Here is a 57671-nt window from a genome sequence, read left to right as displayed (position 1 = left end):
TCGGAGAAACAGCCTCGGTGTTGTTTTCCTTCATGGCTTTCTCCAATGCGGCAAGCGACATGTGTTCTTCTGACAGCGGAATGTAGATTTCCGTACTTGCTGCCCACAGAACTGCCATACGTTCGCAGTTATTTGCGGCTTTGAAGTCGCGGATATCCTGGCGCAGTTGTTCTACCATTTCCCAACGGGTCGCCGCTTTTTTAATGTGCGTTCCGTTTAAGCGTTTTGCCCAATTGTGATCGAATGCAGCCGGCATCGGTTTGATAGCCTGCAATTCTTCTTTCACGTTGTTCAGGTCTTTTTCTTTCAATACTTCTGCATACATGGCAGCCTCGTATGCATTATCGGGGAATATATCCCAACCGCCGAATACAATATCGTTCAGATCAGCCAAAGGCACGATGTCTTTGATTGCTTTCTCTTCTCCGTTCTCCAAACGCATAGTCGCCATCTGCGCGATCGAGCCGATTGGTTTTGCTACTCCCTTACGAGCAGCCAGAGTACCTGTAATCATGGTGGTTGATACTGCTCCACCTACACCCACAACGAGAATGCCAAGTTTACCTTTAGCTTCTTTTACTTCGATTTTTTCCATGTCAATTTAAGTTCAAAAAATAATTGTGCAAATTTAGCCCTTCTTAATCGGATTAAAAAGGAAAAATATGCGATATAATTGGTCAAAAATACTATAATTTTCAATAACTCGCCAATGTTGAAGGCAAATGGTTACCGTTTTTGGTTCTAAAGGCTTGTTTTTTGAGCCTTCTGCACGATGAAAAAATATTTCCTCCCTTGGTTATTTGTTACAAAAATATAAAAAGAGATTCGATTGACAAATAATTTAGGTGAATATAGTTGGTTATCGAATAAAAATACTTTCCTTTGCGACGTGTAAACAACATAGTTTTCAGAAATAGTTCTTTTATCTCAGATGTAATATTCAACAATGAATTTATTTTGTAGTAATCGACCTTTCCAAGATTATTTGTTACAAGTTTTTTTTATTAATTATTTTATATTATTTTTTGTATGAATATTTACATTGGTAACCTGAACTATCGGGTTAGAGAATCTGACTTACAGCAGGTTTTGGAAGAGTATGGCGTTGTAGAATCAGTTAAGTTGATCATCGATCGCGACACAAACAGATCTAAAGGTTTTGCATTCGCTGAATTCACAAACGAAAATGAAGGCAGAAATGCAATCAACGAACTGAACGGCGCAGAATACGAAGGTCGTCAGATGGTTGTTAAAGAAGCTACTCCGAGACGTTGAGATAGTTTTGACAAATAGCATAGGAAGGGATATGGAAGTTAAACTCCATGTCCCTTTTTTTATTGACGATTATTTCTTACGTTTGCTGCAAATTTTAAAATAGATGAAAACTCTTCTTATGAAATCTGCCCGCCTTCTTTTATCAGGCGTATGTCTCTTGATTATAAATCTGTTTATCATATCTCCGGTCCGTGCACAGATACCCGACCGGGTCTTTAAGTCGGACCATCGTATCGATCCGGAAAAGAAAGGACAGTTGCTTGTCGAGGTGGACAATATTAGTTTTTTTAAAGATAATGAATATTCTGGTTCTATTATGAAGGGATATTCATTGCCGGGCTTCTGGTTACAGCCGAAAGCTGTCTTTTATCCTTTGAGTAATATTAAACTGGAGTTGGGCGTACATATGTTACGCTATTGGGGTGCCAAAAAATATCCGGCTTTGGCATATCAGGATATTGCCAGATGGAAAGGCGACCAGTTTCAGCATGGTTTTCATGTGCTTCCTTTTTTTCGTGCGCAGATAGCTTTGTCTGATCATGTGAATGTCGTTCTCGGAGATATTTATGGCGGGGCTAATCATAATTTGATCGAACCGCTGTATAATCCGGAGCTGAACCTGACGGCTGATCCGGAAGCTGGGTTGCAGTTATTATATGATTCACGCCGGTTCGATCTGGATGTGTGGGTGAATTGGGAGAGTTTTATTTTCCGTGACGATACGCATCAGGAGGCGTTTACCGTGGGGGTGTCGGGACGTTATAAGCTGAATGACCCGGATGCCCGCTTTCATTTTTATGCGCCAGTGCAAGGGTTGGCCCAGCATCGGGGAGGGGAGATCGATACGATTCTTACCAATTCGGTACAGACGCTGATGAATGGTTCGGTGGGTGTAGGGACAGTCTGGAATACGGGAAATCGGGTTTTCCGGAGCGTGAACCTGGAGTTTGACGTGACAGGCTATTATCAGCAGGCCGGAAAGTTATGGCCTTATGGTAGTGGTTCCGGTTTTTATGCCCGGGCTTCCGCGGATATTTCTGATTTTCGGGTGAAAGCATCTTACTGGAACAGTAATAAGTTCATTTCGATGTTCGGAAGTCCGTTTTACGGGGCGGTGTCGACTTCGAAAGAAGGGGTTTCTTTTGACGGACAGAATATGGTTTATTTAGGACTGGAATATTCCAGGAGTTTCGGAAAGGGATTTTCTTTGGGCGTAGATGTGGATGTGTATCAGCATTTGTCGGTGAATAAGTTCGGTCCGGCTGCCGGTGAGGTCGGGAAATCCGGTAGTGCGACTAGCTTCTCTGCCGGTGTTTACCTCCGGATCAATCCGTCGTTCCTCATTAAGCGTTTCTGATCGGAAACATAGAAAGTAAATAAAGGTCTAATTTAAATTAGACCTTTTTTCTTTCTGATAGGATTCAAGCAGGAAAATCGTTTTTGCTAATGATGGAAAAGTGGGTAGAACCACCGGACGTTCCGGGTTCCATTCCGGGTCTTCCGTGATCATTGTCGATAATGTTCCTGCATGCATAAGTACCGTTTGTACATCTGTGATAGCCGTTACGATATGACGTTTTTCTGCCGGTAACAGGACGAAATAACCTGCATTGACTTCTACTACCGGCGTTGCTATCGAACAAATAAGAAGTTTTCCTGCTGTGACAAAAAGTAATATGTTTCCCATTTGTTCTGTGTCATATACTACTTCACCGGCTTTTACTTCTTTACACTCAAATTGATTAATAAAATTCTTCATAAAAAATTGCTACTCGCTCAGTAGTGCTTCGATCTTCCTGTTCGGAAGAAATTGGAGCATACCGGTAGAGTATTCTATCTGATGTTTACCGTTTTCGTCGGTGTAGATAACATAGTATTCGATTCCTGGGATATTCTTTGCGGCTTCGCGGGCTTTTTCGAGGCCCATAGCCATGAATGCTGTGGCATAAGCGTCTGCGGTGATACAGTCGTCCGCAACAATCGTCGCACTTAATATGCTTTGTTCGGATGGATAGCCCGTACGCGGATCGATGGTATGGGCATATTTCTTACCGTCTTTGATATAATAGTTACGATAGTTGCCGGAGGTAGCTACGCCTCCTTTTTTGCATAATTCGACCACTTCGCCGACATCGTTCTTTATTCCTGTCGAATCGTCTTCAGGTTTGTTTATGCCTATACGCCAGCATTTTCCATTCTGGTTGACACCTTTCATCGTGACTTCGCCTCCGATTTCGACCATGTAATTTTCGACTCCTTCCCGTTCGAGCAGGCGTGCTATCACGTCGCTGGCATATCCCTTGGCAATGGCGGAGCAGTTCAGCAGGATACGGGGATCGTCTTTTATTACTTTCCGTCCGTCGAGCCTGACTTTCTGATAACCGACAAATTGTTTGATGCTGTCGATCATCTGAGGTGTTACGCTGTCCATTTTGCTGAAACCGAATCCCCACAGGTTGACGAGCGGGGCGCAGGTTATGTCGAAGACTCCTTCCGAATGATCCGATACTTCCTTGGCTTTGTTGAATACCTCGATGAACCAGTCGTCTGCTTCGACAGGTTCGTTCTGGTTCACTTTCGATATGATTGAGTTCGGATTGAACGGGTTCAGGGAAAGATTGAATTTCTGAAGTTCGGCATCGATCTTTTCAGTCAATAATTCAGAACCTTCATATTTGATATGATAGATTGTATGGAAAACGGAACCACTTTCTTCAAAATATTGTTTCTGTTTTGTACAGGCTGTGAAAATGAGTATCCATAAGCTGAGCACCAGGTAAATCTTCTTGTACATCTCTTTAAATTTTAGCGCTGCAAAGATACTAAAATTTATTGTAATTCAACCAAGGTCAATGGTTAAGCCTTTCTGTTTTCCATATAGGCCCCTTTCATGGGAGACGCACAATTGTGTGTGAAAATGTCCAGGATGCCGTTCGTATGGCGGGATGCAGGTTGTATCCATCGCTTCCGGCGTTCTGACAAGATGCGTTCTGTTTCTTCCGGGAGCAGTTGCTGTCCGTTTGTTCCGATGATGTCGAGCTTACGTGCCGGGATGTCGATACGGATCAGGTCGTTGTCTTCTACCAGGGCGATAGGACCACCCTCGTAGGCTTCCGGTGAGACGTGGCCGATGGCGGGGCCACGGGTAGCTCCGGAAAAACGTCCGTCGGTAATGAGGGCGATGCTTTCTGCGAGTTCAGGATCGGAGGCGATCGCTTCCGTTGTGTAGAACATTTCAGGCATACCGCTGCCTTTCGGACCCTCGTAGCGGATAAATACGGCATCTCCCGGGTGGATATCTTTTTGTAATACGGCTTGCAATGCTTCCTCTTCGCTGTTGAATACACGGGCTGTCAACGTTGCCTGCATCAGGTTGGGAGAGATGGCGGCGTGTTTGACAACGGCTCCTTCCGGCGCAAGATTGCCTTTTAATATGGCAATGGCTCCCTGTTTCCGGATCGGGGTTTCAAAAGATTTGATAATATCTCCGGATTTTATTCCAAGCGGGGATAAGTATTTGTTGCATCCTTCGTAGAAGCCGTTTCTTTGCAGGGTTTCGAGGTTTTCTCCCAGGCATTTGCCGGTGACTGTCCGGACATCCAGGTTTAGTACGCCTTTTAGTTGTTCCATAATGGCAGGAACGCCACCGGCATACCAGAAGTATTCGCCCGGCCAGAATCCGCTCGGACGGATATTCAGCAGGAATGGGATTTGCCGGTGTATTTCATCGAACAGTTCTGCCGGAAGTTCGATGCCTAGTTCGTGAGCGATGGCAGGCAGATGCAGCAGGCTGTTGCTGGAACCGGCTATGGCGGCATGTACCATGATCGCATTCCTGAAAGCATCGATCGTCAGGATGTCGGATGGCGCTAATTCTTCTTTAGCCAATTCGACGGAACGTTGACCGGCATAGCGGGATACCTCTTTTAAATAATGTATATGAGTCGGGATCAAAGCTGAACCGGGGAGCGCGATGCCTAGTGCTTCAGCCATGACCTGCATGGTGGAAGCCGTTCCCATGAACGAGCAGGCCCCGCAAGTAGGGCAAGCCTCTTTCTTGTAGGCGAAGAATTGTTCTTCGGTAATCTCTTTCCGTTCATATTGGGCACTGTACGTTCCGATCTGTTCCAATGTCAGCAGATTGGGACCGGCTTTCATAATGCCTCCCGGTATGAGAAGGGCCGGCATATTCAGGCGGGCGATTGCCATCAGGTGAGCCGGGACCGATTTATCGCAACTGGTGATGAAAACGCCTGCATCGAAAGGGGTTGCTTTGACGTGTATCTCCATCATGGCTGCCATCAGGTCGCGTGATACGAGTGAGTAGTTCATTCCGTCATGGCCTTGTGCTTCTCCGTCGCAAATGTCAGTAACATAGTAATTGGCTGCCCGTCCTCCGGCGTCGTTGATTCCTTTTCCGGCTTCTTCCACCAGTTTGTTCAGATGGGCGCTTCCGGGATGGCTGTGCCCGTAGCTGCTTTCAACGATGATCTGTGGTTTGCTCAGGTCTTCGATGCTCCAGCCGCTTCCGAGGCGAAGCGAGTCGAGTTCCGGTGCCAGCTTACGTAATTCCTGACTTTTCATATATTTCCTTTATTAGCTTAAGAACAGGTGTTCTATTAGTATTTTTGCTCCGATACCTATCAGGATCAGTCCGCCGAGCAGATCGAGTTTCAAATCTACTTTCCGTCCGAAGCGGCTTCCGAAATAAACGCCGAAGGCCGACATCAGGAAAGTGACGATACCGATCAGGGATGCCTGGATAACGATATCCGATTTCAGGATTGCCAACGAGATACCGATAGCCAGCGCATCGATACTGGTGGCTATGGATAATCCGAACAATGTTTTGTTGCAGAGCGGATTCGTTTTGCAATCCTCGTCTTCCTCCTGGGTGCTGTCGTAAATCATCTTGCCGCCCAGGTAAAGCAACAGGACAAATGCGATCCAGTGGTCGAAGGCTGTAATGTATTTCTGGAATCCGACGCCAGCCAAATAGCCTAAAACCGTCATTGTGGCTTGTGTGATACCCATAAAAGAGCCGATCTTAACCATATTACAAACGGTGCAGTTCCGGATGACGGCACCGCCGGTTACAGACACGGCTAAACTGTCCATCGATAATCCGATGGCTAGTAACACTATTTCTATAATTGACATAAATTAAAATGTTTCCCTTTTGCTAACCTCGTCCGTCGCTTTCCTTTTCTTCGGAGTCTTAGCGAACAGATCCGGGTTTTCGGGGTAACCTATCGCCAGGATTACCACCGGTTCTACCGTTTCCGGCAGATTGAAATGTTTCCGGCACAGGGCCGTATCGAAATTACAAACCCAGCAACTTCCCAAACCTTGTTCGGCAGCTGCCAGGCAGATATGTTCCGTAGCAATGGCTACGTCGATGTCCATGTGATCTTTACCGTCGGATTGCCGTTTCCACGACTGGCTGTGGTCTCCGCAAACCAGTATCAGCAACGGGGCCTGTTTGAACCATTCCCGCGGATAGCATTCCTGTAGTTTGCGGCGTCCCTCGTCTTCCTTTACCACCAGAAAATACCAGGGTTGGAAATTGACAGCCGAAGGGGCCAGGCGTGCTGCTTCCAGAAGGTAGTCTATTTTTTCCTCTTCCACCGCAGTGGGTGCATATTGGCGGATCGAACAGCGTTTCTGTATCAGCTCAAGTGTATTCATATTTCTGATTCTATCTTATAGTTGTTTCTGTTGGGCGAGTTCCTCGAGATCAGTTCACCGATAAATCCAGCCAGGAACATTTGTGTTCCGAGGATCATCGCGGTAAGCGAGATATAGAAATACGGGGAATTGGTCACCAAAGGACGCAGGTCGCCGGAGAACATAGAGATCAGCTTCATGGTTAACACGAAGACCAGGGCGATAAAGCCGATGAAGAACATCACGCTACCCCATAGTCCGAAGAAGTGCATCGGTTTCTTTCCGAATTTGGAAGTGAACCATAGTGTGATCAGGTCGAGATAGCCGTTCACGAAGCGGTTCAGCCCGAATTTGGTGGTCCCGTATTTGCGTGCCTGGTGTTGTACGACTTTTTCACCGATCTTGTGGAATCCGGCTATCTTAGCCAGATAGGGGATATAGCGGTGCATATCGTTATACACTTCGATATTTTTAATCACGACACTTTTGTAGGCTTTCAGTCCGCAGTTGAAGTCGTGCAGGTTGTCGATCCCGGAAAATTTGCGGGCCGTAGCATTGAACAGTTTGGTCGGGAGCGTCTTCGACAGCGGGTCATACCGTTTCTTTTTCCATCCGGAGACAAGATCGTATCCGTCTTCCTTAATCATACGGTACAGTTCAGGTATTTCATCCGGGCTGTCCTGCAGATCGGCATCCATTGTGATGACGACATCGCCTTTTGCCCGTTGGAAACCGCAATGCAATCCGGGGGATTTACCGTAATTCCGGCGGAACTTGATGGCTTTGATGCATGAGTTCTTTTGTTGTAACTCCTGGATCACTTCCCATGAATTGTCTGTGCTGCCGTCGTTTACAAATATTATTTCGTAAGTAAAGTTATGTTCTTTCATCACCCGCTCTATCCATGCTTCCAATTCGGGTAGAGACTCGGCTTCGTTGTACAACGGAATAACTACTGATATGTCCATTATTTGTATTGTTTCTCCTTATTGTTCTTGTCTGATTGCACCGGTTTCATTGTTCCTGCACAAGATGGCTGCTACCGGTATCGATAGTATGATTCCGTAGAATATATTATTGAAAATACCTTGAATAGCCATATGGATAGGAGTGAAATTGGTTTTTCCTATTGCTTCCATTACTTCGGTGCTTACCTGTGAATCTTTCAGGACATCTATCATCTGGTTGACCGAATTACTCAGGAAATCAGCCGGAGCGATGAACTGGAAGAATACGAAATGTTCCAAAGCGACGATCAGTGCGGCAAAAAAGTACAACATCGTACCGAAACGCCAGGCATGAAAGAAACTGATCTTGCCGCCGATATCCTGTTTGTAACGTTTTGTCAGGTAATAAGCGATGAACGGTACTGTCAGAGTGAGTACTATATATATAATGTTAAGCGCAGGAACCGTGTTGCTGAAAATAAAGAACAGATATTTTATCACCCAAAAGATTCCCATGGCTAATCCATAAGTCATCGCGCTTTTTAATAATAGACCTTTATTTTCTTCCATTATATTGCTGTTTTAAAGTTTCTATCAGCAAAATTAATCCTTTTGTTATAATATACAAGGTATATAATAATAAAAAAGAGGAAGCTTATTTAAATAAACTTCCTCATTTCTGAGCCTCTTGTCGGATTCGAACCAACGACCCCGAGATTACAAATCACGTGCTCTGGCCAACTGAGCTAAAGAGGCAGGTGGGTAAGCTTACTACATCGCGCCGCTACAACCAAGTACCCTTGCTGCGGTCAAGCCCTGGGGGATTCCGAGGGAGCATGCCGTGTAGGACTTACCCGGGTGCAAAAGTAGATATTATTTTTTACAATGCAAGTGTTTTTATGCTCCGGAGCATATTTTTATTTATAAATGGCTGTATTCCTTAATGTTTTACCATAGTTAAAAAATGTAATTAAATTAAAGGGTAGAAGGACGGGGTAGTAATAACCCTCTTTTTTCGATTGACAAAATGATATTTCTATAGCGGGAAAATGGGATTACTATACCGGATAAATAAAAATACCCCCGCGGGTAATATATTTTAACGTATCAAAAAGGACCGATTAGGAGAATTTCTGCGTCAAAATGAAAATGTGGTTAACATCTATGCGGAGAATATTATTTATAGGGTGGTTCTGATTGTATGCGATCTCTTTTAGTATATTCTAAATATTCTTGTAACTTTGTGCCCTAATTCAAAAATCAAAAACACTAAGGACAATGGGTGGTTTTTTCGGAACTATTTCTAATTCATCCTGTGCCACCGACTTATTTTACGGCACAGATTATAATTCCCATCTGGGAACCCGTCGAGGCGGTATGGCAACTCTTTACAATGGCGTCTTCAAACGCTCGATCCATAACCTCGAAAATTCTTATTTCCGTACTCGTTTTGAAAGTGAACTGGAGAAATTCCAGGGAAATTCCGGTATAGGTATCATTAGCGATACAGATCCTCAACCAATTTTCATTAATTCTCATTTAGGCAAATATGCAGTAGTAACGGTTGCCAAGGTGAATAACCTGGAGGAACTGCAGAATGAGTTGTTGGATAAAGGTTGTCACTTCTCGGAAATGAGTTCAGGACAGATCAATCAGACCGAATTGATCTCGTTGCTGATTTCCCAGGGTAAAACTTTTGTTGAAGGTATAGAAATTGTATTCGAAAAAATAAAGGGGTCTTGCTCGATGCTTGTCCTGACGGAGGAGGGTATTCTTGCCGCCCGTGATAAGTGGGGACGTACTCCGGTGTTGATCGGAAAGAAGGAGGGGGCCTATGCCGCTTCGAGCGAACCTTGTAGTTTCCCGAATCTGGGTTATGAGATTGAATATAATGTAGGGCCGGGCGAGATCGTTATGCTTACTGCAGACAAGATGACGCAGTTGCGTAAGCCGAATAAGAAAATGCAGGTTTGTTCATTCCTGTGGGTTTATTATGGTTATCCGGTGTCTGAATATGAAGGAGTGAATGTAGATGCTTCCCGTTATGCGAGCGGTATGGCGATGGCGAAGAAGGATGAGGTGGATGCTGATTTCGTTTCGGGTATTCCTGATTCCGGTATCGGTATGGCTCTGGGGTATGCCGAAGGAAAAGGTATTCCTTACCGTCGTGCTATCGTAAAGTATACACCGACATGGCCTCGTAGTTTTACTCCGGCCAACCAGGCCGTCCGTGATCTGGTAGCCAAGATGAAGTTGATCCCTAACCGGGAGCTGCTGAAAGGTAAACGGGTTATTTTCTGTGACGACTCTATTGTGCGCGGTACACAGCTTCGCGACAATGTCAATATATTGTACGGATATGGTGCGAAAGAAGTGCATATGAGAATCGGATGTCCTCCGATCCTGCATGCTTGTCCGTTTGTCGGTTTCTCCGCTTCTAAATCACATCTGGAATTGATTGCCCGCCGGATCGTTAAAGAGCTGGAAGGCGACGATGCAAAGGATCTGGATAAATATGCAACGACCGGAACCGAGCAGTATAATCAACTGGTGGAACGAATCCGTGAAAAACTGAATATTACTACATTGAAATTCAATACGGTTGAAGATTTGATCGCATCGATCGGCTTGCCGAAGGAATGTGTTTGTACGCATTGCTATAATGGTAATGGTTGTTTTTAACTACTTTCCCTGATGGAAAAGTAACCAAAAGTTCAAGGCTGCACTTATATATTATAACAGGTGCAGCCTTGATCTTTTGGTTACTTTTGGATCAAGCCAAAAGTAACGTTCAATTTATTTTGTTATTCGTTGCTCTTTATATACTTTTATGGTTTAAATATAAAAGTATAACTTATGACCGTATTAGATAGATTTCTGAAGTATGTCACGTTCGATACCCAGTCGAACGAAGAAACACGTACAACGCCGAGTACTCCGGGACAGCGAGTATTTGCAGAAGCATTGGTAAAAGAACTGGAAGAGTTAGGTCTGGATGATATTTCTTTGGATGACAACAGTTACCTGATGGCCACCCTTCCTGCCAATACAGATAAAAAAATACCGACTATCGGTTTTATTGCCCATTTGGATACCAGCCCTGATATGTCAGGTAAAGATGTGACTCCACGCATCGTAAATTATAAAGACGGCGATATCGTATTGTGCGCTGAAGAGAATGTGGTTCTTTCTCCGCTGATGTTCCCCGAACTGAACGATTATAAGGATCAGGATATTATCGTGACTAACGGTAAAACTTTGCTGGGCGCTGATGACAAAGGAGGCGTAGCAGCTATTATCGGAGCAATCCAATATCTGAAAGAGCATCCGGAAATCGAACATGGAAAGATTCGCATCGGCTTCACTCCCGACGAGGAGATAGGCGAGGGTGCCAATCATTTTGATGTAGAGAAGTTCGGTTGTGAATGGGCCTATACCATTGACGGCGGACAGATCGGCGAACTGGAATACGAAAACTTCAATGCCGCCGTTGCCAAAATAACATTCAAAGGACTGAATGTCCATCCGGGTTATGCGAAAAACAAGATGCTGAATGCTTCTTTGCTGGCTATCGAGTTCGCTTCCTGGTTGCCTGCTTCGCAACGTCCCGAACATACACAAGGATATGAAGGATTCTATCATCTGACCAATATGTCGGGTACGGTAGAGGAGGCTTCTTTATCTTATATCATTCGTGACCATGTACGCACTTTGTTTGAAGAAAAGAAGAAACAACTGGAAATGTGGGTGAAACGCATGAACGAAATTCATCCGGGCAGTACGACGTTGGAACTGCGTGACCAGTATTATAATATGCGTGAGGTGGTTGAACCGAAGAAACATATTGTAGACCTGGCATTCGAAGCGATGGAAGCAGCCGGTGTCAAACCGTTGGTTAAACCGATCCGTGGCGGTACGGACGGGGCACGTCTGTCGTTTATGGGATTGCCTTGTCCGAATATTTTTGCGGGCGGCCTGAACTTCCACGGACGTTATGAGTTCCTTCCGGTTAACTCGCTGGAAAAAAGTATGCAAACAATCATAAAAATAACCGAGCTGTTAGCTCAAAAATCTTAAACGAAATTAATAACATGAAAACGACTCCGTTTACCGATGTGCATATCGCATTGGGAGCAAAAATGCACGAATTTGCCGGTTATAACATGCCAATCGAGTATACCGGCATTATTGATGAACACATGACCGTTGTGAATGGCGTAGGTGTATTCGACGTATCTCACATGGGTGAATTTTGGGTGAAAGGTCCGAACGCACTGGCTTTTATCCAGAGTATTACTTCCAACGATGCATCTGTTCTGCCTTTAGGCAAAGCACAGTATACTTGCTTCCCGAACGATAAAGGTGGTATTGTGGACGACCTGTTGGTTTACCATTTCGAACCGGAAAAATATCTGTTGGTTGTCAATGCCGGTAATATCGCAAAAGACTGGGATTGGTGTGTAAGCCATAACACTGTCGGTGCAGAATTGGAAAATTCTTCCGACCGTACCGGTCAGTTGGCTGTACAGGGACCGAAAGCTGTGGAAGTGCTTCAGCGCCTGACTCCGGTCGATCTTTCTTCCATACCTTATTATTCATTTGTAACAGGCGAATTTGCCGGTTGCAAGAACGTGATCATTTCCAATACGGGTTATACCGGTGCCGGTGGTTTTGAATTGTATTTCTACCTGGATGATGCCATGACTATCTGGAATGCTATCTTCGAAGCCGGTAAGCCGGAAGGTATCAAGCCGATCGGTCTGGGAGCACGCGATACGCTTCGTCTGGAAATGGGATTCTGCCTGTATGGTAACGACCTGGATGATACGACATCTCCGATCGAAGCCGGATTGGGTTGGATCACTAAATTTGTAGACGGCAAGGATTTTACCAACCGTGCGGAACTGGAACGTCAGAAGAAAGAAGGTGTGACACGTAAATTGTGTGCATTCGAATTGGTAGATAAAGGTATTCCCCGTCACGGTTATGAGATCGTTGATGCGGAAGATAACGTGATCGGTGTGGTTACATCCGGAACTATGTCTCCTGTATTGAAGAAGGGTGTCGGTATGGGCTATGTGAAACCCGAATATGCGAAAGTCGGTTCTGAATTTTTTGTAAAGGTTCGTAACCGTAACCTGAAAGCACAGGTTGTGAAAGCTCCTTTCCGTAAATAAAATAATATCATAGATAAGAAGAAGTTAGCCGGATAGAACTATTCGGCTAATTTTTTGTAAAGCAAAGAACGTGCAGGGATGAAACTCACGGTCATGATCTGGTTGTCCTGACAACGAAAGGGAAAATAACCCAGGATGAATATATGCAATTTGCCAGGGATTTGAAAGGGATTGTGATGTGTTTTTAGTTTGCTCCGGAGAGCATTTGTCGGATTTCGGTGACATTATAGTCAGAAAGTAACAGATGTTTTGTAAGTTTGCAGCGGAATAAAATAGAATAGGTCTCATGTTGAAATTTCTGAAAAACTGGACATTGCCTATTGCAATGTTGGCCGGTGCGTTAGGTTATTTTGTATTTGCCAACTTCACATTTCTGGAGCCGACAAAACCGTTTGTCAATACTTTCGTTGCTTATATTACCCCTTTCCTGATCTTTGCACAGTTACTGTTAACCTTTTGTAAGGTAGACTGGCGGGAATTGATGCCTTCACCCTGGCATGGATGGTTGTTACTTTTTCAGATTGTTTCGGCTTCGGTTTTGGCTGCTTTATTGATATTTATCCCGATGGACGGTTCTTACCGGGAGGTGTTTGAGGCTGCTATGGTATGCCTTATCTGTCCGACGGCAACAGCTGCAGCGGTCATTACGGGGAAACTGGGCGGAAGTGCTTCCAGCCTGACTACGTATACATTATTATCTAATATATTGGCGGCAGTAGCTGTCCCTTTGATCTTTCCATTGGTAGAGCCGCATGCGGATATTACTTTTTTTACTGCATTCCTGAAGATATTGGGTAAAGTATTTCCTTTATTGCTGTTCCCGTTTTTCCTGGCTTTGTTCTTCCGATATGTCCTTCCGAAAGTTCATCATTTCCTGCTGGGCTTTCATGACCTGGCTTTTTATTTGTGGGGAGCAGCGTTGGCTATTGTAACAGGGCAGACGGTGAAGTCTTTGATGACCAGTGAGGTGCCGGGGAGCGTACAAATACTGATTGCTTTGGCCGGTTTTATCACTTGTGCCCTTCAATTCTACCTGGGTAAACGGATCGGTACGATCTATAAAGACCGTATCAGTGCCGGTCAGGCTTTAGGACAGAAAAATACTGTGTTGGCTATCTGGATGGCTTATACCTATCTGGACCCTGTTTCATCGGTGGGCCCGGGTTCTTACGTACTCTGGCAGAATATTTTTAATAGCTGGCAGTTGTGGAAGAAGCGGAAAAATGAGATTAAATCGGGTGAGTTTTAAGTTTGAATTAATTAAATAAAAGAGAGTATGAAAGTTAAACATTTATTCGGAATGCTATCGTTGTTCCTTTGTGTATTTAATTTGGTGAGTTGTGGTGATGATGAAATCAAAGATCCGGATGATGCCGTTACGCTGAATATGTTGAACGAGGAAGGGGATAAGACGATGTTAGGTAATTCTGATGTTTATATCAACAAATCCAACAACTTTAAAACTAATTATTGTTACATTGCCGATGCAGGAGAAACTTCCGGACTCGGGGTGGATGTCCAGTTGCAATTGAATAATCTTGCTCGGGAGGTAGCTGTTGTTCCGGGGCATTTATATCAGATATATGACCGGGATGTTTTGCGTGAATTTCCTTCGGGAAAGTGTGCCGTTTTGGTAGGATCAGGTTATTATAAGGCTTATGTGGTTTCTCCGATAGTTAATGAAAATGTGATGACAGGTGCTACTGTTAAATATGCATTGACCTATCCCGAAGCTCCGGAACTTCCTGAGTATGAAAAGCTCATCGGTTATATAGATTATGTGGGAGAAAGTCTTGAATATACGTTGCCTAAAGATGTAGAATGTGTATCCAATGCTTATTTAGACAGCGATAAGGATGCTTTCGATATACAGATTAATGATCGAAAATTAACTATTACATTATTGAAACCGGTTGATAAGAACTATGGTCCGTATGGAACCTATGGAATGTATCTTCGTTTAGGATCAGTATTTACGACTGTAGAATTTAATGTTGGCATGGGTCGGTAAAATAACGACTTTCAGTAAGTTTTTTACTGAAGGAGTTTTATAAACCAGTATCTTTGTCATCTAATACAAACAGGAAATAAAATAAATACATATGAAATTAAGCAATGAGTGGTTTACTGCGCTTTCGGAAGATGAGGCGGGGCATTTGGTTACGGTTAGCGGGCGTGATGAGTTGACGGAGTTTATCCAGTCGGGAAAATTCAAGGAACGTGCTGAGATCACCTGGAAGTATGAAGGAGATGATAAAGGTATGCCGGAGGATGAACTCGCAAAGAAAATGGAAACCGTTCAGGAAACTTTGCGGAAGGCGATGGAGAAAGATAAATTATCTATTCTGACAGGTGTTTATACCGGGGCAGGAGAGAAGGTGTGGGTTTATTATACCCGTACGGTCCGTGTCTTCGGCGAACGGTTGAATGAAGCGCTGGCACCGTTCGAATTGCTTCCGATATCTATTTATACAGAAGTCGATCCGGAATGGGAAGAGTATCTGGATATGTACGAGATGAAGCAGTGGGCGGTGGATTAATCTATGGTTAGTTCTTTTTTAACAAGCCAGCTGCCGATGCGGGATTCGGAGATTCCTTCTTTCAACTTGTAGCTACAGATGAAACGATCATCTTTTATTTCAGATTCCATATAGTTGAACTGACATGTCTTTTCATTATAAAAAGTCTCTGCAAGTTCTATGATATGAGTGGAAAGGAGGAATTTGCTCTTGGTATGTTTATTCAATAGGCCAAGTACTATTTCCGATGCTTCGTAGGCATCCCGGGCGTTTGTTCCCCGGAAAAGTTCGTCGAATACGATGAAGTATCCGTTTCCATCCCTTACCTTTTCCAATATACTCTTGATCCGCAGAACTTCCGCATAAAAATGACTTTCTCCCTTTTTTAAAGAGTCCGGTAAATTGATGGAAGTGAAAAGGCCATTATATACCGGGCAAAGCATTCGGCTTGCCGGTACCGGTACCCCCGCATGCGCTAGCCAGATGGCCGATGATAATGCTTTTAGTGTAGTCGATTTACCCGCCATATTGGACCCTGTGAAAATATTTATGTGTTTTTCTTCCAAATTCCAACTGTTAGGTACAGCCTTCGGCAATGCGGGGTGGAAGAAGTCGTGTATGACTAACCAGGAACTGTCGGAATACAATTCCGGATAACAGTAGCCTTTTTCGCAGGCTATTTTATGTGCTGATTGGAATGCATCCTGTTCATATACTATATCGAGTATTCCCTGAACTGCCACTTTACCTTTATTACGGAAAATATAATCGAGTTGGTCTGTTTCGTAGCAACTACATGCAGTCTCTTTGTCAGGAATGGAAGCGAATGTGCTACTTTCCATATAAGAACGGATCATTCGCATGGTTCGTCTGACTGCATTCGGTTGACCTGCTTCATATTCAGCAGATGATATTTTTCGCAATTCCCTGATCAGTTCGCATAAGTACAAACATCCCCGTTTTTTTATATAATTCCATGGATTATTCTGGAATTTGTTTTTTAGCCATTGATAGTAAGAGATAACTTCCAGTGTTGTTATAGGAGGCGGCTCGTCGTAATTCAAATAATATTCGATAAAATCCAAAGAATCACCATCTATTTTCAGATCTGCGATTCCTCCGACCCGGATGGATTCGATACGATTGTGAAGTACCCCCATGTCGCTGATGGGATAGGTTACCCAATTTTTTAGTAGCCTGTGTCCACCGATTGATTGGGTTTCATTATAGATGCTTGTCAACTCAAATTCTCCGTAAGGATTTTGTGTAACACATAGATCATTACGAGTTTGTATGTCTGTCTCTAATTTTTTTATTCCTATCTGTCCCATTTAACAAAGATAGGTTTGTTTGTGAGATATGAATACTCAGAAGTCTGAAAAATATAAAAAGGAGTTGTCAATAAAGACAGCTCCTTTTTTTTGTAAATATATAAACTCTAAAAAATAACTTGCTGACCGTTCGGTCGTTTATTGTAATCTGACCAATCTGTAAAGCAACTGCTGGATCGCTTCCTGATAGTCGTCGATAATGGATTGTGAGAATGCTTCAGGGAATAGATCTCTGTGTTTTTCTACGTAGTTGTAGAAATCTGATGCATGTTTTACAATATCCTTCGGCGTTTTTGTTTCAGGAATTGTTATTTGCAGGTCGCCCACCATTGCGTATGTTGTTTCCGTAATTCTGTCGATCACATCGAGTACTGAAGCAACGGCTTCATCCAATGCCATGTGTTTAGCATAACTACCTGCTCCGGTTACGCTCCAATGAAAAAGTTTAAGACTGCTGTTGAATGAGAAAAGTTCTCCGATAAATGCTGCTAGCTCTTTGTTTGATGTATGGGCTGCTTTTTCTTTTTGTTCCGATTTTACTGTTGTACTCATAATACTTTTAGTTTTATGTTTTGTACTTAATAAACATCATGGACTGCTGGAAAGTTCTGAGAAAATGTAGAAAATATGGGAAAGAAATGAATGCTAACAATATGGGCATAAACCTTGTTTATATAGAAAATGAATACATAAATGGATATGACACAGATAAAGTTAAAACGGATATATGAAGATCCGGAAAGTTCGGACGGCTATAGGGTTTTTGTCGATCGTTTATGGCCGAGAGGTATGAAAAAAGAAGCTGTCCATTATGATTTATGGGCAAAAGACGTAACGCCTTCTCCTGAAATACGTGAATGGTTTCATCAGGCACCCGATGAAAGATGGAATGAGTTTGCTGCATTATACCAAAAGGAACTGAGCGGTTCGGATGCGGTAAAGCAGTTTGTTGAAGAGATAAAAAAGTATCCGGTAGTGACATTGCTTTACGCCGCAAAAAGTCCGGATCATAATCATGCTTTGATATTAAAAGAATATTTGGAACATGTGATATAAGTGGTAGGTGCTTATAGTCAAAGGTATTGACTTTTTATTAACTTTGTAAGTCAATATCAGGGGTATGTTGTGTCTGACAGCGTGCTGATTGACTTTTAAATCTATGAAACTTATAATATGATGAACAGACGCTTATTTTTGAAAAAAACATGTGGGGGAGCATTGCTTTTGGCTGCTTCTCCTTCTTTTATATCCTGTGACCGTCAGCAACGTCCCGTTCGCTTTGGGATTGTGACAGATCTGCACTATTCACGACGTGAACCTTACGGAACACGTTATTTCCCTCAGACAATGGAAAAGTTGAAAGAGGCCATCGGTGTTTTCAATGAGTCAAATCTGGATTTCGTGATCGAGTTGGGTGATCTTAAAGATCAGGACAATGTACCTCAGAGAGAGCGAACCCTTACGTATCTGGATGAAATAGAAAAAGAGTTTCAGACCTTCCAGGGACCTGTTTATCATGTTTTAGGAAACCATGATATGGACAGTATCTCAAAAGAGGACTTTTTACAACATACCTCCAATCATGGTGATGCCGATAAGAAAACATATTACTCATTTATCTGTAATGATATAAAATTCATAGTACTGGATGCAAATCATAATCTGGACGGAACACCTTATGATAGAGGGAATTTTGATTGGACAAAGGCTTTTATTCCTAAAGATCAGGTGTTGTGGTTGCAGGAAGAATTAAAGGAGAAAGATAAACCTGTCGTCATCTTTATACATCAGTTACTGGATCGTTTTTCTGATATTGGCAAGGCGCTTTGTGTTAGTAATGCGGACGAAATCGTTTCTCTGTTGGAGGCAAATGGAAATATACTTGCAGTATTTCAGGGACATCATCATGCCGGACATTACAGTTTCCGTAATAATATCCACTATTGGACAATGAAAGGGATGATAGAAGGAAAGTTGCCCGATAATAATAGTTTTGCTGTTGTAGAAATCGACCCGCAAAACAATATTCATATCGATGGTTTCTATAATTGTGAAGATAAGGATTTAAACCGCATCACGGTGTAAAGCCATTCGGTCGATTTGCATAAAGCTGTCTACTGTTTTTCAAAACAGGCAGGGCTAAATAAAATTAGAGGTAGGTGTAATTCGAATTACATCTACCTCTAATTTATAAGACATGATAATGTGTCCTGGCGGTCGACGATTCCACCAAAGGATTTAATATACTTCTTTCGCTACTTTATAAACGCTGTCCGTTGCCATCATGGTATAAAAATGCAGGCTTGGTACTCCGTGAGCGATCAGGTCTTTACATTGTTGGATACACCATTCTACGCCTACAGCTTTGACTTCATCGTCATTTTTGCATTTGCGCAGTTCGGCAGCAAAAGGTTCCGGAATATCAGAACGGAAGATCTTCGGTAATACAGTCAGCTGAGTTTTAAAGACGACCGGCTTGATTCCCGGAATGATCGGAACCGTGATACCTTCTGCACGGCAACGGTCTACAAAAGAATAATATTTTTCATTGTCGAAGAACATCTGTGTAACCAGGTAGTCGGCTCCGTTCTTCACTTTTTCTTTCAGGTAAAAGATATCCGATTCCATATTCGGAGCTTCCTCATGTTTTTCCGGGTAGCAAGCCATACCGTATGAGAACGGAGTTTCGTTAGCCTCAAAGGTAGAACCGTCTATAGCAATTCCTTTGTTGAAATTATTCACCTGTTGTTGCAGACCGGTTGCATGCTCGTGGTACAGGTCGGTGTTTTGTCCGGCTTCCAGCGTTTTCACATCACCTCGGAGCAGTAGCAGATCGTAAACACCCAGGAAGTTGAGGTCGATCAAGGCATATTCTGTCTCATCTTTCGTAAACCCTTTACAGATGATATGCGGAACGGCCGGAATACCATATTTATTCTGGATAGCGGAAGCAATGGCTACCGAACCCGGACGTTTGCGGATGTTCACTTTCTGGAAACTTCCGTCAGGGAGCGTCTTATATATATATTCGCTATGATGTGAGGTGATGTTAATGTATTTAGGATTGAATTCTTTTAGTTTATCAATCACATTATACACTTTCTGTATGCTGTTCCCTTTCAAGGGTGGAAGTATTTCGAATGAGAAAGCAGTGCTTTTACTGCCGTTGATCAGATCAATAACTTTCATATTTTAATTATTTTTGCTGCAAAAGTAACAATTATCATCTGAAATAGCTTACTTTTGCGTTCATAATCTAATTACGACATTATATGGAAAATATGAATTGGTCTGATCTTGCATTCGGTTATATGAAGACAGACTACAATGTACGGTGTTACTATCGCGATGGTAAGTGGGGTGAATTGGAAGTTAGTTCTTCTGAAATTATCAATATTCACATGGCAGCTACTTGCCTCCATTACGGACAGGAGTCGTTTGAAGGGTTAAAAGCATTCAAGGGAAAAGACGGGAAGATCCGTGTATTCCGTATGGATGAAAACGGCAAACGTATGCAAGCTTCCAGCCGTGGTATCAAGATGGCTGAACTTCCTGTGGAAATGTTTGAAGAAGCAGTTCGCAAGGTAGTGAAATTGAACGAACGTTTTGTTCCTCCTTACGAGAGTGGAGCAGCATTATATATCCGCCCGCTGATGATCGGTTTGGGTGCACAGGTTGGTGTGAAGCCGGCTCCCGAGTATATGTTCATGATATTCGTAACGCCGGTAGGCCCTTATTTCAAGGGTGGTTTCAAACCTTCGAAGGTTTGTATCATGCGTGAATACGACCGTGCTGCGCCTCAGGGTACAGGTACTATCAAAGTCGGTGGTAACTATGCAGCCAGTCTCGTTGCCGGAGAGAAAGCGAAAGAAAAAGGCTATGCAGCCGTTCTTTATCTGGATCCGAAAGAAAAGAAATATCTGGACGAATGCGGTCCGGCAAACTTTTTCGGTATCCGTGGCAATAGCTACATCACTCCGCAGTCTCATTCCATCCTGCCTTCTATCACCAATAAGAGTTTGCAACAATTGGCAGCCGATATGGGCCTGACCGTTGAACGTCGTCCGGTTCCGGTAGAAGAACTCGCTACATTCGATGAAGCGGCAGAATGCGGAACAGCAGCCGTTATCGCTCCGATCTCACAAATCGACGATCTGGATATTGATAAGTCTTATGTAATTGCCAAAGATGGCAAACCAGGTCCTGTTTGTGAAAAGTTATATAATAAACTACGTGGTATTCAGTATGGCGACGAGCCTGATACTTACGGATGGGTAACGATAATTGAATGAATAAGATAAGAGTATTGACAGTTAGTGGTTTATTTCTAAAAAGACCATTAACTGCCAACTCTGAATTCTCAAACGTCAATACGCATTGTTAACTTTGGATTGCCAACTGAAAATAAAATTGCTATCTCGGTATTGCAAAGTAGAGGATAATTTCTATCTTTGTGGCCTATATAGTAAGACAGTAAGGTGGAAGCATTCTTTAAAACACATAAATACCTTGTAGAACATTTGCATGCACCGGTACGCCGGGGGCTGATGGATGAGATTAACTGGAATGACCGGTTGATCGGTATCAAAGGCTCTCGTGGAGTAGGTAAGACTACGTTTTTACTGGATTATGCCCGCGAACATTTTGGTGCTGATAATAAAGAGTGCCTATATATTAATCTGAATCATTTTTATTTTACAGAACGTACTTTAGTCGATTTCGCTTCTGAATTCAGGGCGAAAGGAGGGAAGGTGCTGTTGATCGACCAGGTTTTCAAATATTCAGGATGGTCGAAAGAGTTACGTTACTGTTATGATAATTTTGAAGATCTGAAGATTATCTTTTCCGGTTCATCGGTTATGCGGTTGAAGGAAGAGAATCCGGATCTCTCGGGTAAAGTCGTTTCATATAATTTGCGTGGTTTTTCTTTCCGTGAGTTTCTGAATCTGATGTCGGGAAACAATTTTCCGGCTTACACATTCGAGGAAGTGCTCGCAAACCACCAGGAGATTGCCCGTAATATCTGTTCGGTAGCCAAACCGATGGCTTATTTTCAGGATTATCTGCATCATGGTTTTTATCCTTTTTTCCTGGAGAAGCGCAATTTCTCCGAGAATCTGCTGAAAACAATGAATATGATGTTGGAGGTAGATGTCTTATATATAAAACAAATCGAGCAAAGTTATTTGCCTAAGCTCCGAAAATTATTATATTTGCTGGCTATCAGTGCGCCGTGTACGCCGAATGTAAGTCAGTTAAGTAAAGATATAGAAACATCTCGGGCGACAGTGATGAATTATATTAAGTATCTGACCGATGCCCGTTTGATGAATATGTTATATCCGGTAGGCGAATCGTTCCCGAAAAAGCCCTCTACCGTATATATGTATAATTCGAATCTGATGTACCCCATCCGTCCGATGGAGGTTAACCTACAGGCAGTGCGCGAATCTTTTTTCTATAACCAGCTTTTGAAAGACAATAGACTGAATGAAGGAATAAAGAATGCTCACTTTCTGGTAAATGAAAAGTATAATTTCAGGATAGAGGAAAGTATGAAGGTGAAAAACAATCCCGATTTATACTATGCTATTGATAAGGTTGAAGTAGGAGATGGCAACATGATCCCGCTTTGGCTTTTTGGCTTTTTATACTAATAAAATTCTTTTAAATACTAATAGTAAAAGTCTATGACAAAACAGAAGAAATTTTTGACCTGTGATGGTAACCAGGCTGCTGCACATATCTCCTATATGTTCAGCGAGGTAGCCGCTATCTACCCCATCACTCCGTCGTCTACAATGGCAGAATATGTAGACGAATGGGCTGCCGCCGGACGTAAGAACATCTTCGGCGAAACGGTTTTGGTACAGGAAATGCAATCGGAAGGTGGTGCTGCAGGTGCAGTTCACGGTTCTTTGCAAGCCGGTGCCCTGACTTCAACTTACACAGCTTCTCAGGGATTGTTGCTGATGATCCCGAACATGTATAAGATCGCTGGTGAGTTGCTTCCTTGCGTATTCCATGTGTCTGCCCGTACATTGGCATCTCATGCTTTGTGTATCTTCGGTGACCATCAGGATGTAATGTCTGCCCGTCAGACAGGTTTCGCAATGTTGGCAGAAGGTTCTGTACAGGAAGTTATGGACCTGTCCGGTGTTGCTCATCTGGCTACTATCAAGTCTCGCGTACCTTTCGTGAACTTCTTCGACGGTTTCCGTACATCACACGAAATCCAGAAGATCGAAGCGTTGGAAAATGATGACCTGGCTCCGCTGATCGACCAGAAGGCGTTGGCTGAATTCCGTGCACGTGCATTGAATCCGGAAAAACCGGAAGCTCGTGGTATGGCTGAAAATCCGGATCACTTCTTCCAGCACAGAGAATCATCGAACAAATACTATGAAGCAGTTCCTGCTATCGTAGAAGAATATATGAACGAAATCTCCAAACTTACAGGCCGCAAATATGGTTTGTTCGATTATTACGGAGCAGAAGATGCAGAACGCGTAATTATTGCTATGGGTTCTGTAACAGAAGCTGCCCGTGAAGCTATCGACCACCTGACGGCTCAGGGTGAAAAAGTTGGTTTGGTTTCTGTTCACTTGTATCGTCCGTTCTCTGCTAAGCACTTCCTGGCTGCTGTTCCTAAGACTGCGAAACGTATCGCTGTTCTTGACAGAACAAAAGAACCGGGTGCTACCGGCGAACCTTTGTATCTGGATGTAAAAGACTGCTACTACGGAACAGAAAATGCTCCTGTTATCGTTGGTGGCCGTTATGGTTTGGGTTCTAAGGATACTACTCCTGCTCAGATCCTTGCCGTTTATGAAAACCTGGCATTACCGATGCCGAAGAACCAGTTCACACTGGGTATCGTAGACGACGTTACATTCACTTCTCTTCCTCAGAAAGAAGAAATCGCTTTGGGTGGTGAAGGCATGTTCGAAGCTAAGTTCTACGGTTTGGGTGCTGACGGTACTGTCGGTGCTAACAAGAACTCTGTAAAGATCATCGGTGACAATACAAATAAATATTGCCAGGCATATTTCTCTTATGACTCTAAGAAGTCTGGTGGTTTCACTTGTTCTCACCTGCGTTTCGGTGACCATCCGATCCGTTCCACTTATTTGGTAAATACGCCTAACTTCGTTGCTTGCCATGTTCAGGCTTACCTGCGTATGTACGATGTAACTCGTGGTTTGCGTGAAAACGGTACATTCCTGCTGAACACTGTATGGAATGGTGAAGAGTTGGCTAAACACCTGCCGAATAAGGTAAAGCGTTATTTCGCTCAGAAAAACATTACTGTTTACTATATCAATGCAACTCAGATTGCATTGGAAATCGGTTTGGGTAACCGTACCAATACAATCCTTCAGTCTGCATTCTTCCGTATCACAGGTGTAATTCCTGTTGACCTGGCTATCGAACAGATGAAGAAATTCATCGTGAAGTCTTACGGTAAGAAAGGTGAAGATGTAGTTAATAAGAACTATGCTGCTGTCGATCGTGGTGGCGAATATACTCAGCTTGCTGTCGATCCGTCATGGGCTAACCTGCCGGATGATGAAGTTGTAGCAAACAACGATCCTGCTTTCATCAACGAAGTAGTTCGTCCTATCAATGCTCAGGATGGTGACCTGCTGAAGGTTTCTGCATTCGAAGGCATCGAAGACGGTACTTGGCATCAGGGAACTTCCAAATACGAAAAACGCGGTGTAGCTGCTTTTGTTCCTGTTTGGGAACCGGATAACTGTATCCAGTGTAACAAGTGTGCGTATGTTTGTCCTCACGCTTCTATCCGTCCGTTTGTGTTGGATGCTGCTGAACAGGCTGCTGCTCCGTTCAATAACTCTTTGAAAGCTACAGGTAAACAATTTGAAGGAATGCAGTTCCGTATCCAGGTTGACGTTCTCGACTGTCTGGGTTGTGGTAACTGTGCCGATGTTTGTCCGGGTAATCCGAAGAAGGGTGGTAAAGCGCTTAAGATGGCTGCTCTGGAAACTCAGTTGGCCGAAGCTCCGAACTGGGATTTCTGTGCAGAAAAGGTTACAAGCAAACAACATCTGGTTGACATCAAAGCTAACGTGAAGAACTCTCAGTTTGCAACTCCGTTGTTTGAGTTCTCAGGTGCTTGCTCCGGTTGTGGTGAAACTCCGTATGTGAAATTGATAACTCAGTTGTTCGGTGACCGTGAAATGGTAGCTAACGCAACAGGTTGTTCATCTATCTATTCAGGTTCTGTTCCTTCAACTCCGTATACAACAAACGAAAAAGGACAGGGTCCGGCTTGGGCTAACTCATTGTTCGAAGACTTCTGTGAATTCGGTCTGGGTATGGAACTGGCTAACGAAAAGATGCGTGCTCGTCTGACGAATGCAATGAACGCAATTATCGCTGGTGAAAATGCTCCTGCCGAAGTGAAAGAAGTGTTGAAAGCATGGGTTGAAAACCAGAACGATGCTGATAAGACAAAAGAACTGGCTCCTCAGATAATAGCTATTGCTGAAGAAGGTATCACTCACGGCTGTCCGCTTAGCGCACAGATCAAGGAACTTTCTCACTTCCTGGTAAAACGTTCACAGTGGATCATCGGTGGTGACGGTGCTTCTTATGATATCGGTTACGGTGGTCTCGACCATGTAATTGCTTCAGGTAAGAACGTTAATATCCTGGTTTTGGATACCGAAGTTTATTCTAACACTGGTGGTCAGTCTTCTAAAGCTACTCCGGTCGGTGCAATCGCTAAGTTTGCAGCTGCTGGTAAGAGAGTACGTAAGAAAGACCTGGGTCTGATGGCTACAACTTACGGTTACGTATATGTTGCCCAGATCGCAATGGGTGCTGACCAGGCACAGACATTGAAAGCGATCCGCGAAGCTGAAGCTTATGACGGTCCTTCATTGGTCATCGCTTACTCTCCTTGTATCAACCACGGTTTGAAGAAGGGTATGGGTAAGAGCCAGCAGGAAGAAGCTGATGCAGTAGCATGTGGTTACTGGCACTTGTGGCGTTACAACCCGGCATTGGAAGAAGAAGGTAAGAATCCGTTCACTTTGGATAGCAAAGAACCGGATTGGAGTAAGTTCCAGGACTTCCTGAAGGGTGAAGTACGTTTCGCATCTCTGACAAAACAGTTCCCGGCTGAAGCAGGCGAATTGTTCCAGGCTGCTGAAGACAACGCTAAGTGGAGACTGAATAACTACAAGCGTCTGGCTAAACAGCAATGGGGTGTTGAAGAATAATTGATTATTTGATCATCTAAATAGTAAAAACGGAATCTTCGAAAGAAGGTTCCGTTTTTTTATGAAGTTAAATGAGGTTCTAAAACTGAATCTGTGCATTCAGGAATGGGAACTGTGCCTGATGCCAATAAGGATAAACGGGAGTGACCTGGCTGGCATCATCTAAACGTTTTACCTGTTCCGGTGTCAGATTCCACCCGACAGCTTCCAGGTTTTGTTTTAATTGTTCCTCTGTGCTGGCTCCAATGATCAGGCTGGAAACAGTAGGACGTTGCAATAGCCAGTTCAACGCACATTGTGCAACAGTATGTCCCGTCTCTTCGGCTATTTCATCCAATACATCCATAATATTGTACAACCGTTCGTAAGATGTCGCTTCGTCTGGAATAGGACTGCCGCCGCGAGCTACACGTCCGTCAGCCGGTATCGGATTATTTCTTCTGTATCTCCCACCTAAGCGGCCGGCAGAAAGAGGACTCCAGATAATAGAGCCGACTTTCTGATCGATACCCAGTGGCATTAACTCCCATTCAAACTCCCTGTTAAGCAATGAATAATGCACCTGCTGTGCCACATAACGGCTCCAGCCGTATCGTTCGGAGACTGACAATGCTTTCATCAGATGCCATCCGGAGAAATTCGAACAGGCAATATACCGTATTTTACCGGCTGTGATCAGATCGTCCAATGCGCGAAGCGTTTCCTCTACCGGAGTATTGGCATCGAACCCGTGCATGTGATAAATATCTATGTGATCGGTATTCAGCCGCTTCAGGCTGGCTTCGCAAGCTTCGATCAGATGAAAACGGGAAGACCCCATTGCATTACGGCTTTCCGGATTCAGGTTGAATGTCGCTTTAGTTGAGATCAGTAACTTATTTCTCAGTCCCTCCATCGCTTTACCCAATATCTTTTCAGATAATCCGTCTGAGTATGCATCCGCCGTATCAAACAGATTCACGCCTGCGTCGAGGCAACGGTTTATCATGCGTCTGGCTTCTTCTACCTGGGTATGTCCCCAACCTTCGAAACCATTTGTACCTCCAAAAGTAGCAGTTCCTAAACAGAGAACCGGCACGTATAGTCCTGATCCTCCTAATTGTCTGTATTCCATAGTTTACCTATTAAATTGTTATTAAGATCTTACTTACAAAGGTATATAAAATATGCATGTGTTTATTTATTCTTATCTTTGTATCAAATTTAGGTTATTAAAAAGTATGGTTAAGGCAGTTTTTTTCGATATAGACGGGACATTGGTTAGTTTTAAGACCCACGAAGTTCCGCAGTCAACTATCGAAGCATTGGATATGTTGAGAAAGAAAGGTATTAAAGTTTTTATAGCTACAGGGCGGCACTTCAGTTCTATCAACAATCTGGGAGATTTACAGTTTGACGGATACGTTACATTGAACGGGGGATATTGCTTTGCCGGCGATAAAGTCATTTATAAACACAGTATTCCTGACAGGGATGTCGAAGCCCTGATCCGTTATATGGAAACGGAAGAATCTTTTCCATGTGCATTTGTCCGGGAGAAAGATATCTATATGAATTATAAGGATGAAACGGTGGAAGAGATATTCAATATGTTGAATTTTCCGGAGCCGCCTATCCGTCCGATGAATGAAATACGGGGTGAGACCGTTTACCAGCTTGTTTCTTTCTTTACTGCCGATCAGGAGAAAAAGATCATGCAGATTTTGTCTCATTGTGAATCGACCCGTTGGAATCCTTTATTTACAGATGTTGTTCCTGCCGGGAGCAGCAAGCGAATCGGGATCGATAAGATGCTGGAATATTTCAGGATACCGTTGAATGAATGTGTAGCATTCGGTGATGGCGGCAATGATGTTGCCATGCTTGAACATGCCGGAATTGGCGTGGCTATGGGAAATGCGGAAGACGATGTGAAACGATATGCCGATTATGTAACCGATTCTGTCGATGAGGACGGAATATTCAAAGCGTTGAAACATTTGAACATTATCTGATCGTAAGTTGTTTCTATACTAAGAAGTAAACATATGATTGACGAATTACTAGTATTTAATAAAGAGTTCGTAAAGAACAAAGGATACGAAAAGTTTATCACGAATAAGTATCCGGATAAGAAAATTGCGATTGTATCTTGTATGGATACTCGCCTGACAGAACTTCTTCCTGCCTCATTGGGTATCAAGAACGGTGATGTGAAAGTCATAAAGAATGCCGGAGCAGTCATTTCGCATCCGTTTGGTAGTGTGATACGCAGTTTGTTGGTTGCCATCTATGATTTGGGGGTAACTGAGATCATGATCATCGGACATTCGGATTGTGGCGCACAACATATGGACAGCGATACGATGATAGAAGCCATGAAGAAACGGGGCATTCCTGCCGATCGTATCGATATGATACGTTATTGCGGAGTCGACTTTAAAGACTGGCTACATGGTTTCGACTCGTCAGAAGGTTCTGTTAGGAATACAGTGAACCAGGTTCTTCATCATCCGTTGATTCCTTCCGATATAACGGTTAGAGGTTTTGTAATTAATTCAGTTACAGGCGAATTGACAGAGGTGAAACAGGAAGTTTAGCTTCTAAAAAGATATGACTATAAATTAAATAAATGTAAAGATAGAAATTATTTATATGTTTTATAGCATGGTTTTGAATATAATGTCTATCTTTGCATTGTAAACAAAAAGAAAAGATTAGAGTTTAGGTTAATTATTAATGAGTCTTCCAAGCGTGGAAGACATAAAAATGTAAAGATTATGATGACAAGTAGAAATGAAGAAAATCTTCGTGCTTTAGCGATGTTGCGTTATCAGGCTGATCGTTATCAGTCAATGAGAAATGGTACAATGAGTCAGCGAGTAAATGCTGAAATCCGCCGCCTATTAGAAGAAATGGGCGCTAACGCAAAAAATTAAACAAAAAGATTAGTATATTATTAGATGTTTTCTCTTCACCAAAGTCTTTTAAAGACTGGTGAGAGACAAAAGATGGGCATTCGACACTGGCAGATCAGTGAAGATTAGCCTTTTTTTATTTTATAGCCCTTACAATTCTTCAATTTATCTTCTATCTTTGCCTTGGTAAACGAAGATAGGCTGTATTTGGCATAATCAAAACAAGTTTTGCTTCTGCTCTTATTTGCACTATCTTTGTACGCGAAAGCTGAAACTATATTATTTCCAATAATTTGTAAAACACAATCATACGATGAAAAGAGTAGGTTTATTTGTAGCATCCGTTATGCTATCTACAACCCTTTGGGCACAGTCGCCTATTGAAAAAGGACTGAATGTAATCAATAAAGAGAATGCGGAGGCATATATCGGTTTTCTGGCCAGTGACGAACTGGAAGGGCGTGAAGCCGGTTTCCAGGGAGGACGTATTGCCGGAGAGTATATCGTATCCAATCTGAAGACAATGGGAATCGCTCCTTTGAATGAATCTTATTATCAACCTTTTGAAGCTTATAATAAAGAACGCCAGAAGCGAGGACGTTTCCAGGTACATCCGGATTCGATCGCTCAGTTGAAACAAGGGGTACATCAGAAATTATCCATGCGCAATATCCTGGGAAAGATAGAAGGAAAGAATCCGAATGAATATGTTATTATCGGTGCCCATTACGATCACCTGGGATTTGATCCGATGCTGGACGGCGACCAGATCTATAATGGTGCCGATGATAATGCTTCCGGGGTATCGGCTGTTCTGCAGGTAGCGAAGGCTTTCCTGGCATCGGACCAACAACCGGAACGTACCGTGATCTTTGCTTTCTGGGATGGGGAAGAGAAAGGATTGCTGGGCTCAGAGTATTTTGTACAGAACTGTTCTTTCCTGAAAGATATTAAAGGATATTTGAATTATGATATGATCGGTCGTAACTCGAATGAGGCGGTTCCTGAGCAGGTCGATTATTTCTATACAGAAGCAAACAAGGCTTTCGGGGATTGGCTGAAGAATGACATCAAGAAATACAACCTGAACCTGAAGCCTATTTATCATGCCTGGGACAAACCGGTAGGAGGGAGTGACAATGGTTCTTTTGCCAAACGTGAGATCCCTATTATCTGGTATCATACCAACGGCCATCCGGACTATCATATGCCGAGTGACCATGTAGAAAAGATCAATTGGAATAAAATAGTTGATATAACGAAAGCCTCTTTCCTGAATATGTGGAATCTGGCGAATGAAAAGAAGTATTAATGTTGAATTCGATATAGAATAAAAAAACGGGTGAGACTGCGTGAAAGCAGTGTCACCCGTTTTTTATTTAACCTGATTATAATCCCAGGCAGTAATTGACAAGTGTGATGACATCTTTCGCATTCTTCATGTCTGTTTTCGTTTCTTTTATATAAGTTTCGATGAGTTTCTCTTTGCCGGGAAAGAGTTTTAATAGCGATTTCTTATTTTTGAATTTGAGCGGAGTGCCATCACGGAATATGCAATATTCATTCTGATTGGCGAGTTTATACACTTCCGTGTATTGATTTTCGTAAGTGCTATAGTTTAACTGGTTCGTATTTAAAGTTTCCACTTTAGCCTGTTGCGTTACGCCGAAAGCATTTTTGTATCCCTGGGAAGTATTCTTCAACAACCAGTTTATACCGATAAGACCATTCGGTATCTGTAGTATCTCATAGAAACTGGATCCGGTCGGAATGAATCTGGCATTTCCAATATAGACCGTATCGATCTGGGCAACGTTGGTAAGGAGCATTTCTTCCGAACCGTTTTTGAACATCATCTTCTGATTGCCGGCATCGTAATTGAGTTCTGCCATTGTCTTGGAGTTGTTCTTCATTAACACGACACCCTTCGAGTAATCTTCGAAAAGCATCTGACGTTTCTTCTGTGCATTAACACTACCTACGGTTGCTATACAGCACAGGATGGTGATTAACAGGTATGTTCTCATTGTTGTAGAATATGTGAAAGAGCAGTTACAGAATCTGTAACTACTCTTTCGAGGTTATTAATAGGAATTAATTCTTTGGTCCTTCACCCCATTGCGGAGCACCCTGATCCTGCCATGTACGTTCTGAATTCAGAATAGATGTATTCGCATCACCGGCACCTGTGATGGTGTAACCCTGTGCTGCATACGCATCTCTCTGGATTTGGTACAACTGGCTCATTTCGTTAGGAACACCAGTCTGGAAACGACGCGGGAAGTTGGTCACAGGAATAGAAGCATAATTCTCACGGCTGATAAACTGTGAATTGAATTTAGGCAAGCCTGAACGACGGGCGGTAACAAACTGATCGTAAGGATACATGGTAAAGTTGATCAACTGCTGCAAGTATACTTTTTCCAGTTGTTCGCTGGCTGAACCGGTCAGCTGGTAATCGTCTGATGCCAGCATCGCTTCGATCTCTCCGCTTTTCAGTTCGATGGAAACTTCATTCGGATCATAATCATAAGTAGTGCCGTAATAAGCGATCTGGTTTAATCCGGCTACCTTATCATATTCCTGAACAGACAGTTTAACACCTTGTGTGAAATAGCTTTCAGCCGTACCGGGCAAGTTTGCTCCTAATAGTTTGAACTCAGCCAGATACAGGTTTACCTCACTTCCACCCAGATACAAACCATACCAGGGACGGCTGTCGTTTCTAGTGATTACAGGACCGCCGGGAACTGTAGGCAGGGTGAAATTATAGTAACGTCCGATAACCATCTGATGCTGGTACATAGAGTAGGGGCGATAGCTTTTTGCACTCTGGCCGTTTTCGTCGGTAATCTTGTAACGGTTTTCATAGTCAAACCATTCACCGTAAACAGCCGAATTGTTCTTGGCATTATATTCAACCGGAAGGCCGTAATAACGAACCCAAGGTTCACCCATTCCTTTCCATTTCACGAATGTTTTCTTTCCGCCGGACGTGGTATATTCAACGTTTTCTTCGATATAAGAAGGAATCGCCTTGCCCTGATCGTAGAATTCCTGAATGATTTTAGAGTTCCAGTCGTTTTTACGATAAAGGAAACGAACGCGAGGGTCTTTGTTTTCAAGCATGAAATCTACTATACGCTGGTTGGAAGCCATTCCGTCCATAAATCCGTTACTCCAGTGGTAAATGTAATCGTCACTGCTTGAGTTTACGACACTTTTGTTGAACAACATGGCATCATCCAAAGAATCGATATAGCCGCAGGAAGCATTTGCGACTTCCGAAGCAATAGTCAGAGCTCTTGCTTTATCCTGAGATATCAAACGGGCAGCAATTCTAAGTTTCAGCGAATTAGCCATTTTGGCCCACTTGGCACGGTCGCCTTTATAAACGATATCCTGCTCGTTTGTAAAAATCTGATCGGTGGCAGTCGTGAATGTTGTAATAGCTGAATTTAATTGATCCAACCACAGCGTATACAGATCGGCAATTCTGTCGTAAGCCGGGGTCAGAGTACCGCCATGTAAGGCGTTGCCGGCTTCCGTAAACTGGATATCTCCATTGATATCGCTGCTAGAAAGTGCCAGATAAGTAGTAAGAACATCTACGCATGCGGCTGTTACGGCATGTTTGGCTGCATCTTCCTCGCTCATGTTCGAACGTAAATAAGTGATTTCGTGTGCCAGTTTCAAAGTGTTCACATAGCTTACGCCACCAGTAACAGTCGTCAATGCGGAGCTTTCGGTAAAGCTGCCGGTCGGTACCGCCATCTGACTCCATGATGTCAACATCGGTGCGTCATAAAACCAGAATGTATACCCAAAAGGTTCAAAGTCCATAGCGGCCATTGCGAACAGATAAGACGGGTCACCCACAGTCACCTGCGAAGGGCTGGAGTTGATATCTGCGAAATCATCACGGCATCCGGTGGTGCATACCAAGGCTGCACCCAGGCCGAATCCCATTAATATATTACTATATTTGTTCATGTCTCAATTAATTTAAAGTTTCTTGTTTTGTTTAGAATCCAACATTAATAGTAAATGTGTAGTTAGCAGTCAAGCCGTTGAAAGAACGGATACGGAACTCGGAAGCAGATGTACCGCGGACAGATTCCGGATTGATCTTATTCGGCATCGTATTCAGCAGATAACCCAGGTTACGTCCGGATACCGACAGATTCAGATGCTGTGCCCCCAGTTTGTGTGCAATCTTGTTAGGCATTCTGTAAGATACGGTGATTTCACGTACTGCGATGTAATTCAGTTTCTTCACCCAATCGTCGTTCACGACACCTGTTCCCCATGCATTGTTCCAGTAATGCCATGCCGAAGCATGCTGTGGGTCTACGAGGCCCTTGTCATACAAAGCCTGGTATGTTTCGCCACCGGCAGCTACCGTATAAGCGCTTCCGTCAGGAAGAGGAATAGATGTTCCGCCTTCGATCAGACCTACCGGAATCAAACCGTCGTTATACTGCTGGCCGTCCCAGATGGAAGTATAGCTCATACCGCCGTTTTCTGCGTCACGCCATTTCAGGGAGCTTTCCGTAAAACCGTATGCCAGACCGTAACGGTTTGCATAAGACGCTACATAACCACCGAAACGCATATCGAACAAAGCACGCAGACTCCAGTTTTTATACGTAAGCGAAGTACTTACAGAACCCAGGAAGTCAGGAACCATCGAACCAACCACTTCCGCTTCACCGCTACGCTGGTAATACATGGCATGCATACCTCTGTCGCCGCCATAATAAGAAGTAGCGTTCAATATAGGCAGGCCGGTCTTTTCGTCGATCTTTGCTTTCGAGTCACTCATCAATACCCCGTAAGATTCACCTACTTTTGCCACCGAGCCAATGCGATAGTTTCCATATGCGACACTACCGGACAACTCTATATAATCGGCTACATTCGGGTGCAGTTCAACGATTTTATTGTTGTTCTTGGTGTACGTAAAGTTCAAATCCCACTGCCAGTCTTTGTTTTTGAACGGTGTCGTATTCAAGGCAATTTCCAGCCCCTTGTTTTCGATATTACCGGCATTGATATGCTGGTTGCTGATACCGGAGATACCCGGAACGCTGATCGACATGATCTGGTCTTTTGTATTTTCCTTATAATAAGTCATGTCGATACCGATACGGTTAGACAGGAAGCGCCAGTCCAGACCAATTTCCCAGGCATTCTTACGTTCCGGTTTCAGGTTCGTAGAATAAGCTGTCGACGGGATGCTCAGAGCATATACGTTACCGCCTCCTTGTAACTGGGCAGTCAGCAATGAATAAGCCGAGTTGATCGTATAAGCATCCGTGTCATTACCAACCTGTGCCCATGATCCGCGCAGTTTGGCAAAAGAGATCCATTCCGGAAGCTGTTCTCGGAACGTTTCGTGAGCCAGCCAGGATGCGGAAATAGACGGATAGAAATAGGAGTAGTTACCATGTGTATCCGAATAAACCAGGGCAGACGACCAGTCATTACGTCCGGTCACATCCAGGAAGAGCTGATCTTTCCAGCTGGCACTTGCCTGGAAGGATAAAGACAGCATACGTTTTTCCCCTTCTATCTTACCGCTGTAAGACGGCGTATTGATAGAGTTTGCAATAAAATACTGGTTAGGAACAACCAGACCGCCGTTTGTATTTTCAGCCATGGTCTGTTGCATATTGTTGAAATATTCACCACGGATGAACCCGCCGAATGTGAAATCACCCACACTCTTGTTGAACGTAAACGCGGCATTCAGGTTGGTCTGTTCCTTTGTGTACAGTCCCATTCCATAATAACCGCTCTTCTTGTTTGCATAGTCGGAACCGGGCTGTTTCTCTTCGTAACGTCTGTAATAATAATTGTAGTTACCTTCCGCACGGAATTTCATCCAGTCGGTCAGTTCCATATTCAATACCAATGTCGGACGTACAGAAGTTTCTTTCTGTGAATAGTCATTTTCATAAATCGCCCACCAGGTACTTCTTCCCGGGTTGTTACCGTATTCGTCGCCATAGCTGGCACTTGCCAGACCGCCGTGAGTTCCTTTATAACGTTTACGGAAATACTGTGTATCGTATGTACGTCCCCAGGTACCGTCTACGAACAACTCACCGATATTCGGCTGCGCATTCTTCGGATTTGAATTGGCGAAAGCAATAGATGCTTCCACTTCGATCTTGTCGGTAATCTTATGGGATGCCTTAGCCAGGAACGATGTACGATCGAAGCTGTTGTTCGGTAATGTACCGCTTGCATACTTATAAGACAGAGAAGTATAGAAAGAGGTCTTTTCGCTGCTACCGCTGACGGATACGTTCGTATTGCTGTTGAATCCTAAATTATACGCATCCTTAAAGTTATTCTCAACCGGACTGTAGGCGATTGTCGAATAGTCATAGTTTTCAATGTCGCGTCCGTCGAATGCCGGTCCCCAATGGCGACCTGTTCCGCCTGTAAGAGTCGGATTACCGGCTGAATTCAGATGGAACTGGCCGATGTTGTCATACAGATAATAGTTTCCACTGGCATCGGTTTCACCATAGCCGACATTACCGGTATAGTTTCCGCGTCCGTATTTATTCTGCAACTTCGGTTGTTTGAACATATGGTCGATACCGAACGTCTGCGAAACATTCACCCCGATACCCTGTTTGCCTTTACCCGATTTCGTCGTGATAACGACTGCACCGTTCAAACCGCGTGAACCGTAAAGGGCGGTAGCGGCTGCACCTTTCAGAACAGACACTGTCTCGAAGTCGTCCGGGTTCAGGTTCTTCAACTCATTACCGTAGTCGTAGTTATGAGCTGTCCAGTCTGCATCCCCGTCGCGGATCGCGTTATCCAGGATAACGCCGTCTACTACATAAATAGGCTGGTTGTTTTTACCCAGTGTAGATGCACCACGGATCTGAATCTTGGTCGCACCGAACATACCACCGTCGGAACCGGCAATTTCAACCCCTGCCACTTTACCCTGTAAAGCTGAAACCGGATTGATTGCGTTGTTCAGCAATTCTTCACCTTTTAATTCGGTAACGGCATATCCCAATGCTTTCGTTTCGCGTTTCATACCCAAAGCGGTAACAACCACTTCATCCAGAGCTTGTGAATCTTCCTTTAACGACACACGAAGAGAGGGCTGTCCGGTATACCGGATTTCCTGTGTGGCGTAGCCGATAAACGAGACCTGGATGGTGGCTCCGTTTTGCACGTTTTCCAGTGTAAAATTACCGTTCACGTCGGTAATGGTACCATTTGTGGTTCCCTTCACAACTATAGAGGCTCCGGCAACGGGTCCGAAGTTGTCCTCTACTACTCCGGTGACTCTCCCATTCTGTTGGGTAATCCCGGTACTTTGCTTACTTGGCATCAGATCTGCATATGCGCTCCCTGAGAAACCGAGTGCGCCAGCGATCAGAATTAAGCTGACAGGCTTTAAGTTTTTCAACATAATTGATAGTTTTTAGATTACTGAAGTGTTATTTTGGCGAATAAGCACTTCTATGTTTAATTTGATGTATTATTGTATATCTCTTGTAATTTAATATCTGTCTAAAATTGTGTTTAGCGATCATCATAGTTCTAAAAGGACTATAGTTATTTCGGTTAAAAATAAAAAGATGGATATAAGTACTAAAAGAACTTAAGTAATTATAGCTAATTATTTAGAAATCTGACTATTGCATAATATGTTGTTTTGTAGTATGATATGAATTTTATGTATATATCTCACTTTGCAAATAGAATTATCTTTTCCTGATTTTTGAGTAAAATATAGACACCTTATAAATGTTAACAGGAAAATGTAATCATATTTCTTCAGAGAAGTTTTGTAAATCTATATTAACATATGAACCGTAAATCAAGTGTCCTGTTAACTTAATTACGATGGATTATTGTTAGCCAATGTGTTAAAAACAAAATCTTGTGATAATTTTTTGACGAAAAATAACACTGGGTAATAATTATTTCATATATTTGTCGCGGATATAAAATGTACAGAGTTCTTTTAGAACTGAGGTAACGCCAACTAAAATACACACTAGTTTCTAAAATATTACTGCGAATTATATCCAAAGAGATTTAGAACAGACCATTGTTTCGCCAAAGCAGTGTCTATTTTATGTTCAAATAAAACCATCAATTATGTTGAAAAACTTTAAGCCTGTGGGCTTATTGCTGTTAGCCGGAACACTAGGTATCCCCGGATATGTGTCTGCGGATACGGTTGCAGCAATGCCAAAAACCAGTATTTCCCAACAGAATGGGAAAGTGACGGGAGTAGTTGAAGATGAATTCGGTCCTGTTGCCGGAGCATCTGTCGTAGTGAAAGGTACAACTAATGGATCGATTACCGATATGGACGGTAACTTTACATTGGAAGGAGTGAAGAGCGGTGACATTATTCAGATTTCTTTTATAGGTTACGCAACCCAGGAAATCAAATATACTGGTCAACCTGCTTTACAAGTGAAACTGGCTGAAGATGCTCAGAAACTAGACGAAGTCGTTGTAACGGCTTTGGGTATGAAGCGTGAAAAGAAAGCACTGGGATATTCCGTAAGTAGTGTGAAATCTGAAGAAATTACACAAGCCGGTACACCTATGAATGCCATGTCGGCTTTGTATGGTAAAACATCCGGTCTGCAACTGCAAACTACTGCAGCTGGTCCTACCGGAGGTATGAACATTAAGGTTCGTAATGCCGTATCTTTAACAGAAAGTTCAAATACTCGTCCGTTGATTGTTGTTGATGGTATTCCTATTCAGGATGCTAATACAGGACAAACAATGAACAGTGTTTCTGGTGGTGACCACGGTACTGGTATCAACGATATTAACCCTGAAGATATCGAATCAATTGAAATTCTGAAGGGAGCAAAAGCTGCAGTACTTTATGGTTCTGAAGGTGCTAATGGTGTAATGTTGATTACTACAAAAAGTGGTAAACAAAAGGGGTTAGGTATTGATTTCGGCGTGAACTATAGTTGGAATAAAGCCGCTTACACTCCGAAGTATCAGAATGAATATGGTTCTGGCCATAGTGCTGGTTATTCAAAATATGAAAACTTATCGAAAGATGGTTATTATATGATGAAAGATCCGGCTACTGGCGAAATGGTTGAATCATTGTGGGAAAGTGCTAATTTCAACTTTGGTCCGAGAATGGACGGTCGTAGCCTGTTATGGTGGGATGATCAATATCGCCCTTACACAGCACAGAAAAACAATGCAACAGAAATGTTTAGAACCGGTTCTCAATCAAATGTCAATTTTGCATTGAGTAATTCAGGTGATTTGGGAAGTTTCCGTGTATCATATAACTATCGTGATTTTAATCATGTTTCTGTTGGGGCTGATAATGCAAGTCATTCTTTTGCTTTTGCTGGTGATTTGAAAGCGAATGATTATGTTAAGCTCAAAGTAAATACAAACTATACTTATACTAAAGATCATAATGCTCCCTATCAGATTGAGAAATTGACTACTTACGGCTTACCTCGTGAAATGGATCCAAATTTGATTCGTGATAAAATGGTAACTCCGGAAGGTTATAACTATTTCTCACAGGATGCTGTAAGTTCTCGCTACCCCGCGTCATCTTATGTTTCTGAATATTATTGGTCACAATTGCAAAACAACAACCAATATGTTCGTAACCATTTGATTCAATCATTATCAATGGATGTGAAGTTTAATGACTATTTGTCTTGGAATACATTAGGTGGTATGGATTATACTATTACGGAACATGAGGTATCTAATAAGGTAAATCGTCCGTTAGCAGAAAAGGCATTGCAGGGATATTACGGTTTAAAAAGTATCCGTTATGCTACTTATTATGCTCAAACAGCGTTGCAGTATAATCAGTCATTTGATGAAAAATGGAATCTTAGTGGTATGATCGGTGGTGCTGTGAAACGTAATTCTATGGATTCACAGGACACTTATATTAAAGAAGAATTTGCAATTGAAAACTGGTTCTCTTTCAGTAATACAACTAACGCGAATGGTGCTAAGTCTTCTCGCGAAAGAGGTAAAGATTTATTGCTGAGTGTGTATGCTTCTGCTCAGTTGGCTTATGACAATGCTGTATATTTGGAAGTTCAGGCTCGTAATGACTGGTCATCTATCCTGCCTCCGGAAAACAATCATTATTTTTATCCGGGTGCCAGTCTTTCCTGGATCTTTTCTGAAACATTTGAGTTGCCTAGTGTCTTCTCTTTCGGTAAAGTGCGTGCTTCTTGGGCTGACGTAGGTCGTCCGGGTCCTCGTTATTATGGTAATGTAGACTTCTCTTTGGGTAGTTATGGTGGAAATCCTATCCTGACGATGGGAGATTATTTGCCACCGGCAGACTTTGCTACATCAACAGGCGGATTCCCGGTTCCTAACTTGAAGCCGGAACGTAAGAGAGAATATGAATTTGGTTTTGAAACTGCATTCTTCCCTCAGAATCGTATCAATGTAGACTTTGCATTCTTCCATAATAATACTTATAACCAGATTGTAACTTTGCCGGTTCCGGAATCATCAGGTGTTAAGACTGTACGTTTGAATGCAGGTGATATTGCACAGAATGGTTTAGAATTTTCTATTAATACTAAACCGATTATTACTAAGGACTTCACATGGGAATTAGGTCTTAATTTGTCAAACTACTCAACTAAGATTGTTAAACTGGCAAAAGGCGTAACTGAACAAGAATTGTGGGGACAGAAAGGTAAAAATGTGAAAATTATTGCTCCGGAAAAAGGACAATACGGTGAAATTTGGATCAATCCGTATAAAACGAATGACAAGGGTGAACGTATTGTTTCTGACGGTGGTTATTGGCAGACAGATAATACAAAATGGAAGAAGGTCGGAAAAATAACTCCTGATATTATCGGTGGTCTTACAACCGGTCTTACTTATAAGAACTTTACATTGAATGCGGTTGTCGATTTCCAATTCGGTGCTACAATGATCTCTCAAAGTAACATGTATTTGTTAGGTACAGGTTCAGTTGTTGAATCATTGAAATATCGTGATGAAGCACATGGTGGTCTTCCTTATTATATGAATACAAATGGAGACCGTATTTTGCTGGATAGTCATTCTGCTGCTGTTCCATCTGATTCGCATTATCCGTTTATTATGCATGATGGTGTAATCGTTCCGGGGGTAAAGGCTGACGGAACTCCTAATGACAAACTTGTTTCTGCTGAAAATTATTATCAGGAGACATTCTGGAAAAGTGGAAATGAAATCTCGGAAGATCAGATTTACAAGAGCGATTATATTAGTTTGAGACAAGTTTCGTTGAGTTATCAGATTCCGAAGAACTTCCTTTCTAAGTTCAAGATTCAAAATGCTAGAGTAAATGTATTCGGTAATAACTTGTGTTATTTCTACAAAGATATTCCGAATGTAACTCCGGAATCAACATTGGGAACTAATTCTCAGACAGAAATGAGTATTTTACCAGGTCTCAGAAGTTTTGGTGTTGGTTTGAATGTTTCATTCTAATAGTGGTAATTACAATAAAAACAGATCAAAGATGAAAAATAATATAATCAAATACGTAGCTGCCCTAGGTGTGGGAGCTATGGTTGCAATGGCTTCTTGCGATCAGTTGGAGGATGAATTCTATAATCCGGATAAAGTGACCGATGGACACTTGGATTTATTCTTTACCTCCGCATTGCAACAAACTCATTTGTTTAAGATGGAGTATGGTCCGACTTATCATTATATTAATAATTTTACATTATTGCTAGGTATCGGTGTTAATCCGTCTTATACTTTTTCTGATAAGATAAATGAGTCAATAGAAACTTGGTCAGATTGGAGCGGACAGCCTTTCAACTGGAACATTTTTGAAAAAACAAGCGTTCAGTATACGAAAGATATCAATGCAATGAAATTGTTGTATAATGATATGTCTCCGGAAGAACAAGCTACTTACGAGGTTTATTTTCTGTGTAGTGATGTGGTAAAATCATATGCATTCCAGCGTTCTGTGGATTTGTATGATGATATTCCTTACTCAGAAGTAGGTGGTGCTTTCCAGGAAAAATTCTATCCTAAATACGAAACTCAGGAAGAAATTTATACTGCCATCATGGATGTTCTGAAAACGACGGCTGAAAAGTTGTCAACTCTTGAATTAACGAGTGCGCAGGCTTCTAAGTTTAGTAAAGCAGATATTCTTTGCGGAGGAGATATCGATCTGTGGATCCGTTTTGCAAATTCTTTGCGTTTGCGTATGGCTATGCGCTTGTGCCATGTTAAGCCTGATGTAGCAAAAGCTACTATAAAAGAACTTCTGCAGGAAAATAAATTGCTTACAGATACAAGTATTACTTTTGAGGAAAGAGATAAGAACCAGACTAATATTTATGAACTGCTGTATTATCGTGGTTTTGAGGAAATGGGTAATACGTTGGTTGCTCCTCGTTTTCTAGTTCAGGATTTGTTGAATTATCATGATGAAGCGACAAATGAAGTAGACCCTCGTTTGTATGTATTGTTCCAGCCCAACCGTGATGGTAAATATATTGGTTGGCCGGTAACCCAGGATGATAGAGAGTATTTGGATAAGTATTATACGAGAGAACAGCAAGATTCTATTAAGAACCGTAAAGATGCCGTTGTTGGTTCTTGGGATCCGAACCGTTTGGTAACTCGTTATAACCGTGCAACGTTCATGAATTTTGACATGAAGTTTCAGGTGTTGACAGATGTTGAGGTGAATTTGTTATTAGCTGAAGCAGCTGTTAGATGGCCTGGTGAATTTGGTTCTATCAATGCTGTGGATAAAGTGAAGTCTGCAATAGAATCTTCAACCCGTTATTATTATGAATTGAATAATAACCCATATGGAGAATCTTCAGCAATTAAATTGCAGCACGTTCCTGAATCGGCACGTATGAAGAGACTGGATGAGGATAATTTAGCGGGTTATCTGTCTTATGCAGGTAATGAGTTTTCTAAATTGGATACAAGAGGTAAACTTGAATACATTTTCCATCAGAAGATGCTTCATTTCAATATCTTATATCCGTATGAAATCTTTAATGAAGCTCATCGTCTGATTAAAGACTGCAATGGTGAATTACCTTTAAAGCCGATGGTAAATGTTATTTGGTGTGAAAGATTCTATTATCCTACTAGCGAAGCAACAAAGAATACCGAAAACTTTGAAAAGGTAAAGGCTAAGAATAATCATACAACTCCAGTTTGGTGGTCAGGCAGAACTGTCGCTGCTCAGAATCCGAATCATACTGTATCTCTGAATTGATATAATAGCGATTTAGATATTTAAATAAAAAGACTGAGGTTATAACTCTTAAATATATATGATATATAAAGAGTAATATAACCTCGGTTTTTTTGTTTTATACTGATAATATACGTTGCTCAATATCTTCTTTAGAATATAATTATTGTTGAACCTTATTTTAGTAGATTAGTAATGTTCCTTGATAATAATATATGGTATAAATAAACTATTGTACTAAAATAAAAACGTCGTTTTAGAGAGGATAACTCTCAAAACGACGTTTGTTTTTATTAATGAGAAACTTTTAATAATAGCTATTTGTTAAAATCATCGATTCGTATATTAAACATCAATACAGAACAAGGAGGAATTGAAAAATATGGGTTGTCCTGTGCTCCATATCCTAATTGATAGGGAATAACGGCTTCTATAGTTTCTCCTTTACGTGCTTTTCTTATTACTGCACGTAATCCTGATATAACATCCTCATCATCCATCCGAATCTTCAGGTCGACACCTTCATCGTTTTTACCAGTGAATACATGATTATTAACAGGTAACCATCCTCTTATATTTGCTTCTACAGTAGAATTGGCTTCAGGAAAAGAATCGACTGCACCTATTTCACTGGTCAAACGATATAAAAGTGTATCTTGATAAATAACTAATCGCTGATACACTAATTCTCCATTAGTGTTAACCGAGTCTTTTTTATGCTGGAAATAATCTGCATTAAGTGCAATCCATTCTAATTGCTCTTCAGTATAAGCATCTTTTACTTTCTCATTATCATCATTACAAGCTGACAAACCTGCAAATGTTATCAATACGAAATAGGATAAAAATTTAATAGACTTTTTCATTTACTTTTGTACTGTTTTTTGTTTGCAAATATAATAAATATAGAGAGATAAATAATGCTTATTTGCCCTATAGATAAAAGGTTCTTACTAAGAAAATAAAGTTTTATGTTATACATGAATAAATTAGAAATGTTTCACAGTTTGTGATGGTTATGACTTTTTAATCTGGAGGATATTGTTCACTGGTATTGCGGTATTAAAACCAGGCTTCTTTATTTTCACAAATCCATTACAAGTATTTGTGATTAAAAATAAAAAAAAGTTATGCTCTGATTGAATAACCGATCAAAAAGAGTTCTCATCCTCCTTTTGATTTATAGCTTGTGCCTTTCGTCGGGAAGGCTTTTAGAGGGAACAAATCCCGCTGTTCCCCAATGTTAATCTTGCAACAACGCTTGTTTCTTTCTGTTTATATTACCAAATGACGTTGGTTGACGCCAAACACATTTAATCTAATAAATTAAACAAAAAACATCAGTATGTTGAAAAGATTCAAATCTGTCAGCATGATTCTCCTGGCGGGCGCGTTGGGTTTCAACGGAAACGCCTTTGCCAATCCGAATACCGGGAATCCTGCTATTGACATTTCCCAACAGGATACGAAAGTAACGGGAACAGTAGAAGATGAGTTCGGACCCGTCGCAGGGGCTTCTGTTGTAATAAAAGGTACTACCACAGGTACTATGACCGATATGGATGGTCATTTCACTCTGGAAGGCGTAAAGAAGGGAGACATTATCCAAATCTCTTTTATTGGTTTTGCCACACAAGATATTCCTTACACCGGACAAGCTACATTGAATGTTAAACTGGCAGAAGATGCCCAGAAGCTGGATGAAGTCGTTGTGACCGCTTTAGGTATGAAACGTGACAAGAAAGCACTGGGTTACGCGATGCAGGAACTGAAAGGTGACGAATTGCTGTCGTCACGCGAACCGAATCTTGCCAATTCATTATCAGGAAAAGTCTCCGGTCTGCAGATCGTGCGCTCCAGTAATGGGGTAGGAGGTTCTTCTAAAATCGTTCTGCGTGGTAACAACTCCCTGACCGGTAGTAACCAGCCGCTGATCGTAGTCGACGGTACGCCGATGGATAACTTCACAGGCGGCGTCGATGATGTATGGGGTAACTCCGGTGCCGATATGGGTAACGGTCTTTCCGATATCAACCCCGAAGATATCGAATCGATGACGGTACTGAAAGGTGCTTCTGCTGCCGCTTTGTACGGGTCGCGTGCCGGTAACGGTGTGATCCTGATCACCACTAAGTCGGGAAAGAAAAACGAAGGTCTGGGTATCACGGTCAATGCCGGTATCACGACTGAGTCGATTTTCCTTAAACCGGATCTGCAGAACAGCTTCGGACAAGGTTCGGTCGGTGCTTACGATAACCAGTCGCGTTTGAGCTGGGGACCGAAAGCGGAAGGACAGATGGTCTCCGACTGGCTCGGACGTCAGGTACCTTTAAAGACTTATGATAATATAGATGCCTTTTTCAATACCGGGACTTCCTTCAATGAAGGTGTCAGCTTCCAGCAGAATATAAAAGGGACATCGGTATTTTCTTCTATCAACCGTTCGGATGATGCCGGTATCACTCCCGAATCAAAACTGAACAAGACGAATATTACTTTGCGTGCAACCACTTTCCTCGATGAAGCCGAAAAGTGGAAGATCGATGCCAAAGTGAACTACATCAATATGAATGCCCACAACCGCCCGATCCAGGGTGTCAATCCTTCCAATGCATTCAATACGATCTATAATTTGCCCCGTTCACTGAATGTAGCTGAGTTCAAACAGGATGTGGATGAACAGGGAAACATGATCTGGTGGGATGCCTCGAAGAATCCGCAGGAAAACCCGTACTGGGTAACCAAATACCGGCAAAACAACGATACCCGTAACCGTTTGCTGGGTAATATCGCATTGAAATACGCTCCAACGAACTGGTTCGATATCGAACTCCGGGGTGGTACCGACTATTATACGACTACTAAAAATGAAAAAGTATATGCCGGTGGAAATACAACGCCAAGTGGTCTGTACAACGAAGGTTCTGAAACATTCTACGAAAATAACTATAGTTTCCTGGCTACGGCCCGTAAGGATAACCTGATCGACCGTCTGGGTGGATTTGTTTCTTTTGGTGGTAACCTGATGATGCAGAAACGAACGAAGATGAATGCTTCGGCAGGCGAACTGCTTGTCCCGAACCTCTTCTCCCTGAACAATGGTATCAATAAACCGACAGTCACCTCCGAACTGATCCGCCGCAAGATGAATTCACTGTATGGATCGTTGCAATTGAACTGGGACGGTTATCTGTTCCTGGATGTGACGGCACGTAACGACTGGTCGTCTACTATGTCGAAAGCCAATCGTTCTTATTTCTATCCGTCAGTCAGCTTGTCGGGCGTTATCTCCGATATGGTTCCGAAGTTGGGCGGGCAGATGCCTGAATGGTTTACCTTTGCCAAGGTGAGAGCTTCTTATGCAGAAGTAGGTAACGACCTCGATCCGTATCAGTTATACAATAACTTTACGGTAGGAAAAGATGAGAATGGGAATACGACGTCTGCTCCGGGCAATGTGCTCTTTGATTCTACGGTACGCAGTGAGTTGATCAAATCGTGGGAAGCCGGTTTCGATGTCCGCTTCTTCAATAACCGTTTGGGATTGGATGCTGCCTGGTATAAGACAAACGCCACCCGTCAGTTGCTGAACCTCCCGATGGACCCGTTCTCCGGTTATAGTTCACGGAAAGTAAATGCCGGTAATATCCAGAACGAAGGTATCGAAATCTCATTGAACGGTGCGATCCTCGATAACCCGAAAGGATTGAGCTGGAATTCGACGGCACAATTCTCTCTGAACCGGAACAAGATCATCGACCTGTATCCGGGTGTTACTCTCTATGATATAAAAACATTGGATGCTATCCAGATCGTAGCCGTACAAGGTAGTTATTACGGTGATATCTACGGACAAACATTCCAGCGTGTAGAAGATAAGAACGATCCTAACTATGGCAAGATCATTGTAGGTGAAGACGGTCTGCCGCTGATCACGACCGGTAAATCGAAGGTCGGTAATCAAAGTCCCGACTGGATGCTGGGATGGACAAACAGCTTTGCGTATAAAGGTTTCAATCTTAGCTTCCTGGTAGACTTCCGTATCGGTGGCGATCTGTATTCGGCTACGGCTTCCAACCTGTATGTCCGTGGTAATGCTGCCGGAACAGTAGTCAACGGTAATCGTCAGGACTTCGTGGTCCCTAATTCTGTGGTACAGACCTCTAACGGTTATGCGGAAAATAAAGTCCCTGTAACTCATCAGAACTATTGGGAACGTATCGGTTCGACCGGAAACTACGGTTTGCCTGAAATGTTTACTTATGATGCTACCAATATCCGTCTGCGTAACATCACGCTTGGCTATGACTTTAACCGGGCCATGTTACAAAAGACACCGTTCCAGCGCCTGCGTCTGTCGGCCACTTGTAACAATGTATGGATGATCCATTATAACCTGCCGGGTATCGACCCCGAATCCGTATCGGCAACCAATACGAATGCCACCGGATTTGAAAACGGGGCTGCACCGACCAGCCGCTCATTTACGTTCAACGTAACGGTAGGATTTTAAAGATGGTTTAATAAGAACAATAAAGAAATAAAACAAGATGAACACCAAGAATATATTACTGGCAGGCATGTTCTCGATAGCCGCTTTGTTTACATCCTGTAATGATTTTCAGGAAATAAACGAAGACCCTAACCAGGTAGGTGAGGACAAAGTGAAGCCTGAATGGTTCCTGAACGGCTCTATTGTCGGAGCACAGATGAACCCGGAGATTGCCGAACGTATCTTCATTGCCGAGTGGAACCGTGCTTCCCGCTTCAACCGGGGTAGCGGTTTTACGATCGGAACGGACAATAACGACTATATTACCCTATATCTGAGTAACTCATACGCTGTCGGTTGGTTGAATAAAGCCACCAAGGCGATCGAACTGGGTGAAAAGAAGGTTGCCGAAGGTGAAGCTGAACAATATCCTTATTATAAGAATGTGATACAGATGGCACGTATCTGGCGTGCTTACCTGAATGCGGAAGTATCGGATGGTTTCGGGCCGATTCCGGCTTTGTCGGCTTTCACGGGTGTGCCTGCCGAATATGATAGTGTGGAAACTATTTACGGCTTTATCCTGAAAGAGCTGAAAGAAGCGGAAGCTGCCCTCGATCCTTCCATTAATATGGAACCGATGGCTGGTGAAGATGCTTTCTATGCCGGAAATATCAATGAATGGAAGAAATATGCAAACTCTTTGCGTATGCGTTACGCCATGCGTATTTCGACTGTCTCTCCGGAACTGGCAAAGACTGAGTTCGAAGATGCAGCGGGCAAGACTTTTATCTCCTCCCTGAACGACCTGGCTGGCGTACAGGAAAAAGATGGTTGGAACGATTTGACAAGTGTCATGTCGCGTACCTGGAATGCACAGGCGATGTCTGTCACTTTCAAGAATCTGGCAGAAGGGTTAGGCGGTATCGAATTTCCTGTTCCCGACTCACTGAAGAGTCATCTGAAAGATCCTCATACCTATATGGGGTTATATCTGGACAAACATTTTCCGCTGAAGACGAACGATCCGTGTGCCGGGTTCTATTTTGATGCGATCCCTCAGTATGTCGATCCGCGTGGACCTAAACTGTTCAGCGTGGTAGGCTGGAATGACGGGGTGGTTTATTCCGATTATATCGGTGCGGCCAGCGAAGTACAGCCGGTCGAATTGATGGACCCGAACGATAATACTAAACCGATGCTGACGGTCGATCCTCGTTATACCTGGGGTACTTGGGTAGCCGGAGAATGGAATAATCTATCCGGTCTGGTCAGTGCATTGACTGGAAAGAATTATAACTATCCTTCCATGTCGAAACAGTATCGTATGAATACTCAGAAACGTGTCTTCTTCGGTCCGTGGGAAAGTTATTTCCTGTTGGCGGAAGCAGCCCTGAAAGGTTGGACGGTTCCGGGTACCGCCAAGTCGAATTATGAGAGTGGCATCACTGCCAGTTTCGAATATCATGGCTTGCAAAACCAGGTTGCACAATATCTGACATCGACGGATTATAATCGTGTAGGTACCTCTGTCAGCTTCGACCATACGACAGAAGCGCAACCGTACACAGTCAATTATGTCGATCCTTATACAAAGGAAAACAAGACAATGACATATAATTATCCGAAGAATTCCATCTATCGCGGTGGCTCTTACAACAACGATGCACTGACGAAGATTATCACTCAGAAATACATTGCACAGGTACCCTGGTTACCGGAAGAAGCCTGGAGCGATCATCGCCGTCTCGGTCTTCCGTTCTTTGAGAATCAGGCTGTAGAAAAAGACTACAACCCATTGAACCAGGTTCCTCTGACCATGGCAACAGCCAAAGAATGCCGCTGGGATTTCTACCCTAAACGCTACCGTTATCCTGCCAATATCCAGACAAATAACCTGGAAGGGTATCAGAAGGCACTGGAATTGCTGGGGGGACCGGATCTGACGACAACCCCGCTTTGGTGGAATCAACATTAACTACTTTTGGCTTGATCCAAAAGTAGACAAAAGATCAAGGCTGCACCGGCTTCGCTGCTCCGTCTTCTCCCTCCACGGACGCTCATCCGCTGAGGCCTTTCAGAGAACGCAAAGCGTTCTTTTGGGATGGCCGATACCACCTGCCTCTTTGGCGATCCCGGATCAAGTCCGGGATGACAAGCCTGGGACTTCGGATTGATGACAAACCTGTCATCCCGTGCTGACATAGCCTAAAGAGCTGTCAGTATCGGCTATCCCAAGAGGAAGCAGAGCTTCCTATGAAAGGCCTCAGCTGGTGAGCGTTAAGCGAAGCAGCCGTAGTGAGCGCCCGGAGCATCCGCTGTTTGAGCGTAGCGAGTTTCGGAGGCGACAGCGAACGTAGGATGCGGAGTAGCGAGGCAGGTGCAGCCTTGATCTTTTGTTTACTTTTCTATCAAGAGAAAAGTAAAAATAAACTCTATCAAGAGAAAAGTAAAATTAAACAAAATATGGTACATAAATTATTAATCCGCGACCTCACCCTCCGTGACGGGCAGCAGTCAGCATTTGCAACACGCATGTCACAACAACAAATCGACCGTGTATTATCTTTCTATAAAGAGGTTGGTTTCTACGCAATGGAAGTGTGGGGTGGGGCAGTTCCCGATGCTGCCATGCGATATCTGAATGAAGATCCCTGGGAGAGACTGGAAAAGATAAAAGCAGCCGTAGGTACGACAACCAAGCTCGCCGCCTTATGCCGTGGGCGTGACCTGTTCGGTTACAATCCTTATCCGGACAATGTCGTCAAAGGTCTTTGCCGTAACGCTGTCGAGTCGGGTATTAATATTATGCGTATCTTCGATGCTATGAACGATGTCGACAATATGAAGCCGGCCATCAAATATACCGATCGTTATGGAGGAATGGCCGATTGTGCCGTTTGCTATGCCATCGATCCACACCATTCCGCTTTGGAACGGATAGAAGCCGCCCTGCATGGCCGCCCGTTGCATAAGCCGATCTTTAAGAATGACTATTTCCTGGAAAAAGCCCGGCAAATGGAAAATTATAGTGCCGACATTATTACTCTGGAAGATGCCAACGGCCTGATCACTCCGGGAAAGACAGCCGAGCTGATACGTCTTTTCAAGAAGAACCTGAAGGCTCCCGTTGACTTCCATACCCGTTGTATTGCCGGATACGGCCTACCCTCTATGCTGGCTGCTATTGTCAACGGTGTGGATATCGTCGATACGAATATCTGGTATTTTGCCGGAGGTTGCTCTGCACCCGCTATCGAATTGATCTATGTCTTCTGCAAGAAGATGGGAATAGAGTTGGAGATCGATATGGAAGCTGTCGCCCGTATCAATGCCGAACTTTTCAAGATACGCAAAGAGCTGCGGGCTTACGATTCCGCCAAAGAACTTCCTAATCCCTTTAACCCTCTGACCGATAAATTACCTACCGAAATAGACCGTTTCTTCAATGATGCTATCGAAGCTGCCCGCCATGACAAGGAAGACGACCTGATCATTTTCTGTCGCGCTATAGAGGAATATTTCAACTTCCCCGAACCGAATGAATTGGTTCAGAAGTCGCAGATCCCGGTAAATATGTATAATCAGATTGTAGCTTTGTTGAAGCAACAGGGACATCCCGAATTGTTGGAGAAAGCGATGTCGCTGATTCCTCAGGTACGTATGGATGCCGGTTTACCTCCTTTGGTTACCCCGGTAAGCCAGGTGATCGCTTCGCAGGCTGTAGCCTGTGCATTGGATGAGCTGAATGGTCACCCTCTCTACAGTAAACCTGTATATCCTTTTATCTCCCTGATCCGGGGAGAGTTTGGAAAAACACCTTTACCGATAGATCCGGAATTTCGTTTGAAAATAACCGGCAAACGGGAAGAACAATGTTATGATGCTTCGGATTATGAGATGCAGGAAAACCCGATGATAGATGAAGTCGGTATCCTGGTAGCCGAAAATGAGAAAGAAGTCTTGTTGCTGGAACTCTTTCCGATGTCGGCCCGTAATTTCCTGACGAAACGTAAAAAGGAAAAATTCAAAGATAATATGTTTTCCTAGGCACAAAGGTCTATGGAGCTGTTGGCACTATATACCTATAGGTATCAGCCCTATAATCCTACAACTGTTAACTCTATAGTGTCACAGGGGTTGACACTAATATAATAATCCCGTTGTTTTTACAACGGGATTTTGTTTATTCTTCGTATATGCCGACCGCCTTCGAAAGGAGTGTTCAGAAAGGCTTCGACAGCGTGGGTAGCTTCCTCCTGACTGATAAACCGACCGGGCATGACAAGTATATTGGCATCATTGTGCTCACGAGCCAGTCGTGCAATCTCTTCCTGCCAACATAAAGCGGCCCGTATTCCCTGGTGTTTGTTTAAAGTCATCGCAATACCGTTTCCTGATCCGCAGATCGCTATTCCGGGATATACTTCCCCGGCTTCTACAGCGTAAGCCAACGGATGAGCGAAATCGGGATAATCGCAACTTTCTGTTGAACAGGTTCCGAAATCCTTATAGGATAGTCCTTTGGAGTCCAGTATTTGTTTCACATACTCTTTTAGTTCGTAACCTGCGTGGTCACAACATAAACCTAGTGTTTTCATCTTTATCTGTTAGAGGTAGACAAAAAGGGGCTGTTACACCCCTTTTTACTAATAGTTTCTTATGCTAATAATTCTTTTACCTGATTGTATACATTCTGTCCGGTGAAGCCCAGTTTTTCGTCCAGAACCTTGTAAGGAGCGGAGAATCCGAATGATTCGAGTCCCCATACCTTGCCGTTGGCTCCGACCAATCCTTCCAGGTTGACCGGCAGACCGGCTGTCAGACCGAAAATCTTACTTCCTGTCGGAATAACAGATTCCTGATACTCCTTGCTCTGGCTGCGGAACAGTCCTTCAGACGGAACGGATACGATACGAACCTTTACGCCATCGGCGCGAAGCAGTGCAGCTCCTTCAACCAATGTGGCTACTTCCGAGCCGGAAGCGACCATGATAACGTCCGGGTTTTCATCGCTTTCTACAATATAAGCACCCTTTTCTGCCTGCAGAGCTTCGTCGTAACGGTTTCCTTTTGCGGGCAGGTCATTAATGTTCTGACGGGAAAGGATCAAAGCGGTAGGAGTGGCGGTATTTTCCATTGCCATCTTCCATGCAATTGTCGTTTCAATAACATCGGCCGGACGGAGAACCAGCATAGAGTTGTGTCCCTTATGGTTCTTCAGTTTTTCCATCAGGCGGATCTGTGCTTCCTGTTCAACCGGTTCGTGAGTAGGTCCGTCTTCACCGACACGGAAAGCGTCGTGCGACCAGATGAACTTAACCGGCTGCTCCATCAATGCTGCCATACGGATGGCTGGCTTCATATAATCGGAGAATACGAAGAAGGTACCGCAAGCCACGATCACACCACCGTGCAGTGACATACCGATACATACACATGCCATGGTCAATTCGGAAACGCCAGCCTGGAAGAAAGCTCCGCTGAAATCACCTTTTATAAATGAATGTGTTTTCTTCAGGAAACCGTCTGTCTTGTCCGAGTTGGAAAGGTCGGCAGATGAAACAACCATATTTTCAACCTGGGTTGCCAATACGCCTAATACGGTAGCGGATGCGGCACGTGTTGCCTGGTTTGCTTTCTGTTCGATAGCTTCCCAGTCCAGTTTAGGAGCTTTGCCGGAGAACCAGAATTGCATTTTCTCTGCCAGTTCCGGATTGGCTTTCGCCCATGCTTCTTTAGCAGCATAACGTTCGGCTACGATAGCTTCCAGTTCTTTTGCACGCTTTGCATACAGTTCGGCAACGTCAGTGAATACAGTAAACGGATTCTTAGGATCGCCTCCCAGGTTCTTGATTGTCTCTTCGATCGATGCACCTGCAGCAGACAGGGGTTGACCGTGTGTGGAGACTTTGTTTTCGTAGCTGCTGTCGTCGGCTCCGCGGGCACCTTTACCCATAATGGTATCACCGATGATCAGGGTAGGGCGTTGAGTTTCAGCCTTCGCTTCATCCAAAGCCTTACGTATTTCATTTACATCGTTTCCATTGATGCTGATCACTTTCCAACCCCATGCCTCGTATTTCATAGCAACATTTTCAGTCGTTACTTCTTCTACGGTTGTAGAAAGCTGGATGTTGTTGGAGTCGTAGAACATGATCAGGTTGTCCAGTCCCAGTGTTCCGGCAACGCGTCCGGCACCTTGTGAGATTTCTTCCTGGATACCACCATCGGATATATATGCGTAAATAGTCTGGTTCATAACATCTCCCAGGCGGGCTTTCAGGAACTTGGCAGCGATCGCAGCACCTACTGCGTAAGTATGGCCTTGTCCCAGCGGACCTGAGGTATTTTCGATTCCTCGCTTGACGTTTACTTCAGGATGGCCCGGAGTAGGACTTCCCCACTGGCGGAACTGTGACAGTTCTTCCATCGTGAATTTGCCGGTAAGGGCGAGGGCTGAATAAAGCATCGGAGACATGTGTCCCGGGTCCTGGAAGTAGCGGTCCCTGCCTTCCCATTCCGGGTTCTTGGGATCATAGACTAAATACTCTGAAAATAGTACATTGATAAAATCAGCACCACCCATTGCACCGCCCGGATGACCGGATTTAGCCTTTTCTACCATTGACGCTGCCAGGACGCGGATATTATCCGCTGCTCTGTTCATTACTTTGATATCGTTCATTTTGATGAATTATTTTAATTTTTGCACAAAGATAGGGAATCTCTTCTTATAGACCGCTATATCATACAAACAATTCATTTTCTGTAAAGTTTCCTAATTAGCGATATTTCTCATAGAGAGCCGGATATGCAAGGCGATTTTCGCGATTCGGATGGTATGTTACAGGGAGAAATAGAATCCTTGATCCAGTAAACGGTCGTATTTCTCTTTATTGAACATATAATAGAAAGCGCCTCTTTTAGAACTCTTTTTATCCTTCTCGTCCAGTTTTTCGAGAATGTCCATTGAGTTTAACTTCTTACGGAAATTACGTTTGTCTAACGGGGTCTGATAGATCGCTTCATATAGGCTTTGAAGCTGGGGTAGGGTAAATTTTTCCGGAAGAAGGTTGAATCCGACAGGGCGTGTCGCTGCTTTTTTCTTCAGGAGCGACAGGGTGTCGTTTATCATTTGGTTGTGGTCGAAGATCAGTTCGGGAATATCGCTGATTTTAACCCATTCGGCATTATGTTCTTTCAGCAACTCCGGATTGAAATCGTTCATATTGACTAATGAATAGTATGCTACGGAGATAACCCGTTCTCCAAGATCGCGGGTAACATCTCCGTAAGCACCTACCTGCTCCATAAAAAGACGATCGATACCGGAACATTCGGTAAGAACGCGGGAAGCCGCTTCGTTTACACTTTCGCCCGATTTGATAAAGCCGCCCATCAGAGACCACTGTCCTTTTAGTGGTTCAAAATTCCGTTTGTAAAGTAATACGTTGAGTTCACCACTGTTGAATCCCAGAATAATACAATCTACTGCAACAAAAAATTTGACTTCGTTCTGATAAAATGCGGCTGTCATGATATTTTATGGATATTGAATTAATTTATTATGCGAGTTTGCGTGCGCCGTCGCTGATTACTACTTCGTAAACTTTAGGTTCGTGACCGAATTTCTTTGTATAAGACTCGAATGCTTCTTTGATGAAATCATCATGCAACTCGTCTTTTACAAGGTTGATCGTACAGCCGCCGAAGCCACCGCCCATCACACGTGAACCTGTTACGCCACATTTCTTGGCTACATCGTTCAGGAAGTCCAGTTCTTCGCAGCTCACTTCGTACAATTTGCTCATACCGTGATGAGTTTCGTACATTTTCTGACCTACAGTTTCGTAGTCGCCTTTTTCCAGAGCTTCGCAAACGTCGAGTACGCGCTGTACTTCTTCGATTACGTATTCGGCACGCATATAATCTTCTGCGCTGATATCGCCTTTCACTTCGTTCAGCATGTCCATTGTAGCGTCACGCAGGAATTCTACTTCCGGGTGATTACGACGGATAGCAGCTGCTGCATTTTCGCAAGACTGGCGACGTTTGTTGTATGCAGAAGAAGCCAGTTCGTGTTTAACCACGGAATCCAGCAATACCAACTTATAGCCAACCGGATTGAACGGGAAATATTTATATTCCAAAGAACGGCAATCCAGACGGATCAGGCTTCCTTCTTTACCGAATACAGAAGCGAACTGGTCCATGATACCACAGTTAACGCCACAATAGTTGTGTTCTGTAGACTGACCGATCTTAGCTAATTCGAATTTGTCGATACCCAGAGAGAAAAGATCATTCAAAGCAAAAGCATAGGTACTTTCCAGAGCGGCAGATGAAGACATACCGGCACCCAGAGGAACATCGCCTGCAAATACGGTATCGAATCCCTGGATCTGACCGCCACGTTTGATGATCTCGCGGCATACACCGAAGATATATCTTGCCCAGCTTGCTTTTGGTGCATCTTCTTCGTTCAGTCCGAATTCTGCATAATCGTTCAGGTCGATAGAGAATGCGCGAACTTTACCTGTGCCGTTCGGTTTGATCTCAGCGATCATGCCTTTATCGATAGCACCCGGAAATACGAAACCACCATTATAGTCTGTGTGTTCACCGATCAGGTTGATACGGCCCGGAGAAGCATATACACTACCTTCTGTATTAAATAACTCCTGAAATTTATTTCTAATTTTTTTCTGCATGATATTATTTCTTTTAAAGGTTATAAATGAAGAAATTATCCGGTTATAAGGTAAAACCGGATAATTTCATAAATTGGCATATTGTTTATTTTATTCTGATTTTTTCGATGGTTTAGAACCGATAGCCGCATAGAATAAAATGTAAGCAGCACTGAAGAGTACAACCCAGTAGCTGGTCATATAATCAGTCATATCGGCAACCCAACCCTGAACAGCAACCATTACAGCGCAACCGAATACCATCGTCATAAAGATACCGCTGGCAATAGCTGTATATTTTCCTAATCCTTCTACAGCCATGTTGAATATTCCACCCCACATTACGCTGGTGCAAAGACCTACGAGAAGGAATGCCAGAATACCAACGGGAACTTCCTGCCAGATCACACTTAATGAAGCCCAGTCTACACCAGGAACTTCAACTGTATTTGTTTCGGGTGAGAACATACCGAAGCTAACCAACAGAAGAGTGGCAACCGATACGATAGTGATCATTGTGCGGCTGGAAACCTTACCTCCGATACTAGCTCCTACGAAACGTCCGATAAGCATCATAAGCCAGTAAACAGCTACGATAAGACCCACGGTGCTGGCCGGGATACCTTTTGCTGTAAGGTATTGAAGAATATAAGTAGGAGTACCTACTTCAACGCTCATGTAAAGGAAGATAGCGAGTGCTCCCAGTGCAAAATGGCGATGGCTCAAAGCGCCCTTGATCAAACTGGTGTCAACAGGTGCCTGTTCGGGTTCTTCAATTTTTGTAAATATGATAACTACAAATGCGATAACGAAGATAGCAAGAGCGATCATCAATGCCGGTGTTGCGTCGGCAATATGTGCTTTGGCTGCATCACCGATAAGAGCTCCCATCAGGATGTAGCAGGCAACGGCTGCAGTACTGTTGAATACACCGCCGAGCTGGATAAGCTGGTTACCCTTGTTACCACCGCCACCGAGCAGGTTAAGCATCGGGTTAACCACACAGTTAAGAATACACATAGTGAAACCGCTGATAAATGCTCCGACCAGGTAAACCAGGAAAGCGCTCTCCTTGCCCACATGACCACTCAGCCATTGAACTAAAATACCTACGATACCTACAACAAGACCGATAAGAGCTGTTTTCTTATAGCCATATTTGGCGATAAGCATACCGGCAGGAATACCCATTACCAGATAGGCAATGAAGTTACCATAGTTTCCAATTTGGGCAAGAACATTGCTAGCCCCGAAGTCGTTCTTTACGATAATAGCCATTGGTGAACAAAGGTTAGTCACGAATGCGATCATTGCAAACAGTGCAATCATAATGATGATGGCACCCCATTGTTTTTTTTCTTGAGTCATTGATTGATATTTTTATTATTATTGATATATTAATTTTGTTATTTGTTATTCAGCAGAGAATTTATAAATGGTCTTGCTTTCAAAAACTTCTCCCGGACGGAGTACGGTAGAGGGGTATTCCGGTTTGTTCGGGCTGTCGGGGAAATGTTGTGTTTCCAGGCATAAAGCAGCTCTTGCCGGGTAACGCTGTCCGTTCTTTCCTTCGAAATTGCCGGTCATCCAGTTGCCTGTATATAATTGTACACCCGGTTCGGTTGTATATGCTTCCATGATAATACCGGTCTTCGGCGATTGACAACGGGCACAGAAACCCAGTTCGCCTTCTTCCTTATTTAATATATAGGTATGGTCGTAGCCTCTTGCCCAGGTCAACTGGTCGGTCGGTTCGTCTATGCGTGCACCTACCAGATAAGGGGTACGGAAATCCATCGGGGTACCTTCCACCTTTTCCGGTGCTCCGTAAGGGATGGCTGTTTCATCCGTAGGAAGATATTGATCGGCATTGATTGTCAGTGTGTGATCTGCTACTGACGGATCGCCTGCTCCTGATAAGTTGAAGTAGGAGTGGTTGGTCAGGTTCAATACGGTCGGTTTGTCTGTTACGGCATGATACATGATTACGACTTCATTGTCGTCTGTCAGATGGTATGTAACAGTCACTTTTAATGTTCCGGGGAAACCTTCTTCACCGTCTGCTGACGTATATTTCAGTTCTATGGTCTGGTCATCGGTCTGATTGGCATCCCATACAACAGAATTAAAACCTTTGAGTCCTCCGTGAAGGCTGTTGGGA

General features: G+C 43.3%; 44 protein-coding genes and 1 tRNA gene (2 of these 45 cut by a window edge). 22 read left to right on the top strand and 23 right to left on the bottom strand.

Annotated elements, in window-relative coordinates:
* Positions 1 to 595: the 5' end (the start) of an inositol-3-phosphate synthase gene (locus DWW23_RS18785; protein WP_122355024.1), read on the bottom strand. It extends 698 nt beyond the left edge of the window; the window shows 595 of its 1293 coding nt (coding positions 1–595); the start codon lies at positions 593 to 595; its stop codon lies beyond the left edge, outside the window.
* Between the two features lie 434 nt (positions 596 to 1029).
* Between DWW23_RS18785 and DWW23_RS18780 the strand changes: the two genes are divergently transcribed.
* Positions 1030 to 1275: an RNA-binding protein gene (locus DWW23_RS18780; RefSeq protein WP_122355022.1), complete on the top strand. Its 246-nt coding sequence runs from the start codon at positions 1030 to 1032 to the stop codon at positions 1273 to 1275.
* Positions 1276 to 1378: 103 nt separating this feature from the next.
* A complete protein-coding gene (locus DWW23_RS18775; protein WP_122355020.1) occupies positions 1379 to 2632 on the top strand; it encodes a hypothetical protein in 1254 nt (417 codons plus the stop codon).
* 27 nt (positions 2633 to 2659) lie between these two features.
* Here the strand turns inward: DWW23_RS18775 and DWW23_RS18770 are convergent, their stop codons facing one another.
* The 8 genes from DWW23_RS18770 to DWW23_RS18735 form a co-directional block, all read right to left on the bottom strand.
* A complete protein-coding gene (locus DWW23_RS18770) occupies positions 2660 to 3034 on the bottom strand; it encodes a hypothetical protein (protein ID WP_122355018.1) in 375 nt (124 codons plus the stop codon).
* A gap of 9 nt (positions 3035 to 3043) precedes the next feature.
* Positions 3044 to 4069 carry an FAD:protein FMN transferase gene (locus DWW23_RS18765; RefSeq protein WP_122355016.1) on the bottom strand — a complete coding sequence of 342 codons (1026 nt, stop codon included), beginning with the start codon at positions 4067 to 4069 and terminating at the stop codon, positions 3044 to 3046.
* Positions 4070 to 4131: 62 nt separating this feature from the next.
* Positions 4132 to 5859 (bottom strand): dihydroxy-acid dehydratase, encoded by a 1728-nt coding sequence (ilvD, locus tag DWW23_RS18760; RefSeq protein WP_122355013.1) that lies wholly within the window; start codon positions 5857 to 5859, stop codon positions 4132 to 4134.
* A gap of 12 nt (positions 5860 to 5871) precedes the next feature.
* The gene (locus tag DWW23_RS18755; protein WP_122355011.1) at positions 5872 to 6435 is read right to left on the bottom strand and encodes a manganese efflux pump MntP family protein; all 564 of its coding nucleotides are present in this window, start codon (positions 6433 to 6435) and stop codon (positions 5872 to 5874) included.
* Positions 6436 to 6438: 3 nt separating this feature from the next.
* Positions 6439 to 6963, bottom strand: a complete 525-nt coding sequence (locus tag DWW23_RS18750) for a nitroreductase family protein (RefSeq protein ID WP_122355009.1) — start codon at positions 6961 to 6963, stop codon at positions 6439 to 6441.
* Positions 6960 to 7910: a glycosyltransferase family 2 protein gene (locus DWW23_RS18745; protein WP_122355007.1), complete on the bottom strand. Its 951-nt coding sequence runs from the start codon at positions 7908 to 7910 to the stop codon at positions 6960 to 6962. The genes DWW23_RS18750 and DWW23_RS18745 overlap by 4 nt, the downstream gene beginning before the upstream one ends.
* Before the next feature lie 18 nt (positions 7911 to 7928).
* Positions 7929 to 8459 (bottom strand): DUF4199 domain-containing protein, encoded by a 531-nt coding sequence (locus tag DWW23_RS18740; protein ID WP_122355005.1) that lies wholly within the window; start codon positions 8457 to 8459, stop codon positions 7929 to 7931.
* A 112-nt stretch (positions 8460 to 8571) separates the two neighbouring features.
* Positions 8572 to 8645, bottom strand: a tRNA-Thr gene (locus DWW23_RS18735).
* Between the two features lie 522 nt (positions 8646 to 9167).
* On the opposite strand from DWW23_RS18735, the gene DWW23_RS18730 reads away from it, so the two are divergent.
* From DWW23_RS18730 to DWW23_RS18705, 6 genes are all read left to right on the top strand, one after another.
* On the top strand, positions 9168 to 10571 hold the full coding sequence (locus tag DWW23_RS18730) for an amidophosphoribosyltransferase (RefSeq protein ID WP_122355003.1): 1404 nt from the start codon (positions 9168 to 9170) through the stop codon (positions 10569 to 10571).
* Positions 10572 to 10745: 174 nt separating this feature from the next.
* A complete protein-coding gene (gene pepT / locus DWW23_RS18725; protein ID WP_122355001.1) occupies positions 10746 to 11966 on the top strand; it encodes a peptidase T in 1221 nt (406 codons plus the stop codon).
* A gap of 14 nt (positions 11967 to 11980) precedes the next feature.
* Complete coding sequence (gene gcvT, locus DWW23_RS18720) at positions 11981 to 13066, top strand: glycine cleavage system aminomethyltransferase GcvT (RefSeq protein ID WP_122354999.1); 1086 nt, start codon at positions 11981 to 11983, stop codon at positions 13064 to 13066.
* Positions 13067 to 13352: 286 nt separating this feature from the next.
* On the top strand, positions 13353 to 14315 hold the full coding sequence (locus DWW23_RS18715) for a transporter (RefSeq protein WP_122354997.1): 963 nt from the start codon (positions 13353 to 13355) through the stop codon (positions 14313 to 14315).
* Positions 14316 to 14342: 27 nt separating this feature from the next.
* On the top strand, positions 14343 to 15077 hold the full coding sequence (locus DWW23_RS18710; protein WP_122354995.1) for a DUF5036 family protein: 735 nt from the start codon (positions 14343 to 14345) through the stop codon (positions 15075 to 15077).
* A 91-nt stretch (positions 15078 to 15168) separates the two neighbouring features.
* Positions 15169 to 15606, top strand: coding sequence for a DUF695 domain-containing protein (locus DWW23_RS18705; protein WP_122354993.1), 438 nt, complete (start codon positions 15169 to 15171; stop codon positions 15604 to 15606).
* Here the strand turns inward: DWW23_RS18705 and DWW23_RS18700 are convergent.
* Both DWW23_RS18700 and DWW23_RS18695 read right to left on the bottom strand, forming a co-directional pair.
* A complete protein-coding gene (locus DWW23_RS18700; protein WP_122354991.1) occupies positions 15603 to 16916 on the bottom strand; it encodes a hypothetical protein in 1314 nt (437 codons plus the stop codon). The genes DWW23_RS18705 and DWW23_RS18700 overlap by 4 nt on opposite strands.
* A 138-nt stretch (positions 16917 to 17054) precedes the next feature.
* Positions 17055 to 17468 carry a DUF5856 family protein gene (locus DWW23_RS18695; RefSeq protein ID WP_122354989.1) on the bottom strand — a complete coding sequence of 138 codons (414 nt, stop codon included), beginning with the start codon at positions 17466 to 17468 and terminating at the stop codon, positions 17055 to 17057.
* A gap of 147 nt (positions 17469 to 17615) precedes the next feature.
* Between DWW23_RS18695 and DWW23_RS18690 the strand changes: the two genes are divergently transcribed.
* Together DWW23_RS18690 and DWW23_RS18685 are read left to right on the top strand one after the other, a co-directional pair.
* On the top strand, positions 17616 to 17972 hold the full coding sequence (locus tag DWW23_RS18690) for a DUF488 domain-containing protein (RefSeq protein ID WP_122355068.1): 357 nt from the start codon (positions 17616 to 17618) through the stop codon (positions 17970 to 17972).
* Positions 17973 to 18110: 138 nt separating this feature from the next.
* Positions 18111 to 19001 carry a metallophosphoesterase gene (locus DWW23_RS18685; protein ID WP_233564389.1) on the top strand — a complete coding sequence of 297 codons (891 nt, stop codon included), beginning with the start codon at positions 18111 to 18113 and terminating at the stop codon, positions 18999 to 19001.
* A 153-nt stretch (positions 19002 to 19154) separates the two neighbouring features.
* Here the strand turns inward: DWW23_RS18685 and metF are convergent, their stop codons facing one another.
* Positions 19155 to 20105 (bottom strand): methylenetetrahydrofolate reductase [NAD(P)H], encoded by a 951-nt coding sequence (gene metF, locus DWW23_RS18680; RefSeq protein WP_122354987.1) that lies wholly within the window; start codon positions 20103 to 20105, stop codon positions 19155 to 19157.
* Between the two features lie 83 nt (positions 20106 to 20188).
* Between metF and DWW23_RS18675 the strand changes: the two genes are divergently transcribed.
* The 3 genes from DWW23_RS18675 to nifJ all read left to right on the top strand — a co-directional run bounded on the left by DWW23_RS18675 (position 20189) and on the right by nifJ (position 26164).
* Entirely contained in the window at positions 20189 to 21208 is a 1020-nt protein-coding gene (locus DWW23_RS18675; protein WP_122354985.1) for a branched-chain amino acid aminotransferase, read from the top strand.
* 186 nt (positions 21209 to 21394) lie between these two features.
* A complete protein-coding gene (locus DWW23_RS18670) occupies positions 21395 to 22573 on the top strand; it encodes an ATP-binding protein (protein ID WP_122354983.1) in 1179 nt (392 codons plus the stop codon).
* A 33-nt stretch (positions 22574 to 22606) separates the two neighbouring features.
* Complete coding sequence (gene nifJ, locus DWW23_RS18665; RefSeq protein ID WP_122354981.1) at positions 22607 to 26164, top strand: pyruvate:ferredoxin (flavodoxin) oxidoreductase; 3558 nt, start codon at positions 22607 to 22609, stop codon at positions 26162 to 26164.
* 79 nt (positions 26165 to 26243) lie between these two features.
* Here nifJ and DWW23_RS18660 read toward each other — a convergent pair whose 3' ends face one another.
* Positions 26244 to 27278 carry an aldo/keto reductase gene (locus DWW23_RS18660; protein WP_122354979.1) on the bottom strand — a complete coding sequence of 345 codons (1035 nt, stop codon included), beginning with the start codon at positions 27276 to 27278 and terminating at the stop codon, positions 26244 to 26246.
* A gap of 106 nt (positions 27279 to 27384) precedes the next feature.
* Here DWW23_RS18660 and DWW23_RS18655 point away from each other — a divergent pair, with 106 nt between their 5' ends.
* From DWW23_RS18655 to DWW23_RS18645, 4 genes are all read left to right on the top strand, one after another.
* Complete coding sequence (locus tag DWW23_RS18655; protein ID WP_122354977.1) at positions 27385 to 28158, top strand: Cof-type HAD-IIB family hydrolase; 774 nt, start codon at positions 27385 to 27387, stop codon at positions 28156 to 28158.
* A 33-nt stretch (positions 28159 to 28191) separates the two neighbouring features.
* On the top strand, positions 28192 to 28743 hold the full coding sequence (locus DWW23_RS18650) for a carbonic anhydrase (RefSeq protein WP_122354975.1): 552 nt from the start codon (positions 28192 to 28194) through the stop codon (positions 28741 to 28743).
* A gap of 180 nt (positions 28744 to 28923) precedes the next feature.
* Entirely contained in the window at positions 28924 to 29082 is a 159-nt protein-coding gene (locus DWW23_RS26580; RefSeq protein WP_165359927.1) for a hypothetical protein, read from the top strand.
* A gap of 292 nt (positions 29083 to 29374) precedes the next feature.
* Positions 29375 to 30373 (top strand): M28 family metallopeptidase, encoded by a 999-nt coding sequence (locus DWW23_RS18645; RefSeq protein ID WP_122354973.1) that lies wholly within the window; start codon positions 29375 to 29377, stop codon positions 30371 to 30373.
* A 76-nt stretch (positions 30374 to 30449) separates the two neighbouring features.
* On the opposite strand, the gene DWW23_RS18640 is transcribed toward DWW23_RS18645, so the two are convergent.
* From DWW23_RS18640 to DWW23_RS18630, 3 genes are all read right to left on the bottom strand, one after another.
* Positions 30450 to 31088, bottom strand: a complete 639-nt coding sequence (locus tag DWW23_RS18640) for a hypothetical protein (RefSeq protein WP_122354971.1) — start codon at positions 31086 to 31088, stop codon at positions 30450 to 30452.
* A 67-nt stretch (positions 31089 to 31155) separates the two neighbouring features.
* Positions 31156 to 33054, bottom strand: coding sequence for a SusD/RagB family nutrient-binding outer membrane lipoprotein (locus tag DWW23_RS18635; protein ID WP_122354969.1), 1899 nt, complete (start codon positions 33052 to 33054; stop codon positions 31156 to 31158).
* A gap of 31 nt (positions 33055 to 33085) precedes the next feature.
* Positions 33086 to 36511, bottom strand: coding sequence for a SusC/RagA family TonB-linked outer membrane protein (locus tag DWW23_RS18630; RefSeq protein ID WP_122354967.1), 3426 nt, complete (start codon positions 36509 to 36511; stop codon positions 33086 to 33088).
* A gap of 695 nt (positions 36512 to 37206) precedes the next feature.
* Between DWW23_RS18630 and DWW23_RS18625 the strand changes: the two genes are divergently transcribed.
* Together DWW23_RS18625 and DWW23_RS18620 are read left to right on the top strand one after the other, a co-directional pair.
* The gene (locus tag DWW23_RS18625; RefSeq protein WP_122354965.1) at positions 37207 to 40572 is read left to right on the top strand and encodes a SusC/RagA family TonB-linked outer membrane protein; all 3366 of its coding nucleotides are present in this window, start codon (positions 37207 to 37209) and stop codon (positions 40570 to 40572) included.
* A gap of 31 nt (positions 40573 to 40603) precedes the next feature.
* Positions 40604 to 42346: a SusD/RagB family nutrient-binding outer membrane lipoprotein gene (locus DWW23_RS18620; protein ID WP_122354963.1), complete on the top strand. Its 1743-nt coding sequence runs from the start codon at positions 40604 to 40606 to the stop codon at positions 42344 to 42346.
* Positions 42347 to 42642: 296 nt separating this feature from the next.
* Here DWW23_RS18620 and DWW23_RS18615 read toward each other — a convergent pair whose 3' ends face one another.
* Positions 42643 to 43191 carry an FKBP-type peptidyl-prolyl cis-trans isomerase gene (locus DWW23_RS18615; protein ID WP_122354962.1) on the bottom strand — a complete coding sequence of 183 codons (549 nt, stop codon included), beginning with the start codon at positions 43189 to 43191 and terminating at the stop codon, positions 42643 to 42645.
* A gap of 479 nt (positions 43192 to 43670) precedes the next feature.
* On the opposite strand from DWW23_RS18615, the gene DWW23_RS18610 reads away from it, so the two are divergent.
* The 3 genes from DWW23_RS18610 (at position 43671) to DWW23_RS18600 (ending at position 50867) form a co-directional block, all read left to right on the top strand.
* Positions 43671 to 46838, top strand: coding sequence for a SusC/RagA family TonB-linked outer membrane protein (locus DWW23_RS18610; protein ID WP_122354961.1), 3168 nt, complete (start codon positions 43671 to 43673; stop codon positions 46836 to 46838).
* Between the two features lie 37 nt (positions 46839 to 46875).
* Positions 46876 to 48795: a SusD/RagB family nutrient-binding outer membrane lipoprotein gene (locus DWW23_RS18605; protein ID WP_122354960.1), complete on the top strand. Its 1920-nt coding sequence runs from the start codon at positions 46876 to 46878 to the stop codon at positions 48793 to 48795.
* Between the two features lie 488 nt (positions 48796 to 49283).
* Positions 49284 to 50867, top strand: a complete 1584-nt coding sequence (locus tag DWW23_RS18600) for a carboxylase (RefSeq protein ID WP_122355064.1) — start codon at positions 49284 to 49286, stop codon at positions 50865 to 50867.
* A gap of 119 nt (positions 50868 to 50986) precedes the next feature.
* Here the strand turns inward: DWW23_RS18600 and rpiB are convergent, their stop codons facing one another.
* From rpiB to DWW23_RS18570, 6 genes are all read right to left on the bottom strand, one after another.
* Positions 50987 to 51418 carry a ribose 5-phosphate isomerase B gene (rpiB, locus tag DWW23_RS18595; RefSeq protein ID WP_122354959.1) on the bottom strand — a complete coding sequence of 144 codons (432 nt, stop codon included), beginning with the start codon at positions 51416 to 51418 and terminating at the stop codon, positions 50987 to 50989.
* A 59-nt stretch (positions 51419 to 51477) separates the two neighbouring features.
* Entirely contained in the window at positions 51478 to 53505 is a 2028-nt protein-coding gene (locus tag DWW23_RS18590) for a transketolase (protein WP_122354958.1), read from the bottom strand.
* Positions 53506 to 53664: 159 nt separating this feature from the next.
* Positions 53665 to 54357, bottom strand: coding sequence for an NUDIX domain-containing protein (locus DWW23_RS18585; protein ID WP_122354957.1), 693 nt, complete (start codon positions 54355 to 54357; stop codon positions 53665 to 53667).
* A gap of 28 nt (positions 54358 to 54385) precedes the next feature.
* Entirely contained in the window at positions 54386 to 55531 is a 1146-nt protein-coding gene (gene galK, locus DWW23_RS18580; protein ID WP_183669366.1) for a galactokinase, read from the bottom strand.
* 90 nt (positions 55532 to 55621) lie between these two features.
* The gene (locus DWW23_RS18575; RefSeq protein ID WP_122354955.1) at positions 55622 to 56878 is read right to left on the bottom strand and encodes an MFS transporter; all 1257 of its coding nucleotides are present in this window, start codon (positions 56876 to 56878) and stop codon (positions 55622 to 55624) included.
* A 45-nt stretch (positions 56879 to 56923) separates the two neighbouring features.
* On the bottom strand, positions 56924 to 57671 hold the 3' portion of the coding sequence (locus DWW23_RS18570; protein ID WP_122354954.1) for an aldose epimerase family protein. It continues 329 nt past the right edge of the window; only the last 748 of its 1077 coding nucleotides appear in the window; its start codon lies off the right edge, out of view; its stop codon occupies positions 56924 to 56926.

The organism is Parabacteroides sp. AF14-59 (assembly GCF_003479515.1).
Classification (GTDB): domain Bacteria; phylum Bacteroidota; class Bacteroidia; order Bacteroidales; family Tannerellaceae; genus Parabacteroides; species Parabacteroides faecis.
The sequence above is the reverse complement of the archived record's forward strand: the minus strand, read 5'-3'. Positions and strand labels throughout refer to the sequence as shown.

Excerpts from the sequence above, each read along its gene's own strand:
- DWW23_RS18770 (WP_122355018.1), bottom strand. The coding sequence starts at position 3,034 with ATGAAGAATTTTATTAATCAATTTGAGTGTAAAGAAGTAAAAGCCGGT.
- pepT (WP_122355001.1), top strand. The coding sequence starts at position 10,746 with ATGACCGTATTAGATAGATTTCTGAAGTATGTCACGTTCGATACCCAG.
- DWW23_RS18780 (WP_122355022.1), top strand. The coding sequence starts at position 1,030 with ATGAATATTTACATTGGTAACCTGAACTATCGGGTTAGAGAATCTGAC.
- DWW23_RS18705 (WP_122354993.1), top strand. The coding sequence starts at position 15,169 with ATGAAATTAAGCAATGAGTGGTTTACTGCGCTTTCGGAAGATGAGGCG.
- DWW23_RS18640 (WP_122354971.1), bottom strand. The coding sequence starts at position 31,088 with ATGAGAACATACCTGTTAATCACCATCCTGTGCTGTATAGCAACCGTA.
- DWW23_RS18590 (WP_122354958.1), bottom strand. The coding sequence starts at position 53,505 with ATGAACGATATCAAAGTAATGAACAGAGCAGCGGATAATATCCGCGTC.
- DWW23_RS18600 (WP_122355064.1), top strand. The coding sequence starts at position 49,284 with ATGGTACATAAATTATTAATCCGCGACCTCACCCTCCGTGACGGGCAG.
- DWW23_RS18765 (WP_122355016.1), bottom strand. The coding sequence starts at position 4,069 with ATGTACAAGAAGATTTACCTGGTGCTCAGCTTATGGATACTCATTTTC.
- DWW23_RS18745 (WP_122355007.1), bottom strand. The coding sequence starts at position 7,910 with ATGGACATATCAGTAGTTATTCCGTTGTACAACGAAGCCGAGTCTCTA.
- rpiB (WP_122354959.1), bottom strand. The coding sequence starts at position 51,418 with ATGAAAACACTAGGTTTATGTTGTGACCACGCAGGTTACGAACTAAAA.
- DWW23_RS18675 (WP_122354985.1), top strand. The coding sequence starts at position 20,189 with ATGGAAAATATGAATTGGTCTGATCTTGCATTCGGTTATATGAAGACA.
- DWW23_RS18630 (WP_122354967.1), bottom strand. The coding sequence starts at position 36,511 with ATGTTGAAAAACTTAAAGCCTGTCAGCTTAATTCTGATCGCTGGCGCA.
- DWW23_RS18585 (WP_122354957.1), bottom strand. The coding sequence starts at position 54,357 with ATGACAGCCGCATTTTATCAGAACGAAGTCAAATTTTTTGTTGCAGTA.
- DWW23_RS18715 (WP_122354997.1), top strand. The coding sequence starts at position 13,353 with ATGTTGAAATTTCTGAAAAACTGGACATTGCCTATTGCAATGTTGGCC.
- DWW23_RS18730 (WP_122355003.1), top strand. The coding sequence starts at position 9,168 with ATGGGTGGTTTTTTCGGAACTATTTCTAATTCATCCTGTGCCACCGAC.
- DWW23_RS18755 (WP_122355011.1), bottom strand. The coding sequence starts at position 6,435 with ATGTCAATTATAGAAATAGTGTTACTAGCCATCGGATTATCGATGGAC.
- gcvT (WP_122354999.1), top strand. The coding sequence starts at position 11,981 with ATGAAAACGACTCCGTTTACCGATGTGCATATCGCATTGGGAGCAAAA.
- galK (WP_183669366.1), bottom strand. The coding sequence starts at position 55,531 with ATGCAGAAAAAAATTAGAAATAAATTTCAGGAGTTATTTAATACAGAA.
- DWW23_RS18605 (WP_122354960.1), top strand. The coding sequence starts at position 46,876 with ATGAACACCAAGAATATATTACTGGCAGGCATGTTCTCGATAGCCGCT.
- DWW23_RS18775 (WP_122355020.1), top strand. The coding sequence starts at position 1,379 with ATGAAAACTCTTCTTATGAAATCTGCCCGCCTTCTTTTATCAGGCGTA.
- DWW23_RS26580 (WP_165359927.1), top strand. The coding sequence starts at position 28,924 with ATGATGACAAGTAGAAATGAAGAAAATCTTCGTGCTTTAGCGATGTTG.
- DWW23_RS18635 (WP_122354969.1), bottom strand. The coding sequence starts at position 33,054 with ATGAACAAATATAGTAATATATTAATGGGATTCGGCCTGGGTGCAGCC.
- DWW23_RS18655 (WP_122354977.1), top strand. The coding sequence starts at position 27,385 with ATGGTTAAGGCAGTTTTTTTCGATATAGACGGGACATTGGTTAGTTTT.
- DWW23_RS18575 (WP_122354955.1), bottom strand. The coding sequence starts at position 56,878 with ATGACTCAAGAAAAAAAACAATGGGGTGCCATCATCATTATGATTGCA.
- DWW23_RS18690 (WP_122355068.1), top strand. The coding sequence starts at position 17,616 with ATGACACAGATAAAGTTAAAACGGATATATGAAGATCCGGAAAGTTCG.
- DWW23_RS18650 (WP_122354975.1), top strand. The coding sequence starts at position 28,192 with ATGATTGACGAATTACTAGTATTTAATAAAGAGTTCGTAAAGAACAAA.
- nifJ (WP_122354981.1), top strand. The coding sequence starts at position 22,607 with ATGACAAAACAGAAGAAATTTTTGACCTGTGATGGTAACCAGGCTGCT.
- DWW23_RS18660 (WP_122354979.1), bottom strand. The coding sequence starts at position 27,278 with ATGGAATACAGACAATTAGGAGGATCAGGACTATACGTGCCGGTTCTC.
- DWW23_RS18750 (WP_122355009.1), bottom strand. The coding sequence starts at position 6,963 with ATGAATACACTTGAGCTGATACAGAAACGCTGTTCGATCCGCCAATAT.
- ilvD (WP_122355013.1), bottom strand. The coding sequence starts at position 5,859 with ATGAAAAGTCAGGAATTACGTAAGCTGGCACCGGAACTCGACTCGCTT.
- DWW23_RS18710 (WP_122354995.1), top strand. The coding sequence starts at position 14,343 with ATGAAAGTTAAACATTTATTCGGAATGCTATCGTTGTTCCTTTGTGTA.
- DWW23_RS18645 (WP_122354973.1), top strand. The coding sequence starts at position 29,375 with ATGAAAAGAGTAGGTTTATTTGTAGCATCCGTTATGCTATCTACAACC.
- DWW23_RS18625 (WP_122354965.1), top strand. The coding sequence starts at position 37,207 with ATGTTGAAAAACTTTAAGCCTGTGGGCTTATTGCTGTTAGCCGGAACA.
- metF (WP_122354987.1), bottom strand. The coding sequence starts at position 20,105 with ATGAAAGTTATTGATCTGATCAACGGCAGTAAAAGCACTGCTTTCTCA.
- DWW23_RS18695 (WP_122354989.1), bottom strand. The coding sequence starts at position 17,468 with ATGAGTACAACAGTAAAATCGGAACAAAAAGAAAAAGCAGCCCATACA.
- DWW23_RS18615 (WP_122354962.1), bottom strand. The coding sequence starts at position 43,191 with ATGAAAAAGTCTATTAAATTTTTATCCTATTTCGTATTGATAACATTT.
- DWW23_RS18610 (WP_122354961.1), top strand. The coding sequence starts at position 43,671 with ATGTTGAAAAGATTCAAATCTGTCAGCATGATTCTCCTGGCGGGCGCG.
- DWW23_RS18700 (WP_122354991.1), bottom strand. The coding sequence starts at position 16,916 with ATGGGACAGATAGGAATAAAAAAATTAGAGACAGACATACAAACTCGT.
- DWW23_RS18740 (WP_122355005.1), bottom strand. The coding sequence starts at position 8,459 with ATGGAAGAAAATAAAGGTCTATTATTAAAAAGCGCGATGACTTATGGA.
- DWW23_RS18620 (WP_122354963.1), top strand. The coding sequence starts at position 40,604 with ATGAAAAATAATATAATCAAATACGTAGCTGCCCTAGGTGTGGGAGCT.